Source organism: Phenylobacterium sp. (assembly GCF_046463815.1).
Classification (GTDB): Bacteria; Pseudomonadota; Alphaproteobacteria; order Caulobacterales; family Caulobacteraceae; genus Phenylobacterium.
The window spans coordinates 1-56825 of the sequence record NZ_JBKBRO010000006.1 but is presented as its reverse complement, the minus strand read 5'-3'; the positions used below and the strand labels follow the sequence as shown (position 1 = coordinate 56825).

Genomic DNA, 56825 nt, shown 5'->3' with positions numbered 1-56825 from the left:
GACCGGCACCGCCACCGTGGACCTCCGCGGTCTCGGCGCGAACCGCACCCTGGTCCTGATCGACGGCCGCCGCCTGCAGCCGGGCACGCCCGCCGCCGGCGCGACCAACACCGCCCCTGACCTGAACTTCATCCCCTCGGCCCTGATCGAGCGCGTGGAAGTCGTCACCGGCGGCGCCTCGGCCGTGTACGGCGCCGACGCCGTGGCCGGCGTGGTGAACTTCATCATGCAGAAGAACTTCGAGGGCGTGCGCCTCGACGCGCAGTACTCGGGCTACCAGCACACCAACAACAACGACCGCATCCAGGACCTGGTGACCCGTCGCGCCTCGACGGCCCTCGATCCGTCGCGCTTCGCCCTGCCCCAGAAGGATGTCTGGGACGGCGGCACGACCGACCTGAACCTGGTGGTCGGCGTCAACTCGCCGGACGGCAAGGGCAACGTCACCGCCTATGTCGGCTACCGCAACGTCCAGGCGATCCTCCAGAAGGACCGTGACTTCAGCGCCTGTACGCTGGCGAACTCGGCGACCGATCCGTCGGGCTTCATCTGCTCGGGCTCGGGCACGACCGCGCCCGCGCGCTTCATCAGCGGCGGCGGCGCCGGCGATGACGACGTGACCCTGGATCCGGCTGCCGCCGGCGGCCGCGGTTTCCGCAACTACGTCGGTTCGCGCGACGCCTTCAACTTCGCGCCGTTCAACTACTATCAGCGTCCGGACACCCGCTACACGCTGGGCGCCTTCGCCAACTACGAGTTCAGCGAAAAGGCCGAACTCTACACCCAGCTGATGTTCATGGACGACCACACGGCCGCCCAGATCGCGCCGTCGGGCCTGTTCGGTCAGAACTTCAACATCAACTGCGATGGCAACCCGTTCCTGACGGCGGCCATGGCGACGACCTTCTGCGCCCCGACCATCGACCAGCTGCCTGACGACCCGGCCAATCCGGCCTCGATCGGCCTGAACACCGACGCCGACCCCGTGACCCCCGGCCAGCAGGCCTCGGTCACCATCCTGCGTCGTAACGTGGAAGGCGGCGGCCGGGTCTCCGACCTGCGTCACACCGACTACCGCGGCGTGATCGGCATGCGCGGCCAGCTGGACAACGGCTTCCAGTATGACGTGTTCGCCCAGTACGGCGTCGTCGAGTACCAGAACATCTACTTCAACGACTTCTCGTACGCCCGTTCGGCCAAGGCCCTGGACGTGGTGATCGACCCGACGACCGGCCAACCGGCCTGCCGCTCGGCGGTCCCCTCGATGGCCGGCACGAACGTGGACGCCGCCTGCCGTCCGTACGACATCTTCTCGATGGCCGGCCCGTCGCAGGCCTCGATCGAGTACCTGCAGACCCCGGGCTTCCAGAACGGCCAGTATGACCAGACGGTGGTGTCGGGCTCGCTGACCGGCGACCTCGGCCAGTACGGCGTCAAGGCCCCCTGGGCCAACGACGGCGTCGGCTTCGCCGTCGGCACCGAGTACCGCCGCGAGCACCTGGACCTGAACACGGACATCGCCTTCCAGACCGGCGACCTGAACGGCCAGGGCGGCGCCACGCTGCCGTCGGAAGGTTCGTACGACGTGTACGAGCTGTTCGGCGAAGCCCGCATCCCGCTCGTCCAGGACAAGCCGTTCTTCCGCGACCTGTCGATGGAAGTCGGCTACCGCTGGTCGGACTACTCGCTCGGCTTCTCGACCGACACCTACAAGCTCGCGGGTGACTGGTCGCCGACCGAGGACTTCCGCGTCCGCGCCAGCTACAACCGCGCCGTCCGCGCCCCGAACATCGTGGAACTGTTCTCCACGCTGAACGTGGTGCTGAACGGCTCGATCGACCCCTGCGCCGGCACGTCGCCCGACTACACGCTCGAGCAGTGCATCCGCACCGGCGTCACGGCGGCCCAGTACGGCTCGATCGTCCCGAACTCGGCCGAACAGTACAACGGCCAGACGGGCGGCAACCCGAACCTCGATCCGGAAACCTCGGACACCTATTCGGTGGGCCTGGTGCTGACGCCGACGTTCTTCCCGGGCTTCTCGGCCTCGGTGGACTGGTTCAACATCAAGCTGAAGGATCGGATCGGCCAGATCGGCCAGGACGTGACGCTGGAGCGCTGCGCCACCACCGGCGACCAGTTCTTCTGCGGCCTCATCAACCGCGCGCCGGGCACCGGTTCGCTGTGGCTGTCGCAGACCGGCTACATCGTCGACACCACCTTCAACACGGGTGGTCTGGAAGTCGAAGGCGTGGACGTGGAAGCCAACTACCGCTTCGACTTCGGCGACTTCGGCATGACCTCGGGCCTCGACAAGTTCGGCGGCATGTCGTTCAACTTCCAAGGCAGCTGGCTGAACCACTACAAGGTCACCACCCTGCCGGGCGATGAGCCCTTCGACTGCGCCGGCTACTACGGCGGCGTCTGCACCGGTTCGGCGGTCCCCGCGTCCGCCCCGATGCCGGAGTGGCGCCACAAGCTGCGCGCGACCTGGCGCTCGCCGTGGGACTTCGACGTGTCGACCACCTGGCGCTACGTCTCCAGCGTGAAGTCGGACCGTCTGATCGACGGCGGCACGTATCGCGGCCGCGACGCGAAGCTGACCGACAAGAACTACTTCGACGTGGCCGCCAACTGGTCGGTTCGTGAGAACATGTCGCTGCGCGTCGGCGTCAACAACGTGTTCGACAACGAGCCGCCGCTGGTCAGCCAGTCGAACTGCCCGACCGGGCCGTGCAACGGGAACACCTATCCCCAGACGTATGACGCCATCGGCCGGTACCTGTTCGTCGGCCTGCGCGCCGACTTCTAAGTCGGCCGGCAAGGCAGGAGTTGAGGGCGGCGACTTCGGTCGCCGCCTTTTTCTTTTGGCGCGGGCGGATCGGCCGTGGCGCGAGCGCCCCGGAGCAACCCGGAGCGTCCCCGAGCGTCCTGGGCCGGCGCGTCAGCTCAGCGGACGACGGGAACCGCGTCGAAGGCGACGGTCATCCGCTCTGCCGCGGAGGGGTAGGGCACGGTGCCGTGCCACATGTAGGACGGGAACAGCACCAGCCGCCCAGGCCGGGGCTGGACGTGCCGCTCGGCCGGCATGGGTTCGGCCGTGGCCACGCCTGGCTCCCCGAACTTGATCCAGCCGGGACGGCGCGCCTCGTCCCGCACGTCGTCGGGAACCGAGACGTAGAACGCCGACGAGATCCAGCCGCGGGGGTGGATGTGGTCGGCGTGGTGACCGGAGGCGCCCAGGAGCCGGATGGACCAGGCGCCGCTCATCTCGGCCGCGCCGGTGTTGCGGCTCTGGAAGAAGCCCTCGCCCCGCACTTCGCCGACCCGCCGGGCCACCGCATCCCGCAGCAGGCCGAGCAGGCGCTCGATGGCGGGTTCGTGCGCGCCGTCCAGGCGGAGCGTCGCCTGGCTGCCCTGCCGCACCGACTGGCCGAAGGGGTGGGTGGTGTAGCGGTGGAGCCTACGCAGCGCCGCGCGCAACTCCTCCAGGAAGGCTGCGCCCTCGGACGTGTCGGGATCGACGACGTCGTAGGCGGCGACCAGGCGGTCGTAGTCGTAGAGTTCGCCGTAGCGCGGGTCGCCGATCATCCGCCAGGCGGTGGCCAGGAGGGCGACGGCGTACTGGTCGTTCGGCAGCCGCCGCACGGCGTCCTCGGCCGCCGCCGCCGCCGCGGGGCCGTCGCCGGCCGCCAGCAGGGCCTGGGCCTGGATGGCCCTGGCGACCGGGTCTTCGGGCGGCGCCTGGGCGGCCCACCGGACGGCTGTTCCCGCGTCGCCCAGCTTGCAGGACAGTTCGACGACCAGGCTCAGCAGCCGGCGGTCGTTCGGGGCCCGGGTGAGCGCCCGCTCGGCCGTGGCGCGCGCGGCCTCCTTCTGGCCGGTGAACTCCTGGGCCATGGCCAGCGCATAGGCGAGGCCGGCGTGGTTCGGGTTGGCCGCGACGGCCCGCTGCAGCGGCCCCAGCGATCGCTCGGCGTCGCCGGTCCGCATCCACATGAGTTGGGAAAGCTCGTTATTGGCTTCCTCGTAGTCGGGCCGCAGCCGGAGCGCCTCGGCGAACGCGGCCTCGGCCTCGTCGAACCGGTGCTCGGCCTGTAGGGCGCGGGCCAGCACGAGGCGCGTCTCCGGGGCCTGGAGCCCGATGGATATCGCCCGCTGCGCGGCGCTGATCGCTTCCTCGCCGTGCCCCAGGTCGCCTAGCGTGGCCGCCAGATTGTGCCAGGTAGCCCCGCTCGACGGATAGCGCTCTGCGGCGGCGCGGTTGACCTCCAGCGCCTCACGGGTCCGGCCGGCGGCCTTGAGGGCCGCGGCGTGGGCGGCGTAGGCGCCGACGCTGGGGGCGGGGCCAGCCATGAGGGCGGTCGTCAGGCGCAGCGCGCCTTCCACGTCGCCACGCGCGATCAGGTCGTAGGCCTGCCGGGGATCAGCCGTGACCATGGCGTTCCGGTCCTAGCGGATCGGCATGGGCGCGAGCACCGCCGCCCCGTGGCCCTCGCGCAGACTGGCCTCGGCCGCGCGGTCGATCAGGGCTTCGGCGCGCGGATCGCCCAGCACCCAGGCGGCCGCCGCCAGCGTCCGGGCCGAGGCCGCCGAGACGCCCATGGCGCGCTCCAGGGCCTCGATCGGGCTCTCGACCGGCGTCATGCGCCGCAGCGCCACGTCGCCCTTCAGGCCGGCCAGGGACTTGGCCTTGGCCACGGCCTCGTAGAAGCCGCCCACCTCGTCCACCAGGCCGATCTGCTTGGCCTGGGCGCCGGTCCAGACGCGGCCCTTGGCGATCTCCCGCACCCGCTCGACGGGCAGCTTCCGCCCCCGGGCCACCCGGGCGATGAAGTTGTCGTAGATGCGGTCCATCCAGCCGGCGAAGGCGGCCCGCTGGTCGGCCGTGAACGGCCGACCCAGGCTGAAGGCGCCGGCGTAGTCGCCGCCGACGCTCGTCTCGCGCAGGTCGACCCCGAAGCGCGCGAGGGCTTCGCCCACGGCGAACTTACCGCCGAAGACCCCGATGGAGCCGGTGAGCGTCGTCGGCTGGGCCACGATGGCCGAGGCCTCCGAGGAGATCCAGTAGCCCCCAGACGCGGCGTAGGTGCTCATCGACACCACCACCGGCTTGCCCTTGGCCTTGGCGGCGCGGATGGCGTCCAGGATCTGCTCCGACGCGGTGTCGGAACCGCCCGGCGAGTTCAGCCGCAGGACGATGGCCTTGACCGCGTTCGACCGCGTCGCCCGCTGGATCGCGTCGGCGATGTCGTCGGAATAGATGGCGGCGTTGCTCGTGAAGGGGCTCGCGCCCTCATCCCGGCCGGTCAGGATCGGGCCCTCGGCCTCGATGACGGCGATGGCCGGCTGGCCCCGGCGCGCGCGGTCGTGGCGGCCGCGGGCGTAGTCGTGGAAATCGACCAGCTCGGAATCCTCGCCAGCCCGGTCGAGCAGGGTCTGGACCGCCTCGCGCACCTGGCCGGTGCGGTCGACCAGCTTCAGGCGGACGGCGTCCTCGGCGAGGTAGGGGCCGGCCTCCAGCGTCCGGCGCAGCGCCGCCGGGGCCATGCGCCGGTCGGCGGCGGCGGCGGCCAGGTTGGCGTCATAAACCGAGGTCATCCACGACAGCGTCGCCTGGCGGTGGGCCGGCGTGTAGTCGCTGTAGAGGAAGGTGTTGACCGCGTTCTTGTATTCGCGCCGCTGCTCGTACTGCGGGGTCACGCCGTACTTGTCGAAGAACCGCTTCAGGAAGATGTCCTCCGAAGTCAGGCCCGTGGCCTGCAGCGAGGCGCCCGGCTGCATCCAGAAGTCGCCCGAGGCCGCGCCCACCATGTAGGTCGAGGTCGTGACGCCGGCCGGATAGAGGCCCTGGCTGTGGGCGATCACCGGCTTGCCCGCCGCGCGGAAGCGCTTCACCGCCTGGCGGATCTCGTCGGCCATGCCGGGCTCGATGCCGCTCTCGGGCAGGCGGATCAGCAGCCCCTTCACATGCCCGTCCGTCTCGGCTCGGTGCAGGGTCTCTACGATGGTCATGACCGCGACGCTGTTGCGCCCGAACCCGGCCAGCGGGCTCTGCGGCGCCTGGTCGGTGAGCTGGTCGCGCAGGTCGAGCTCCAGCACGCTCTTCGCGGGAACGGGCGTGGGGCCCGCGGCGCCGACGGCCAGCATGACCAGCACGAAGGGCACGCCGATCAGGAAGATGGTGAGGCCGGCGAACACCCCCGCCGCGGTGATCAGGAACTGCTTCATACCGCTACCGATCCCAGGAAAGCCTGAACGGGCTGTCGCACACATTCGCCCGCCCGGAAAGCGGGTCCGGCAAGGTCCGGATATCCCGGAGCATTCTCTTGAAGACTGGGGAGGTCTGGTCCCTCCCGGAGGAAATGGTCGGAGTGGCAGGATTTGAACCTGCGACCCCCGCGTCCCGAACGCGGTGCTCTACCAGACTGAGCCACACTCCGATCTCGAGGAGGGCGCCTTATAGAGGAGCGTTTTCGCCGCCGCAAGCAGCGGAAAAGTCGCTTCGTGGGGCGTTGCATCGGAAGGGCCGCTGCGCTATCTCACCGCCTCCGCGAGGGCAGGGCCCTCCGCGCCGTTCCTGCTGGGGAATGGTGTAATGGTAACACAGCGGTTTTTGGTACCGTTATTCTAGGTTCGAGTCCTAGTTCCCCAGCCACGGACATCCTGCGTAAGGGCAGGAGACCGGTCGAATAGGCCTTCCCCCAACGCCGGCTTCTTCCGCCTCACGAAGGCGGCCGAAGCCTTCCGCCCCGCTTCGAGGTCCGGGCGGCCGCCCACCCAAGACTTCGTTCGTCTCGCCGGACCTAGCGCCCGTCGCAGGGTGATGGAGCGCGAGGGCGCCTGGCCCTAGCGAAGTCTGCGGGCCGTCGACGCTGGGCGCAGTGGGACGCCCCTCATCCGCAACCCGCAGCCAGCCCCGGAGGTCCCGTCCGCCGGGGTCCGAGGTCTCGCCATGTCCATCCAACAGGTCAACGTCGACTGGACCGGTCAGTCGTCCTCGCAGGGGATCAGCGTGGCGGCCACGTCCCGCGACGGCCGCTACGTGGTCTACAGCTCCTGGGCCGGCAACCTAGTGGAGGGCGACCACAACCAGCTCATCGACGTCTTCGTCTTCGACCGCGTCACGTCGACCACCAGGAAGATCAGCAGCAGCGAGGTGAACAACTCGCGCTTCGACGGGGCGATCTCATCGGACGGCCGCTACGTCGCCTTCTACGAGGACCGCTACGACAGCCCGTCGGACCGACTCCTCGTGGTGGACCAGATCACCGGCGAGACGGTCTACACGTCCGACTCCTCGCCCTACGTCTTCAAGGTCGACCGGATCACGGCCGTGGAATGGGTCGGGCCGACGTATGACTCCATCGTCTGGGAGGGCAGCGCCACCGAGGACGGCGTCTTCCGCTATGGGCAGGGCCTGCACGTCGGCGTGCGGCAGGCCGATCCCAACCCCGGCCCCGTGGTGTTCGACCTCGACACCGCCGGCAAGAACGTGGGAGCGGCGCGCGACCCGCAGTACCACGGCGACGGGCTTTGGAGCTGGTTCCCGGTCCCCTCCGAGAATTCCGACACCGGCGTGGGCCATGCCTGGCTGAAGGACACCCGCTACAGCTTCGACAATTCGTCCGGGGCCCTGGTCACCAGGTGGCCGGCCGATTCCGCGAACATCCGCATCGGCAAGATCACGGTGTCGGACGACGGCCGCTTCATCGCCTTCACCTCCAACTACGACTTCCAGGCCCAGGCCTTCGTGGACGGCTGGGGGCTGTTCATCTGGGACTCCTCGCGCGCCTCCATCGTCGAGCGGCCGACGCTGCCCGGGGAGCTTCCCGTCGCGGTGGTCGAGAACATCGTCATCGAGGTGGTGACGATCGCCGACGGCGCCGTCGAGGACCCGTTCTACAATCTCCATCTGTCGGGCAACGGGCATCGGCTGCTGGTCAGCACCAGCTTTGGCGAGGACAACGACCAGCATAACCTCTTCCTCGTCGACAACCCGCTCTGGGACGGGACCGGCGGCAGCGAGGACAGCATTCCGCCGCCTTCCGACTGGCTGGAGGGCTCCACCGGAGCCGACGTCCTGTTCGGCGGCGGGCCCGGCGAGCATATCGACGGTCTGGGCGGCGACGATCTGCTGAGCGGCGGCGGCGGCGCCGACACGATCACCGGCGGCGAGGGGCTGGACCATATCCAGGGCGACGGCGGCGCGGACACCCTCGACGGCGAGGAGGGGGCCGACGTCATCTTCGGCGACCACGGCGCGCCCCAGGCGGCGGGCGACGAGGGCCGCGACGTGCTCGAGGGGGGGCGAAGGCGATGACACCCTGCACGGCGGGGCCGGGGACGACTGGGTCGTGGGCGGTCAGGATCAGGATCTGCTGTTCGGGGACGACGGCGCCGACATCGTCCTCGGCAATCTCGGGGACGACAGCCTGGATGGCGGCGCCGGCGCGGACCAGTTGCGGGGCGGGCAGGGCGACGATTCGATCTTCGGCGGGGCCGGTGACGACTTCATCGCCGGGGACCGGGGCGCCGACACGCTCACGGGCGGCGCGGGCGGCGACATATTCCACACCTTCGCCGACGCCGGCCGGGATGTCGTGAGCGACTTCAACGCCGCCGAGGGCGACCGGGTGCAACTGCTCCCCGGCGCCGGCTACACCGTGCGGCAGGTCGGCGGCGACGTGGAGATCGCTCTCGACGGCGGGGCCGAACTGATCCTTCAGGGCGTGCGCCTGGACGCCCTGCCGCCGGGATGGATCATCTGACCGGCGCTCCGCCCCCGCGGACGCCGACGCCTTTCCCGTCAGGCGCGTGATTTTCCGCAATCTCGCGTTTTCGGAACGTTGTTTGCTCCTGGGCGGGCATTTGCCCCGTCAGCGCGCACGTAATCGCGGCTTAACGCCTCGCGAGCGAAAGAATTGTGTGGGCGGCCTTGCCGCGCTACGCAGCGCCGAGGATTGCAGGCGCGATCCGTCAGGCTGGGGTGTTTGGATATGTTGCGTTCAAGAATGGCGGCCGCCATGGCGGTCGTGGCGGCGCTGGCTGTGACGCCGGGGGCGGTCGCGAAGCCGGAGGCCGGAGTGACGGTGATCGACGGGGCCACGGCCTTCGACCGCACGGGCTCCATGCCGCGGGTCGCCACCGCCTACGCGACCGCCGACGGCGCCAGGGTCGCCGACTAACCCCAGTCTCCCGAATACCGGGCGCCGCGCGTGGCGATGACCGCCCGAATCAGCACTCCGGGCGGCGACCGCGCCGTCCGTCCCGCCGCCGCCAGGCTGTGGCTCGAAATGGACAATGTGGGCTTCCACTGACCGGCCCCGCAAAGAGAGCCGGTCCGAACGACAATAAGAGAAGGGGATAAGACAGATGCGAATGACTTCACTGCGCAGCCTGATGCTGGGCGCCACCGCGCTCAGCGCCGTGGGCCTCGCCGGCCAGGCGGCCGCCCAGGACGCCACGGTCGAGGAGATCGTGGTCGTCGGCACCCAGATCGAGGGCTCGAAGGTCACCGCGGCCCTGCCCGTGACCGTGGTGGGCGAGGAGCAACTCGCCGCCCTGGCCGCCACCTCGGGCGACGACCTGTTCCGCTCGATCCCCCAGATGGGCGATGTCAGCTTCAACTCGTCCTACCTGCCGAACTCGTCGAACTCGGCGCGTGGGGACGTGGGCTCGGTGAACCTGCGCAATCTCGGCGTCGGCAATACGCTCGTGCTGCTGAACGGCCGCCGGGTGGTGGCCCACCCGACCAGCCGCGCCGACGAGAACCTGGTCCCGGTGCTGACCTACAACACCAACGCCATCCCGGTGTCGGGCCTGAAGCGCCTGGAAGTGCTGCGTGACGGCGCGGCCGCCCTCTACGGCTCGGACGCCGTGGCAGGCGTGGTCAACACCGTGCTGCAGGACCGCTACGAAGGCCTGCAGGTCGAGGCCCAGTACGGCGCCGCCGAAGGCACCCACCTGACCGAGACCGAGTTCAACGTCCTGGCGGGCAAGAACTGGGACCGCGGCAACCTGACCGTCTTCCTGACCTATGCCGACAAGTCCGCGCTGCGCGCCTGGGACCAGGACTACACCTCCTCGTCCGACCGCCGGCCGCTGTTCGTCGGCACCGACTTCGAGGGCCTGGTTGGCCTGGACGGGCGCTCGACGACCATGCCGTGGGCCTCGCTGCAGACGCTGGGCAACGTCGCGGTCCGCCGCAACGGCGCGCTCATCACCTCGTCGGCCGGCGCCTTCCACACCCAGCCCACCGGCTGGCCGGGCTGCCTCGTGCCCCAGGGCGGCTACTGCATCGACGACGCCGCTCCGGCGACCAGCGGCGAGGACCGCAACCTCCGCTACAACGCGGCCACCTTCAACACCTCGGTGATGCCCGAGACCCAGCGCTTCAACGGCTTCCTGACCGGCAACTGGGAGCTGTCCGAGGACGTCCAGGTCTTCGGCGAGGCCGGCTACTACAACGCCGTCAGCCGCAGCGTTCAGGGGCCGACCGCGACCCTGACCTCGCTGCCGATCACCATCCCGGCGTCGAACTACTACAACCCCTTCGGGCCGACGGTCTTCGCCAACGGCCAGACGAACCCCAACCGCCTGTCGGGCATCACCGCCCCGGCCGCCGGCCTGCCGGTCGTGCTGCGCGGCTACTCGTTCGTGGACGTGGGCCCGAACGTGGTCGACGTGAACCTGACCCAGACCCGCTTCCTGACGGGCCTGCGGGGCGACAAGTTCGGCTTCAAGTGGGAGGGCGCGCTGCTCTACTCGCACGCCAAGGCCGTGGACACCTCGGACGGCATCAGCGCCACCCTGCTGCAGCGCCAGCTCGCCCTCTCGACGCCGGACGCCTACAACCCCTTCAACGGCGGCGATCCGACGAACCCGAGCATCGGCGATGCGACGCCCTCGTCGCAGGCGGCCATCGACGCCATCAGGATCAAGACCAAGCGGGTCTCCACCAGCTCCCTGACGCTGGCCGACTTCAAGGTTTCCAAGGCCGACCTCTTCGCCCTGCCGGGCGGCGACATCGGTGTGGCGGCCGGCGTCGAATGGCGCCGCGAGACCCAGCAGGACGACCGCGATCCGCGCGTCGACGGGACCATCACCTTCACGGACTCCGTCACCGGCACGGTCTACGGCAACGACCTGATCGGCTCGTCGCCCTCGCCCGACACCAAGGGCAAGCGCGAGGTCACCTCGGCCTACCTCGAGTTCGCCGTCCCCGTGGTCTCGCCCGAGATGGACATTCCCTTCGTCCATAACCTCGAGTTCCAGCTCGCCGGCCGCTACGAGGACTTCTCGGACGTGGGCGACGTGGCCAAGCCGAAGGTCGCCGGCGCCTGGGACATCTTCGACGGCCTGCGGATCCGCGGCTCGTGGGCCCAGGGCTTCAAGGCCCCGAACCTCGAGCAGATCAACGCCACCCTGGTGACCCGCTCCAACACCCGCACCGACTGGGTGAAGTGCGAGGCCGACCTGCGGGCCGGCCGCATCACCAGCTTCTCGAACTGCTCGCGGTCGCAGGCCACCACGGCCCGCCGGGCCGGCAACGCCGACCTGAAGCCCGAAACCAGCGAGACCTGGGGCATGGGCGTCGTCTTCCAGCCGCAGTTCGTGCCGCCGGAATTCGGCCGCTTCACCTTCACCGTCGACTACTGGAACGTGAAGCAGAAGGGCATCGTCGGCCTGTTCGGCGAGGGCAACGCGCTGATCCTCGACTACCTGGAGCGCGTCCAGGGCCGCACGAACCCGAACGTGGTCCGCGCCGCGCCGACGGCCGACGACATCGCCGCCTTCCAGGGCACGGGTCTCGACCCGGTCGGCTCCGTGCTCTACGTCAACGACCAGTACCAGAACCTGCTGCCTCAGGAGGCCCGCGGCCTCGACATCGGCGTGCTGTGGAACCTGAAGACCGACCGCTTCGGCGACTTCGACGTCAACTTCAACGCCGCCCACCTGATCAAGTTCTACCGCTCGCCCTCGCCCGACATCGCCGCCCTCATGGCGGCGCGCGACGCGGGCCAGATCAACGCCGGCACCACCATCACCGGCGGCGGCGACCTGATCCGTCAGAACGGGCGCCCGGAGTGGAAGTGGTCGGCCTCGCTGACCTGGCGCTACGACCAGTTCACCGTGGGCGCCTTCACCCAGTTCATCGACGACGTGGACGACACGGACCTGCGCGATCCGTCGGGCAATCCGTGGGTCATCGACAGCCAGATGACGGGCAACCTCTACGGCCAGTACGAGTTCGCCGATGACGCCGGCTGGAGCGCCAACACCCGCCTGCGCGTGGGCGTGCGCAACATCACCGACGAGAAGCCGCCGCTGGCGGTGGAAGGCTATCTGGGCGAGCTCTACCAGCCCTACAGCCGCTACTGGTACGTGAGCGTCCGCAAGGCGTTCTGACGTCCCGGACCGCGGACAAAGAAAAACGCCCCCGGCGAGAGCCGGGGGCGTTTCCATTTCCAGGACGTGGCCGGCCTTAGCGGCCCAGGCCCGCGCCGAACAGCTTCGACAGCGTGCCCAGCGCCGCGCCCGACTGGTCGCGCTCGCGGATCGAGCCGCCGAAGGTGTAGCGGACGCCGACGCGGAAGGTGTCGCCGTCGACGCCGTCGGCGTCGAAGTGGTCGTAGCCGGCCAGGACGCTCACCGGGCTGTTCGCGAACTGGTACTCGGCCTCGACGCCGGCGTTCCAGATGTCGTCGTCGCCCAGGCGGCTGTCGACCGTGACGTAGCCCACCGAGCCCTGCAGCTTGATGTTGTCGGTCACGTAGTGGCGCAGCTCGCCGCGCACGGCCCACAGGTCGGCGTCGCCCAGGTCGTCCGAGTTGCCATAGCCGGCCTGGCCGAACAGGGTGGTCTTAGGCGTGAGGTTCGTCTGGCCCTCGACGCCCAGGCCCCAGACCGTGAGGTCGTCCGAGGTGTCGACGCCGGCGAAGCCGCCCACCAGGCCGTTGCCGACCGTGGTGTTCAGGTGGCCGGTGGCGCCGAACACGGTGTCGCCGTGCTCGTAGTCGGTGACCGCGCCGTTGATGGCCGCGCCCAGCGAGCCGGCGTCGAAGCGCACGGCGCCTTCGGCTTGCCAGACGTCGGCGTCGGCGTCGCCCAGGCCCGACACGTCCACTTCCTGACGCGCGTAGTTGGCGCCCACGTGACCGATGGTCTGGGCGTTGGCGGCCACAGCCGACCCAAGGAAGGCCACGGCGGCGGCCGCGGCGAACAGGTTCTTTTTCATTTTAAGTCCCAATCCAAACTAGGGGACGCGGCACCTAGTTAGGCTCGGGAGGGCGCTCAAGGCGCGGGCTGCTGGGGCGCCGGTGTTCGCCGCGCGCTGTGCCATTTAAGCAACAATATTCCCTTCAATCCGTCAAACACGGTGAGGGATTTCCAATTTCAAGGGGGTTACCGAGATTTCATGTTCTCGGAACGCGGATCAGGCGCGGGCCTCGCCCCATTCGTTCCAGCCCAGGATCTTGGGGGTACGCGGAACATACATGCTGTCGTGACGGGCGACCTTGAAGCCCGCCGCCTCGATGGCCGAGGTGATCGGCCGGGTGATGTGGCAGCCGCCGGCGATGCGCTTCCAGACCGGCTCCACCCGCCTCTGCCACTTGGCCACGCCGGGCTCGGGGGCCAGGCCGTGCTCGCAGTACAGGAACCGCCCGCCCGGCTTCAGCACCCGCCGGGCCTCGGCCAGCGCCTGGGCCGGCGTGTGGACCGAGCAGAGGGTGAAGGTGCAGACCACGCAGTCGAAGCTCTTGTCGGGAAAGGGCAGGGCCTCGGCGGTCCCGTCCAGCACCTCGACCTTCAGCTTCGGGTCGTGCGGCGCGGCCTGGGCGGCGGCGCGCAGCTCGGCCGCGGGATCGACCCCGGTGACGCTCTTCACCTTGGCGGGATCGTAGAAGGCGAGGTTCAGGCCCATGCCGATGCCCAGCTCCAGCACCTTGCCGCTGGCCTCGGGCACGACCTTGGCCCGCTGCTTCATCATCGGCGGGGAGGAGCAGGCGCATTGAAGCAGCTTCGGCAGCACGAAACGCTCGTAGAGCGACGCCATGATCCTCCCCCTCGTTCTCTTGTCTCAGGCGAGGCGCACCGTACGGCCGGTTCGCACGGCTTGGTAGATGGCTTCCATGATCTAGCGGGAGCCGTACACCTTCGGGGATGGGCCGAGGGCGACCGGGCCCAGAGTGGTCTGGCCAGCCTGGAAGTGGATGGTGGCCCGCGCCACGTCCCCGGTTCCCTCGCGGGCGGCGGCCACGGCCGCGGCGGCCTCGGCGCGCTCCTGCGGGATGACGCCGGCTTCGCCCATGGCGCCGAGCGCGCGGGGCCCCTGGCGCAGGGTGACGTCCAGCACGCCGGAAAGGCGCCCGTCGGCCGCGACCGTCAGCGTGCCGGAGTTCGAGCCCAGCACCGCCTCGCCGGCGGTGACGCCCGCCTCGCGCAGGGTCATCCGCCCGCCGGCGTCGACCCAATGGCGCACGGCGCCCGGCCAGTCCGAGCCCGTGAAGGCGGAGATCTTCGTCAGGGTGGCGTTCCAGACGATGGACACCGGCCGCTCGCCCGCGATGCGACCGAAGAGGCCCGCGAGCCTGGCCTTGCCGTCCTCGACGCGGACCGACACCAGGGCCTCGTCGAGCTCCTTGGCGCCGCGCAGGTGGAACTCCACGCGCTTGGCCGCCTCCAGGCCGAAGGGCTGGGCGCCCGCGCCGGGCTGGAAGGTCAGGTCCACGCCTTCGAAAGAGAAGCGCGGCGGGACTTCGCGCAGGTGGGTGAGGCTCGCGCGGATCACCTTGCCCTTCACCTGCACGGGACCGCCCATTGGCCGCACGAAGGTCGCGCCCTCGGGCGCGGCGATCACCCAACTGGTGGGCGAGGAAACCCTGGACTGGGCCTCCAGCACCGGCGCCTCCAAGGCCCAGCCGGAAGGCTCGCGCACCCGCGCCTCGGTCAGGGTGACGTTGAAGCGGAAGGGATAGCCGCCGATGCCCCGGTCCTTCCACGTCACCTCGTAACCGGCGCGCTTCAGCATCTCGACGCTCCGGTCCATGCGGGTGCGGACCTCGCCGCGCACCCACAGCCATCCGGCCGTCCAGGCGATGACCACGAGCACGGCCAGGACGAACGGCACATAGAGTCCGAGGCGGCTCCGTTTGCGGGGCGGGGGCAGATCGTGCAGAGACATTCTCTCTTATGGGGCTTGTGCCTGAGGCTTCTACCTGGGGCTTTTGCGGTCGGGATGTCGGAAGAACGGTGGGTCTTCGGCTACGGTTCGCTCATGTGGCGGCCGGGCTTTCCCTTCGAGGAGCGGCGGGCGGCCACCTTACACGGGCGCCGGCGCGCCTTCTGCATATATTCGGTTCATCATCGCGGCACCTACGATCGTCCCGGCCTGGTCCTGGGGCTGGCGCCCGGCGGGGCGACGCGGGGCATGGCCTTCCGGGTCGCCCCGCGCGACTGGGACGGGACCTACGCCTACCTCAAGGAGCGCGAGCAGCCCACCGAGACCTACATCGAGGCGTCCCGCGCCGTGCGGCTGGCGGACGGTCGCCGCGTCGAGGCGCTGGTCTTCCTCTCGGACGTGGGCCATCCGCAGTGGGCCGGCGCGCTCTCGCTGGAGCGTCAGGCCGAACTGATCGCCGGCGCGCGGGGGCTCTCGGGCCGCAATGTCGACTACCTGCGCGACCTCGTGCGGCACCTGCGCGAGGAGGGCGTGCGCGACGCCGCCATGGAACGGCTGCTTGGGCTCGTGGAGGCCCGCGAGCTGGCGGGCGGCTAGAGGGACATCAGCTCCCGGGACTTCGTCTCGATCCGCTCCTCCAGGATGCGCATGAACTCGGCGCGCTTGAGACCTGGCGGAATGGGTTCGAGGTACTCGAAGACGATGGTCCCCGGATGGCGCATGAAGCCGTGGGCCGGCCAATGAACGCCGGCGTTGGTGGCCACCGGATAGACCGGCACGTTAAGCTCCCGATAGAGGGCCGCGATGCCGGGCTTGTAGTCGGGCGGGTCGCCCGGCGCCTTGCGGGTGCCTTCGGGGAAGATCACCACCTGGCGGCCCTTCTTGAACCGTTCGGTTCCCTCGCGGATGACCTGGCGCATGGTCCTGGACTGGCCCTCGCGGTCGATGACGATGGCCCCGGCCTTGGCGGCGTACCAGCCGAACCAGGGGATCCAGGCGAGTTCCTTCTTCATCACGAAGGCCGTGCCCGGCAGCCAGGTGAACTGGGCGAAGACGTCGAGCATGCACTGGTGCTTGGGGGCCACCAGCGCGGCTCCCGTGGGAATGAACTCGCGGCCTCGCACCTCGACCTTGATCCCGCAGATGCGCAGCAGGCCCACCACGCCCCGGCCCCAGAAGTGGAACATGGAGAGCGTCCAGCGGTCGGGCCCCAGCAGGATCGGCGTGCAGGCGACGGCGACCAGCGCCGTCCACAGGTAGAACAGGAGCACGTAGGCCAGGGAGCGGACGACGGTCACGAAGGGCTCTTCTGCTGCGCCGCCTGGAGCGGGGCTTCGCGGGGCCCCAGCCCCAGCACCGCCTCGCGGCCGAGGATCGCGAGATACTTGCAATACTCCACCACCATCAAGCGCGCCGCGCCGGGCGTGCGCCACCACTTGCTCGATTTCAGGGCCGGCGTGGGCACGGCGTAGGACTGCAGCCGCACCCCCGTGCCGTGGAACACGGCCCGGAGCTCCAGCATGGCGCGGGGCATGTGGTAGTCGGTGGTCACGACGATCAGGCTGTCGAAGCGCATGGCCTTGGCCCAATCGGCGGTCTCGCGGGCGTTGCCCACCGTGTCGGCGGCGGTGAAGCCCAGGTCGACGCAGCAGTCGTACAGCCGGCGCACGGCGCGCGAGACGTTGCGGATGTCCTCGCGGCTGGCCTCGCGGTTCACGCCCGAGACGAGGACCCGGCGGCCGTAGCCGTCCTCCAGGAGGCCCACGGCGGCGGCGATCCGCTGGTTCGAATTGGCGCCGGTCAGGGCCACGATTCCCTGGGCCGGAACGGGAAGCCTGGCCGGCGTGGACTGCTGCACCCGGCCGGCGAAGGCGAACAGGCCCGCCAGCCAGATCAGCGTCAGCGCGAGGAAGGCGGTTACGGACTTCACCCTCAGAGGTCCCGGATCAGGGCCGTGGCGGTCAGCCGGGCGGCCAGGGCGGCGACGCCCGCGGCCAGCAGCGGGCAGGGCAGGACGGCCAGCAGGTCGGTCCAGGCGAAGGGCAGGGCGGGCGTGATCCCCTCGCCGCCGCCGACCAGCCGCAGGACCGCGCCCAGCCCGGCCGCGGCGGTCGCCCCGATGGCGCCGGCGAGCGCCGCGATCCCGGCGAAGCGGCCCTGGAACAGCCGGGCGATGAAGCTGTCCTCGGCCCCGGCCAGGTGGAGGACTTCCACGACGTCGCGGCGGGCGGCGAGTCCGGCCCGGGTCGCGAAGGCCACCACGGCCCCGGCCGCCACGGCGATCAGCAGGAAGACGCCGGCGCCGGTCCAGCGCACGACGCCCGCGCCCCGCCGGATGTCCTTGATCCAGACCGAATGGTCGTCGACCACCGCGTCGATCCCCTGGGCCTTCAGCGCGCCCGACAGGGCGGCGGCGGTGGCGGGCTGCTTCCGGTCCAGGGTCACGGCGACCAGGCGCGGGACCGGCAGATCCTCCAGGTCGGCCACGTCGCCCAGCCAGGGGCGAACGAGGTCGTAGGCCTTCTCGCGCTCCAGGGCGCGGGCCTCGGAGACGCCGCGCACCCCGGCCAGGACCTCGGCGGCGCGGGCGGCGGCGGCGTCCGGCGTCTCCCCGCCCCGGGCGCGGACGATCACCGTGGCCTCGCCGGTGAGCTCGCCCGCCCAGCCGCGCGCGGCGCGGTCGGCGGCGATCACGCCCATGGCGGTGAGGCAGGCCAGGAAGCACAGCACCGCCACCACGAAGATCAGCGCCGGGTCGCGGGCGTCCTTCTGGGGCAGGAACGGCGCGGGCCGCCAGCGGGCGGGATCGAAGGCCTCGCTCATGCCGCGTTCCCCCCCTGGACGCCCGTCTGGGGTCCCTGCGGCGGCAGCGGGACGAGCCGGCCGCCCTCCAGGTGCAGCACCGGCTTGTTCGAGCGGGCGACGAGGTCCTGGTCGTGGGTGGCGATGACGATCGTTGTCCCGAGCCGGTTCAGCTCGACGAACAGCCGGAAGATGCGCAGGGCCATCTCGTGGTCGACGTTGCCGGTGGGCTCGTCGGCCAGCAGGATCTCGGGGCGGTTCACCACGGCGCGCGCGATGGCCAGCCGCTGCTTCTCGCCGCCGGCCAGAGTCGGGGGCAGGGCGCTCATCCGCTTGCCCAGGCCCACCCACGCCAGGAGTTCGGCCACGTCGTTGCGGTACTCCGACGGCCGGTGGCCGGCGATGCGCAGCGGCAGGGCGGCGTTGTCGAAGGCCGTGAGGTGGTCCAGCAGCAGCAGGTCCTGGAAGACCACGCCGATGCGCCGCCGGAGCTTGGGCAGTTGGCTGGGCCGCAGGCGGCTGGTGTCCTCGCCGAACAGGCGCACGACGCCCTCGGACGGCTTGGCGGCCAGGTAGATCAGCTTGAGCAGCGAGCTCTTGCCCGCGCCGGACGGGCCGGTGACGAAGTGGAACGAGCCGCGGGGCAGGCCGAACGAGAGGTTCGACAGGACCTCGGGCCCGCGTCCATATCGCATGGACACGGCGTCGAAACGGAGGATTTCATCGGCGGCGTCGGTCACCGGCGCGGCGTTCGGCTTTCTGGACATGGAGGCCGAAATCGGCGACCTCGGAGTGAGGGTGCTGGAGCGTCCGATTCGGCTGTCATGATACTGACCTGTCCAGACTGCGCCACCAGCTATTTCGTGGACGGGGCGCGCATCCCGGCCGAGGGACGGTCGGTGAAGTGCTCCGCGTGCGGCGCCCGCTGGCGCGCCTTCCCGGAGGAGGCGGTTTCCACGTCCGCCCCGCCGCCCGAGCCTGTCGCGCCGCCTGAGCCGTTCGAGGCCGACGTGGCGGACGATATCGTGGCCGAGGGGCCCGAGGTCGCCGCGCCGCCGCCGCCCCCCCCGGCGGCCGAAACCGCCGAGCCCGCGTCGGCCGGCCAGGCCGAAGCCGCCGAGGAACCCGCGCCGCGCCGCCGCCCGCCGCCGCCCCGGAAGAAGGCCCCGGCCGCGGGCGCGGCGATCGCCTGGGCCGTCGCCGCCGCCGTCGTGGCCGCGGTGGCGGGCGCGCTGGTGTTCCGCGACCAGGTGGTGCGCTTCTGGCCGGCCGGCGCCGGCCTCTACGCCGCCGTGGGCCTGCCGGCCGACAGCCTGGGCCTGGTCATCGACCAGGTGAAGACCCAGCCGACGTTCCAGGGCGGCCGGCCGGTGCTGTCCATCACCGGCGCCATCCGCAACACCCGCGACGAGGCCGTCACCGCGCCGGCGCTGCGCGTCAGCCTGCTGGACAAGACCGGCAAGCCGATCGCGGCGCGCATCGCCCGGCCGCTGAACGCCCGCATCCCGCCGGGCGCCACGCGCTATTTCGCCATCGCGATCCCCGATCCGCCGGCCGGCCTGCAGACGCTCGACATCGCCTTCGAGGCGGCCGACGCTCCCGCCGCGGCCCCGGGCGCCGCCGCGGTCGAGGCCGTGCTGGGGCCCGAGCCCATCGAGGCCGAGCCCGCTTCCCCCGGCGGTCACGGGACGTCTGCCGGCCATGGCTGAAACCCAGCCGGTCGTCCTCCTGTCGGAAGCCGACATCGCCGAACGCGTGGAGGCGCTCGCCCGCGCCATCGCGCCGCGCATCGACGACGAGACGGTGGCCGTCTGCCTGCTCACCGGGGGGCTCTGGTTCTGCTCGGACCTGATGCGGGCGCTGGCTCGGCAGGGCCGGTTCGTCCGCTTCGACGCCCTGTGGCTGGCCTCGTACAAGGACGAGCGGCAGTCGAGCGGCCGGTGCGAGGTGCGCGCCGACCTCCAGCGGCCGATCGCCGGCCGCAAGGCGCTGGTCGTCGACGACGTGTTCGACACGGGCCTGTCGCTCTCGGAAGCGGCCCGGCTGGTCAAGGATTCTGGGGCCACCGAGGTGCTGACCGCCGTCTTCGCCCGCAAGCCCTGGCCGACGGCGCGGGCCATCCAGCCGGACTTCGTGGGCTGGGAAGCCCCGGCCCGCTTCCTGGTCGGCTACGGCATGGACGCGGCGGGCCAGATGCGCGGCCTGCCCTACGTGGGCGCGCTGGACTGATCCCGGCGGGTGCTGCGAGACGCCGCGCCAGCGGCGACGTCCTTCTCGAAGGAACCACAGAACACCCGGACGGACACGGAAAGCGCCGAACCGGCGGTGTATTGCGTTTTTTCCGTGGTGTGATCCTTGCGAACCGGCTGCTTCGCGGCCGCCCGTGGCTAGGTCAGAGCCACGGCGCCGGGCGTTCGCGGGCCAGCATGTCCTCGTAGGTCGGGCGGGGCCGCACCACGGCGAACTCCGCGCCCTTCACCAGCACCTCGGGGACCAGCAGGCGGGAGTTGTATTCGCTGGCCATGGCGGCGCCGTAGGCCCCGGCGGTCATGAAGGCCACGAGGTCCCCGGCCTGGAGCGGGGGCAGGGCCCGGTCGCGGGTGAAGGTGTCGCCGGTCTCGCAGACGGGACCCACGACGTCGTAGGTCACGGCTTCGCCCGCGCGGGGCTTCACCGGGCGGATGTCGTGGTAGGCGTCGTACATGGCCGGCCGGAGCAGGTCGTTCATGGCCGCGTCCAGCACCAGGAACCGGCGGCCCTCGGCGCGCTGGTGCACATGGGTCACGCGGGCCAGCAGCACGCCGGCGTTGGCGGCGATCACCCGCCCAGGCTCGAAGGCGAGCGCCACGTCCAGCCCCTTGGTGACCCGGGCGATCATGGCGGCGTAGTCGGCCGGCGCGGGCGGCTCGGGCTGGTTGAAGTAGGGCACGCCCAGGCCGCCGCCCAGGTCGAGGCGCTCCACGCCCAAGCCCTCGCCCTTCAGCCGCTCGACCAGGCCGCGCATCTTGGCGAAGGCGGCCTCCATGGGGGCCAGGTCGGTGATCTGGCTGCCGATGTGGCAGGCCACGCCCACCGGGCGCACGCCGGCCAGGTTCGATGCCTTGGCGTAGAGCCGCTCGGCTTCCGAGAACGAGACGCCGAACTTGTTGTCGGCCTTGCCGGTGGAGATCTTGGCGTGGCCGCCGGCCTCCACGTCGGGGTTCACCCGGATGGCGATCTCGGCCCGCACGCCCAGGTCCTGGGCCACGCGGTTCACCAGGTCGAGCTCGGGCTCGGACTCCACGTTGATCTCGGCCACGCCCGCCTTCAGCGCGAAGGCCACCTCAGCCTCGGTCTTGCCGACGCCCGAGAAGACGATGCGCTCGGGCGGCACGCCGGCGGCCAGGGCCCGGCGGATCTCCCCTTCCGAGACCACGTCGGCGCCCGCGCCCAATCTGGCCAGGGTGGCGATCACGGCCACGTTGGAATTGGCCTTCACCGCGAAGGCGATCAGCGGATCCTTCACGCCCTCGGCCGCCAGGGCGTCGCGCAGCACCTGGTAGTGCCGTTCGAGCGTGGCCGACGAATAGACATAGACCGGCGTGCCGACCGCCTCGGCGATCTTGGCCAGCGGCGTGTCCTCGCAGTGGAGCTCGCCCCCGCGGAGCTCGAAATGGTTCATCGGCGGGGGTTGGCGTAGGGGTCCGGCAGAGCCCCTTGGGGCGGCAGGCCGCTGGGGTCGGGCGAGGTGCCCTCGATCGGCAGCGTGCGCGGCGGCGCCGGATCGGTCGAGCGGTCGCGCGGATCGACCGTGTCCACCGGACGGCTCGGGTCGCGCTTGCGCTGGGCGTTGTCGGCGTCCTTGGTGGTGTTGCGTTCGGCGCCGAACAGCGGGCCGGGCCGCTCGGGCTGGCCGACCTTGCCGCAGCCGGCGAGGCCCGCGGCCAGGATCAGGGCGAGCGCCACGGCGCCGGTTTGGGTGCGAAGGCTCATGCCAGGATCTCCTTCCAACGCTTGATCTGCGCGCGGACCTGGTCCGGCGCGGTCCCGCCGTAGCTCCCGCGGCTGGCGGCCGAGGCCTGCGGCGTCAGCACATCGTAGACCGAGCCCTGGATTCCCGGGTGAAGCTTTTGCAGTTCGTCGAGCGAGAGATCGGCCAGGCCGCAGCCCAGCTCCTCGGCCCGTTTCACCGCCGCGCCGGTCACGTGGTGGGCGTCGCGGAACGGCAGGTCCAGCTCGCGCACCAGCCAGTCGGCGAGGTCCGTGGCGGTGGAGAAGCCCGAGCCAGCCGCGGCGGCCATGCGCTCCACGTTGGGCGCCAGGTCGGCCACCATGCCGGCCATGGCCCGGAGTGACAGCTCCAGGGCGTCGAAGGCCTCGAAGGTGGGGACCTTGTCCTCCTGCATGTCCTTTGAATAGGTCAGCGGCAGGCCCTTCATGACCACCGAGAGCTGGGTGAACGACCCCAGCAGGCGGCCAACCTTGGCGCGGACCAGTTCGGCGGCGTCGGGGTTCTTCTTCTGCGGCATGATCGACGAGCCCGTCGTGAAGGCGTCCGACAGGCGGATGAAGCCGAACTGCGGCGTCATCCAGATCACGATCTCCTCGGCCAGGCGCGACAGGTGCGTGGCGCAGATCGCGCCCGCCGCCAGGGTTTCCAGGGCGAAGTCGCGGTCGGACACGCTGTCCAGCGAGTTGGCCGTCGGCCGGTCGAAGCCCAGGGCCTCGGCGGTCATGTGGCGGTCGATGGGGAACGGCGATCCCGCCAACGCGGCGGCGCCCAGGGGGCTCTCGTTCATCCGCGCCCGGGCGTCGGCGAAGCGCGAGGCGTCGCGGCCGAACATCTCCACATAGGCCATCAGGTGGTGGCCGAAGGTCACGGGCTGAGCCGGCTGCAGGTGGGTGAAGCCCGGCATGATGGCGTCGGCGTGGGCCTCGGCCTTGGCTAGCAGCGCCCGCTGGAGCGCGCGGATCAGGCCGATGGTCCGGTCGCTGGCGTCGCGGACCCACATGCGGAAGTCCACGGCCACCTGGTCGTTGCGCGAGCGGGCGGTGTGCAGGCGCCCCGCCGTCGGCCCGATCAGCTCGCGCAGCCGGGCCTCCACGTTCATGTGGATGTCCTCGAACTCGTCGCGGAACGGGAAGGTCCCGTCCGCGATCTCGCGTTCGATGGTCGCGAGGCCGTCCTGGATGGCCGCCTCGTCCTCGCTTGAAATGACGCCGGCCTTGCGCAACATCGCCGCGTGCGCCCGGGAGCCCGCCAGGTCCTGGCTCGCCAGGCGCTTGTCGAATCCGATGGAGACGTTGATCGCCTGCATCAATTCGGCGGGCTTGTCCGTAAACCGACCGCCCCACATGGCTTGGCCCGCTCCAGCGGCCCGGCCGGGCGGATCAGAGGAGTTGTCGGTCATATGAGCGAAGGTCCAGCCGCTGCCACCAAGCCCAGGGGCATCCTGACGTGGGCCCTCTGGGGCGCAGCCCTCGTGGGCGTCGCGGCGGTTCTCTACATCATCGTCCAGTCCAGCTCCAAGCCACAGGCGCCGGTCCCGGGCGCGCCCGCCGCTTCGGCGCCCAAGACCCTGATGAGCAAATGGACCTCGCCGGCCAAGCCCACGCCCTCGCCGGACTACGTCTTCTACGACCAGGCCGGGAAGCCCGTCCGCGTCGCGGACTTCAAGGGCAAGGTGGTGGTGATGAACGTCTGGGCCACCTGGTGCGCGCCCTGCAAGGTGGAGATGCCGACGCTCGCCAAGCTCCAGGCCGCCTACGCGGGCCAGCCCGTCGAGGTGGTGGCGGTGAGCATCGATTCCGAGGGCGAGGCGGCCAACGCCCGGCTGTTCATCGCCAGCCACGAGCCGCTGAAATTCTACCACGACCGGGAGATGAAGCTGCCCTTCCGCCTGGACCCGCCCGCCTCGGGCGCGCCCACGACGGTGATCTACGGCAAGGACGGAATGGAGATCGGCCGGGTGGCCGGCGAAGCGGACTGGTCGGGCGCCGAGGCCCGCGCCCTGGTGGACAAGGCGCTCGCCGCGGACTGAGGTCCCCGTCTCAGGCGGCCTCGACGGCGCTCCGCGCGGTTTCCGCCGTGAGGGTCTTGAGCAGGCTGACCAGGGTGCTGCGGGCCTCGGGGGGCATCCGCTCGTAGGCGGCCAGGAGTTCCAGCGCACCCGGCGTCCTCAGTCGGGTGAGCAGGTCCAGGTCCTGGGTTGTTTCCTTGTCCGGCCCGTCGAAGACATCCATCAGGTCGGTGACGCGGCAGCGCAGGGCGCGGGCGATCTGCACCAGCCGCGAGAAGGAGATGCGGTTCGCGCCGTTCTCGTACTTCTGGATCTGCTGGAAGCTGACGCCGCACTGCTCGGCGAGCGCCTCCTGCGACATCCCGATGGTGCGCCGGCGGATGCGCACCGCGGCGCCCAAGGCGATGTCCATGGGATCGGGCGCCTTGGTCGACGACTCGGGCATGAGTGGTCCCTCCATGGCTCGGAGAAACCTGCGCGGTTCCCCCGAACCGCGTTCTTCGAGCCCGCCCAGTAAAGGCTCTTGTTGCTGTCCTGCAAAGCTTTTTGCGGCCGTCCGGGCCGCTCGGCAACGGGGCTTCGGGTCACGTCTGCGTGGCCGCCGGCCCGCCGGTTAAGCACTTGGTGACCGAAGCACCGCCGACTCGGGTCCGTCGGCGTAGCAGTCTTTGAGACCCATGCGAGTGATCCGTTCACATCCTCCCTTCGACCACGGCGCGGCCCTGCGGGTTCCGCCGCCCCACGACCGGAAGAGCTGGGCCGTGCTGTGGAGCTGGCTGGGCGAGGAGGCGCAGGCCGTGGCCGAAGCCGCCGCCGTGCAGGTCCGCACGCCCGAGGGGCCGGTGGTGGCCCACTGCGGCGACTGGATCGTGCTGTCGCATTCGGGCCGGTTCCACGTGGCCCACGGCGCGCGCGCCTGCGACGCCTGAGGCCGTCCGCCGCCCGTCTCACCGGCCGGCCTCGTCTTCGATCCGCGAGATCATCAGGCCGCCAGTCCAGGTTGGTGCTGGTAGCGCTATCATCTTGATGCTACGGTCCCCCCAACGAACAAGGTTGGGAGGAACCATGACCCGCAAAGGACGGATGCTGTGCGCCGTGGCCGCGTGCGTTCTCGTGGGCTCGCTCGGGAGCGCCGGCTCCGCCGCGGCCCAATCGGACAGCCAGGCGGCCGACTGGTCGAAGCTGCCCTACCGCGATCCGCAGCTTTCCGTGGAGCAGCGCGCCGCCGATCTCGTCTCGCGCATGACGCCGGAGGAGAAGGCCCGGCAGATCGGCCATGCGGCGCCGGCCATCCCGCGCCTGGGCGTGCCCGAATACAACTGGTGGAACGAGGGCCTGCACGGCGTCGCGCGGGCCGGCTTCGCCACCGTCTTTCCGCAGGCCATCGGCATGGCGGCGTCCTGGGACGCGCCGCTGATGCAGCAGACGGCCGACGTCATTTCCACCGAGTTCCGCGCCAAGTACGCCGAGCGCGTGCATCCCGACGGCGGGACCGACTGGTACCGGGGGCTGACCGTCTGGTCGCCCAACATCAACATCTTCCGCGACCCGCGCTGGGGCCGGGGCCAGGAGACCTACGGCGAGGACCCGTTCCTGACGGGGACCATGGGCGTGGCCTTCATCCGCGGCCTGCAGGGGAACGACCCGAAATACTTCAAGACCATCGCCACCTCGAAGCACTACGCGGTGCACTCGGGGCCGGAGTCCAACCGCCACCGCGAGGACGTGCATCCCAGCCCGCACGACCTCGAGGACACCTACCTGCCGGCGTTCCGCAGGACGGTGACCGAGGGCAAGGTCCAGGCGGTGATGTGCGCCTACAACGCCGTCGACGGCGTCCCGGCCTGCGCCAGCGACTTCCTGCTGAAGGAGCGGCTGCGGGGCGACTGGGGCTTCAGGGGCCACGTGGTCTCGGACTGCGGGGCGGCGGCCAACGTCTACCGGCCCGACAGCCTCGCCTACACGAAGACGGCCGAGGAGGGCATCGTCCGCTCCATGGGCGCCGGCATGGACCTCGTGTGCGGCGACTACCGGGCGGGCTGGAACATGGAGGCCGGCGCCATCGTCAATGCGGTGAAGGCCGGGATGCTCAAGCCGGCGGTGCTGGACCAGGCCCTGACCCGCCTGTTCGCCGACCGCATCCGGCTGGGCCTGTTCGATCCGCCGGCCATGGTCCCCTTCTCGAAGATCGGTCCGGACCAGAACGGGACGGCCGAGCACAAGGCCATGTCGCTGAAGATGGCCAGGGCCTCGATGACCCTGCTGAAGAACGACGGCCTCTTGCCGCTGAAGGGTGAGCCCCGGAAGATCGCCGTCATCGGCCCGAACGCCGACAGCGTCGACGCCCTGGTCGGCAACTACTACGGCACACCGCGTGAGCCGGTGACGGTGCTGGCGGGGATCAGGGCCCGGTTCCCGAAGTCCGAGGTCACGTACGTCGAAGGAACGGGGCTGGTGGGTCCGGCCGCGCCGCCCGTGCCGGACGCCGTGCTCTGCGTGGACGCCGCCTGCGTGACCAGGGGCCTGAAGCAGGAGACCTTCGACGGCGTGGCCCTCGAAGGCGCGCCGGTCGAGACCAGGACCGTCGCCAACGCCGCCTTCGACTGGACCGGCGAGCGCGCCACCTCGGCCCGCTGGACCGGCTACATCACCGCGCCCGCGACCGGCGAGTACCGGTTCCGCTTCGCCAGCGACAACGGCTACCGCGTCTTCGTCGACGGCAAGCCGGTGGTGGAGGAGTTCGGCGTCGGCGACGCGCCCTCGATCCTGGACGGCGCCGTCCGGCTGGAAGCCGGCAAGCGCTATCCGATCCGCGTCGAGGGGTTCCAGCGCGGGGTGCAGGGCCGCCAGCGGCTGGTCTGGAGCCCGCCCGGCCAGGACGGGAGCGACGCCGTCGAGGCCGCCAGGGCCGCCGACCTCGTGGTCTTCGTCGGCGGGCTCTCGGCCCGCGTCGAGGGCGAGGAGATGAAGCTGCAGGTCCCCGGCTTCTCGGGCGGCGACCGGACCAGCCTCGACCTGCCCGCGCCGCAGCAGAGGCTGCTGGAACGGCTGCACGCGACCGGGAAGCCGGTCGTGCTGGTGTTGATGAACGGCAGCGCGCTCTCGGTGAACTGGGCCGACGCCAACCTGCCGGCCATCGTCGAGGCCTGGTATCCGGGCGAGCAGGGCGGCCACGCGGTGGCCGGGCTCCTCGCCGGCGACTACAGCCCGGCGGGCCGCCTGCCGGTGACCTTCTACCGGTCGGCCGCCGACCTGCCGGCCTTCGACGATTACGCCATGAAGGGCCGCACCTACCGCTACTTCGGCGGAGAGGTCCTCTATCCCTTCGGCCATGGGCTCTCCTACACCCGCTTCGCCTACGGGCCCGTGCAGCTCAGCGCCCGCTCGGTGGGCGCCGACGGCGAGATCACCGTCACGACCGAGGTCGCCAACACCGGCCCCATGGACGGCGAGGAGGTGGTGCAGCTCTACCTGACCCATCCGGGCAAGGCGGGCGCGCCCGTCCGCGCGCTGCAGGGCTTCCAGCGGGTGGCGCTGAAGCGGGGCGAGCGCCGCGCCGTCAGCTTCACGCTCAGGGACCGGGCGCTCAGCGTCGTCGGGCCGGACGGCGTGCGCCGGATCGAACCGGGGCCCGTCGAGGTCTGGGTCGGCGGCGGCCAGCCGGTCTCGCGGCCGGGCCTCGCTCAGGCCCCGGGCGCGAAGGCCGAGTTCCAGGTGACCGGGACAGCGGTCCTGCCGAAGTAGTCTTCAACGCACGCGGCGGACGGCGAGCACGAGCAGCCCGCCGGCCGTCGCGGCCGCCGCCGCGGCGAGGTAGAGCCAGGCGTAGCCCGAGGCCGCCTCCAGCAGCGCCGCGCCCAGCAGCGGCGCGACCATCTGGGGCAGGGTGTTGGCGAGGTTGCTGAGGCCCAGGTAGCGGCCGGCGTCCTCGGCCGAGGGCAGGACGTCGGTGATCAGCGCCGCGTCCACCGCGGTGAAGAGGCCGTAGCCCAGGCCGAAGACGAGGAAGGCGCCGGCCATAAGCCGCCAGTCGGTCCCGAAGGCCAGGGCGGCCGCGCCTCCGGCCAGCAGCAGGCCGGCCCCGACGACGAAGGGCTTTCGGCGCGCCAGGTGATCCGACAGGAACCCGCCGGCGAGACTGGCCGCCACCTGCATCACGCACGAGACGCCGACCAGCAGGCCGAGCAACGCCTCCGGGGCGAGGCCGCGGGGCAGGGCGGTCCGGTCCTGGATGCTGAACAGGGTGAACAGCGAGACGATGGTGATGGCGAGCTGCATGAGCAGCCGCGAGAGCCAGGCGGCGGCGAAATCCCGGTCCAGCCGCAGGCCGCGCGGTCCCTCGGGACGCGGCGGCCGGGCGAGGCGCAGCAGGCCGGCCCCCGTGGGGCGCTCGGGCGTCAGGACGAGCAGCGGCGCGGTGGCCGCCACGAGCAGGGCCGCGATCCCGCCGTAGCGCACGGCGTCCTGCGGCGGCAGGAGACCCGCCACGAGGGCGCCCGCCATGGCGCCGGCCGGGGGCGCGAAGCCGAGGAAGGCCGCCACCCGGCCGCGCCGGGCCGCCGGCACGCAGTCGGCGAGCAGGGCCACCAGGGGGCCGAAGAGCAGATTGAGGCAGATCTGGAAGAGCAGCACGCCGGCCACCAGTTCGGGGACCGCATCGGCCCGCATGATGAGCAGGTAGGAGACCACGGCGCCCACGAGGCCCGCGAGGATCCACGGCCGTCGCCGGCCGAACCGCGAGCGGGTGGCGTCGCTGACCGCGCCCGCCACGATGTTCGACACTCCCGCCACCAGGGCGCCCCAGAAGCTCACCTGGGCGAGTATCCAGGCCTTGTTCGCCGGATCCAGGGCGGCGGCCTTGAGCGGCGCCAGGATGGTCAGCAGGGGCATGAACGACAGGAAGGCCCCGACCTGGGCGGTCGCCAGAGCGGCCACGAAGGCGGCGCTGGCGGCTTGCGGGCGCGGGGCCGCATCTGTCAGGAAAGCGCTGGACACGCTCGGCATCCTGGGGCCGCCCAGAGCGGCGCGCAATCGGAGTGGCGCGCCATCGGCGTGTCCGGACGCCTGCCGGCGCGGGAGACCCGATGAGCACGGTGACGATCTACGACGTGGCGGAGCGCGCGGGCGTCTCGATCAAGTCCGTTTCGCGCGTGCTGAACGGCCGCCCGAACGTCAGCGACGACCTGCGCCGCAGGGTCGAGGAGGCGGCCGAGGCCCTGGGCTACCGGCCCAGCCTCTCCGCGCGCGGCCTGGCGGGCGCGCGGTCCTATCTGCTGGCCGCCCTGGTGGACGCCGAACTCACCGTCGAGCACTGGCGCTCGGGGCGCGGCAACGACTACCTGAGCCGGATGGAGCTCGGCGCGCTGATGGAATGCCGCCAGGCGGGCTACCATCTGCTGATCGAACTGGTGGACGTGGGCTCGGCCAGCCTCGGGCGCGACATCCTGGCCATGGTGGGCTCGCTGCGGCCCGACGGCCTGATCCTGACCCCGCCGGTTTCGGACTCCTCCATCGTGCTGGACGCCCTCGACGCGCGCGGCGTCCCCTACATCCGCCTGGGCGCCGAGACCGATCCGGGGCGGGGCCGCCGCGTCCACATGGACGACCATCGCGCCGCCTTCGACATGACCGCCCACCTGATCGGCCTGGGGCACAGGGACATCGGCTTCGTGGTGGGCAGCACGCGCTACGCCGCCAGCCGCGCACGGCGCGAGGGCTTCGAGGCGGCCATGGCGCGCCACGGCCTGGCCGTCCGGCCGGAATGGGTGGCGGAAGGCGACTTCACCTTCCCCTCGGGCCTGGATTGCGGCGCGCGCATCCTGGCCGGCGCCCAGCGTCCCACGGCCGTCTTCGCCAGCAACGACGACATGGCCTTCGGCGTGATCCAGGCCGCGATGCGGGCGGGCCTGTCCGTGCCCGGCGATGTGTCGGTGGCGGGCTTCGACGACGCGCCCGGCGCCCAGTTCTCGGTCCCCCAGCTCACCACCGTCCGCCAGCCGGTGGCCGAGATGTCCGGGGCGGCGGCCCGCATGCTTGTGGCCCTGGCCCAGGGCCGCGAGGCCGAGGTCGAGAGGGACCGCGAGATCGCCTATGCGCTCATCGGCCGGGACTCCACGGCCCCGCCGCCCGCCTGATCCCGCTCCGTCGCGGTGCGGCCACAAGATTGTTACCGCTATCTATTCTGTTGACAGCGCTGTCATACAACTGCAGGGTTCATTCCATAAGTTCGGCCGCGACCAAACGACGGCCGGGAGGAAACCTGATGATCCCGCCTGGCCGACGCCTGGTTTCGCGGCCCTGCGCCGCCTCCCCTTGGTTCCCTGACTGGCGCGGCGAGTGCCTCGCCGCGCCGATCTTTTTCCCAGCGTGATCGGGGCTCGCCGATGGCTCGGGGGGGCTTGAAAGGGACGTTGACGGCGGCGGCAGCGGCGGCGCTGGCGCTGACTCCGGCCTGGGCGGCCGAACCGCCCGTGCATCCGCAGCTCTGGCCGCAGGCGCGCAGTCCGGGCCTGGTCGACGCCGAGACCGAGGCCTTCGTCGCCGAGTTGATGAGCCGGATGAGCGTCGAGGAGAAGGTGGGCCAGCTCATCCAGGCCGACCTGTCGACCATCCGCCCCGCCGATCTGCGCGAGTATCCCGTGGGCTCGATCCTGGCCGGCGGCGACACCCCGCCCCTCGACGCGCCCGACCGCTCGCCCGGGCAGGCGTGGCTCGCCACGGCCCAGGCCTTCCGCAAGGCCGCCGCCGAGGCCCGTCCGGGCCGGCCCTACATCCCGCTGATCTTCGGCGTCGACGCCGTGCACGGGAACAGCCAGGTCGTCGGCGCCGTCGTCTTCCCGCACAACATCGGCCTGGGCGCGGCCAACGATCCCGACCTGATCCGCAGGATCGGCGAGGTCACGGCGCAGGAAACGGCCGCGGTCGGCATCGACTGGGCCTTCGGGCCCACGGTGGCCGTGGTCCGCGACGACCGCTGGGGCCGCACCTACGAGAGCTATTCCGAGGACCCCGAGATCGTCGCCCGCTACGCCGAAGCCCTGGTGACGGGCCTGCAGGGGCCGCCGTCGGCCTGGCCGGCGCTGCGGGGCGGCCACGTGGCGGGCTCGGCCAAGCATTTCCTGGGCGACGGCGGCACCGAGAACGGCAGGGACCAGGGCGACAACACGGCGGCCGAGGCCGAACTCGCCCGCATCCACGCGCCGGGCTATGTCGCGGCGGTCGATGCGGGCGTGATGACCGTCATGGCGTCGTTCTCCAGCTGGCAGGGCGCCAAGATGCACGGCCACCGGCGCCTGCTGACCGACGTGCTGAAGGGTCGGATGGGCTTCGACGGCTTCGTGGTCGGCGACTGGAACGCCCACGGCCAGATCCCGGGCTGCACCACCGAGAACTGTCCCCAGGCCTTCAACGCCGGGATGGACATGCTGATGGCCCCGGACAGTTGGAAGGGCCTCTACCGCAACACCCTCGCCCAGGTGCGTTCGGGCGAGATCCCGATGGCGCGGGTGGACGACGCGGTGCGCCGCATCCTGCGGGTGAAGGTGAAGGCCGGCGTGTTCGGGCCCCGGCCTCTGGAGGGCCGCCTGGACCTCGTCGGCTCGGCCGAGCACCGGGCGGTGGCCCGCCAGGCCGTGCGCGAATCCCTCGTCCTGCTCAAGAACAACGGCGGCGTGCTGCCGGTCCGGGGCTCGGCCCGCGTGCTGGTCGCGGGGGGCGGGGCCGACGACTTCGGCAAGCAGACCGGCGGCTGGACGCTGAGCTGGCAGGGCACGGGCAACACGCCGGCTGACTTCCCCAACGGCCAGACGATCTGGGGCGGCCTGCGCGAAGCCGTCGAGGCGGCCGGCGGCCAGGCCGAGCTCAGCCCCGACGGCAGGTTCACCGTCAGGCCGGATGTCGCGATCGTCGTCTTCGGCGAGGACCCCTACGCGGAGTTCCAGGGCGACCGGCCGACGCTGGAGTACCAGCCGGGCGCCAAGACCGACCTCGCCCTACTGAGGAAGCTGAAGGCGCAGGGGATTCCCGTGGTCGCCGTCTTCCTGTCCGGACGCCCGCTCTGGGTGAATCCGGAGATCAACGCCGCCGACGCCTTCGTGGCCGCCTGGCAGCCGGGGACCGAGGGCGGGGGCGTGGCCGACGTGCTGATCGGCGATCGCCAGGGCCGGCCGCGCCACGACTTCCGCGGCAAGCTGTCGTTCTCCTGGCCGAGACGCGCGGACCAGTACCGGCTGAACCGGGGCGAGCCCGGTTACGATCCCCTGTTCGCCTACGGCTATGGCCTCACCTACCGCGACCGGGCGTCGGTCCCGCGTCTGTCCGAGGACCCCGGCGTCGCCACCGCGCCCGCCGCCAATGTCGACCGCTATTTCGTGGGCGGACGGGCCGTGGAGCCCTGGCGGCTGGTGCTGCGCGACGCCGGCGGCGAGATCGCGCCCGGCCCCAGCGCCGTCGCCACGCCGGGCGGGGCGCTCGCCATGCAGCTCGTCGACGCGGGCGGCGTGCAGGGCGCCGGACGCGCCTTCGCCTGGATGGGAGAGGGGCGGGTGGCGGTCGCCGGCCCCGCCGTGGACCTGTCGCGCCAGGCCAACGGGGACATGACGCTCCTCATGACCTACCGGCTGGACCGGCGCCCGCCGGGCCCCGTCCGCCTGGGCCTGGGCCGGACCGGCCTGCGGCTGGATGGCCTGCTCGCCGCCGCCCCGCCGGGCGAGTGGCGCACGGTGAAGGTCCGGTTGGCCTGCTTCCGCCAGGGCGGCGAGGACCTGACGGCGGTCGCGCAGCCGGCGTGGATCGAGGCCGGGGCGGGCGCCGGGCTGTCGGTCGCCGAACTGCGGCTCGCGCCCAACCAGAACGACGGGGTGTGCCCATGAGCGGGAGCTCCGCCCGGACATTTTCGGCGCTGGCGTCAGGAATCTTGGCGGCGCCGGGGTCGCGTTTGTCGTCGAAATGTCAGCGCTGTCAAAAAATTGCGTCACACCGATTGACTGATCTCGGATCGCGATGATATCGCTAACATCGACAACAAACAGACAGTCGCGGAGCTCGTGTCGAGTAATCGGGTCCGCGAATGTTGCAGTGCGAAACGAAGCTGACTTCGTTTCGTGGATAAACTTGGGGGAAATGCCATGAAGCGGCGCCATCGTCTCCGTGCATCTGCGTCTTTCTTCGCCCTCTCGGCCGCCCTGGTCGGCGGGTCGGCCGCGGCCCAGACCGCGGCGCCCGCGGGCAGCGAGGTCGAGGAAATCGTCGTCACCGGCTTCCGCGCCTCGATCGAACAGGCCATCGACATCAAGCGCAGCAGCAGCGGCGTGGTCGATGCGATCGCCGCCGAGGACATCGGCAAGTTCCCGGACACCAACCTCGCCGAATCGCTGCAGCGCATCCCGGGCGTCGCCATCGACCGGACCAACGGCGAAGGCTCGCAGGTGACCGTCCGCGGCTTCGGCGGCGGCTTCAACCTGGTCACCTTCAACGGCCGCTCCATGCCGACGGCCGACGTCCAGACCGTGGGCGGCGACCAGAACGTCGACTTCGCCGCCGGCACCAGCCGCTCGTTCGACTTCTCCAACCTGGCCTCGGAAGGCGTCAGCACGCTGGAGGTCTACAAGACCGGTCGCGCCGCCATCCCCTCCGGCGGCATCGGCGCCACCATCAACGTGCGCACCCGCCGTCCCCTGGACTCCCAGGCCGGCCTCAGCGGCAGCGTGAGCCTGAAAGGGCTGTACGACCGCGGCGTCGAGGAGAGCCTGAAGGACGCCGACAAGATCACGCCCGAACTGTCGGGCCTGGTGAACTACGCCGACCCCAGCGAGATGTTCGGCGTCACGGTGTTCGGCTCCTACCAGAAGCGGAACTTCACCAGCCGCAGCGCCACGTCCAACGAATGGAACATCCGCCGCTACGGCGACTTCCTGAACCCGTCGAACGGCTTCGTCCGCAACAACGGGACCACCCAGATCACCAATGCGCCCGCCAGCCTGGACACCCTGGTCGCCATCCCCAACGACAGCCGCTACCACTTCTCGGAAGGCTCGCGCGAGCGGGTCAATGTCCAGGGCACGGTGCAATTCCGTCCGACCGAGACGCTCACCTTCACCGCCGACGCCCTCTACGCCCGCAACAAGGCCCATGAGGAGCGGACCGACCAGACCAACTGGTTCAACCGGCCGTTCGACCGCGTGACCTTCGACGACAACCCGACCGTCGCGACCGCCATCTTCCTTCAGGAGACGCTCAGCGGCACAAAGGACGAGGGCTTCGAGCAGCAGTACCGGGCCAACACCGACACGCTGAAGTCGTTCGGCCTGAACGGGACCTGGCAGGCCACCGACCGCATCTCGGTCACGCTGGACGGCCACATCTCCAAGGCCGACAGCAAGCCCGGCGGCCGCAACGGCGCCAGCTCGACGATGGTGGCCATCGGCGCCCCGATCATCGCGTCGCACTCGGTGGACTACAGCGGCACGATCCCGATCCAGAGCAGCACGATCAACGACGCCGCCCCGCGCGGCAACGGCAACGGCGTGCTCGACGCTGGCGACCTGGGCAGCCAGGTGGCCCGCACCTCGTCGCAGCGCCAGCAGCAGACGGTGAAGGAAATCCGCGCCGACGTCGCCTGGGAGCTGGACGACAGCGGCAGCCGCGTCGACTTCGGGGCCAACTACCGCACCTCGAAGATGCGCCAGTCGAACATCAACACCCAGCAGGACCTGGGGAGCTGGGGCATCTCCAATCCGCGCGACGTCTCGCAGTACGCCGGCGACCTCGTGAAGGAGTTCTGCCTCACCTGCGCCTTCAACGACTTCGATCCGAACCAGTCGGGGGCGGGGCTCGTGGCGTTCCGCGCCAACGCCATCGACCTCTACGATGCGCTCTCGCCGGTCTACGCCGCGCTCGGCAACGCGGTGGGCGTCACCGGCCAGAACAACAACCGGGTCGACGAGGACATCTGGGCCGTCTACGGCCAGGTGACCTGGAAGGGCGATTTCGGCGGCCACGAGGCCAGCATGGTGGCCGGCGTCCGCTACGAGCGCACCGAGGTCGACTCTACGTCCCAGATCCGCACCCCGCGCGCGGTGGTGTGGACGGCCGACAACGACTTCCGGATCGACACCACGTCGGACTACCAGCCGGTCGAGGGCAAGGGCAGCTACAACAACCTGCTGCCCGCCCTGGACTTCCAGGTGGAGGTCGTGGACGACGTGATCGCCCGGGCCTCGTTCAGCCGCACGATCGCCCGGCCCGACTACGGCAACCTGTTCGCGGCCATCACCGCCCAGGCGCCCAACCGGCCCATCGCCAACGGGGCGGTGCCGCTCGGCACGTCGGGCAACCCCGACCTCCAGCCGCTGATCTCGGACAACTTCGACGTCTCGCTGGAGTGGTACTACAAGCCCGGCAGCTTCCTGTCGGCGGGCTTCTTCGAGAAGCGGGTCAACAACTTCGTCGGCACCGGGACGGTGAACCGCAACCTGTTCGACCTGCGCGACCCGAGCTCCGGCGCGCCGGGCACGCGGTCGGGCGACGCGGTCCAACTGCTGAACAACGTGGGCGCCGACCGGACCGACGTGAACCTGTTCACGGCCACGGCCCTCATCATCCAGAACGGCGGCAACGTGGCGGCGGCCCAGGCCCAGTTCCAGGCCAACCGGACGGCGGTTCCCGGCGGCGGCCTGGGGGACCTGAATCAGGCCTTCGTCGATCAGATCCTGGCGTCCGTCGACATCGAGCCGAACGGGGCCGACCCGCTGCTCACCTTCCAGGTGACCACGCCGGTCAACACCCGCTCGGCCAAGATCTGGGGCTTCGAGGTGGCCGGCGCCCACTTCTTCGGGGACACCGGCTTCGGCGTCGCCGCCGCCTACACCTTCGTGAACGGCGACATCGGCTTCGACATCGCCTCGAACCCCGGCCAGGACCAGTTCGCCCTGGTGGGGCTCAGCGACACGGCCAACGTGACCGCGATCTACGAGAAATACGGCGTCTCGGCCCGGATCGCCTGGAACTGGCGCGACAAGTTCCTGAGCAACCTCAACCGGGGCGGCTCGCGGAACCCGGTGTTCGTGGCGCCCTTCAAGCAGGTCGACTTCAACGTCAGCTACGACATCAACGACAGGCTGGCGGTGTCGTTCGAGGGCATCAACATCTTCGAGGAGCACCTGCGCACCTACGCCCGCGATCCCAACGAGCTGTGGTACGCGCAGGAGCTGGACTCGAGGTATCTTCTCGGCGTGCGGTACCGGTTCTAGCCTCCCCTCCCACTGGGACCGGAACCGGAGAGGGAGAGGCCGCTGTCCGCAGCGGCCTCTTTCGTCCGGATCGGAGGCGCGTATGACCAACAGGGTGCTGCTGAACAACGTCGACCACGCCGACCTGCGCGTGATCGCCCGGCACGGCCCGGAGTTCGGCGACGGGGTGAACCAGGCGCTGGTGTTCCCGAACGAGTTCGAGGACCTGCAGCGCGAGTATCCGATCTTCTTCCGCAGGGACGCCGACGGCGCGTTCCAGGCCGTGGTCCTGCTGGGCTTCGACCGCGACGAGAACCTCTTTCTCGACGGCCGGGGCTGGAACGCCCGCTACGTGCCCGCCGCCCAGCAGCGGGGGCCGTTCTCCATCGCCCTGCAGCCCCAGCGGGCCGGCGGGGCGCCCGAGGCCATGATCCACATCGACCTCGACCATCCGCGCGTCAGCCGCACCGAGGGCGAGCCGCTGTTCCTGCCGGCTGGCGGCAACGCGCCCTACCTCCAGCACGTCTCGCGCCTGCTGGGCGTGATCTATGACGGCCTGGAGGTCGGCCGTCCCTTCTTCGAGGCGCTGGACGGGCTGGGGCTGATCGAGGCCATCGAGGTGGAGGCCAAGCTCGCCGACGGCCGCGAATACGTGATCCCGGACCTCTTCACGGTTTCCGAAGCCCGGCTCGCCGACCTGGGCGGCGAGGACCTGGAGCGGCTGCACCGGTCGGGCGCGCTGCGCGCCGCCTACGCCCAGCGCTCCTCGATGGCCAACATCTCGCGCCTGATCGACGCCAAGAGCGTTCGCCAGGCGGCCTTCGCGTGATGGCGGGGCCCCGTCCCGTCGAGGAGGCGAGCGCCGCGCGCGCCGCCGACATCCCGTTCGGGGCGATCCTGGACGGCCAGAAGCCCCTGGTGTTCCGGGGCCTGGCCGCCGACTGGCCGCTGGTCCGCGAGGGGCTGGCGTCGGCCGAGGCCGCCATGGCCTATCTCAAGCGCTGGGACGCCGGCCACCCGGTGACCGGCTACACCGGCCCGGCGGACATCGGCGGCCGGTTCTTCTATGCCGACGCGGACCTGACCCGCCTGAACTTCCGCGCCGAGCAGGTGGGCTTCGGCGCCTTCCTCGACCGGATGGCCGGGGGCCTGGACGATCCCGCCGGGCCGTCGTTCTACATCGGCTCCACCGACCTCGACATCTACCTGCCGGGCTTCCGGGGCGAGAACGACCTGGGCCTGGGGCCGGAGGTGCTGGGCGCCGAGCCGCTGGCCAGCATCTGGATCGGCGGCCGCACGGTGGCCGCCGCCCACTACGACATGTCGAACAATGTCGCCGTCTGCGCGGCGGGGCGGCGGCGCTTCACGCTCTTCCCGCCCGAGCAGGTGGAGAACCTCTATCCGGGCCCCCTGGAGCCCACGCCGGGCGGCCAGGTGGTCAGCCTGGTGGACCTGCGCGACCCGGACTTCGACCGCTTCCCACGGGCGCGGGAGGCCCTGGCGGCGGCCCAGGTCGCCGAGCTCGAACCCGGCGACGTGCTCGTCTATCCGGCGCTCTGGTGGCACCAGGTGGAGGCGCTCGAGCCCTTCAACGTGCTGGTGAACTACTGGTGGAACGTCGCGCTTGCGTTCCTCGACACGCCCCAGACGACGCTGCTGCACGGCCTGCTCAGCCTGCGCGACCGGCCGGAGCATGAGAAGGCCGCCTGGAAGGCGCTCTTCGACTTCTACGTCTTCGGGCCCGCTGAGCGTGCGGCCGAGCACCTGCCCGAGGCGGGGCAGGGGCCGCTGGGGGCCCTCACCGACATCAAGGCCCGGCGCCTGCGCGCCCAGCTTCTCAACCGGCTCAACCGATGAGGCCGGAACCCTAAAGGGAGTGACCCCATGCAAGGACAGGTCGTGAAGAAGGTCGTCGTCGCGGGCGGCGGATCGGCGGGCTGGATGACCGCCGTGGCGCTGTCCGGCCAGCTGGGCGGCCTGCTGGACATCACCCTGGTGGAGTCCGACGCCATCGGCACGGTGGGCGTGGGGGAATCCACCATCCCGACCGCCCGGACCTTCGTCCATCTGCTGGGCCTCGACGAGCGCGAGTTCATGCGCGAGACCGGCGCCACCTTCAAGCTGGGCATCCTGTTCGAGAACTGGGGCCAGGTCGGCGACCGCTACATCCACTCCTTCGGCCAGGTCGGCAAATCCACCCTGCTCGCCCACTTCCACCACATGTGGATGCAGGCGAAGGACCAGGGCTTCGGCGGCGACCTCGGCGACTACTGCCTGGAGCTGCGGGCCTCGGAGGAGGGGAAGTTCTACACGGCCGACGACTTCCCGATGAACTACGCCTACCACATCGACGCCACGCGGTTCGGCCGCTACCTGCGCCGGCGCTGCGAGAACAAGGGCGTGCGCCGGGTCGAGGGCAAGATCGCCCAGGTCCAGCAGGACCCTGAGAGCGGCCACGTCACCGCGCTCGTTCTGGAGTCCGGCGAGCGGGTCGAGGGCGACCTCTTCGTCGACTGCACCGGCTTCCGCGCGCTGCTGATCGAACAGACCCTGAAGGCCGGGTTCGAGGACTGGGGCCAGTGGCTGCCCAACGACCGGGCCGTGGCCGTGCAGACGCGGACGACCGAACCCTCCATGCCGCTCACCCGGGCCATCGCGCACGCCGCCGGCTGGCAGTGGGGCATCCCCCTCCAGCACCGCGAGGGCAACGGCTGGGTCTATTCCAGCGAGTTCATGTCCGAGGACGAGGCGACCACCACCTTCATTGGCCAGCTCAAGGGCGAGAAGCTCACGGAGCCCTGGCATCTGCGCTTCCGCCCCGGCCGCCGCCGCAAGGCCTGGGACAGGAACGTCGTCGCCATCGGCCTGGCCGGCGGGTTCATCGAGCCGCTGGAGGCCACCTCGCTGCACCTGATCATGATCGCGATCACGCGGCTCCTGCAGCTCTTCCCGTTCACCGGCGTCAACGAGGCGCTGCAGAAGCGCTTCAACTTCCTGGCCGAGCAGGAGATCGAGCGCGTCCGCGACTTCATCATCCTGCACTACAACGCCACCGAACGGAGCGACACGCCCTACTGGGACCGCTGCCGGACCATGGACATCCCGGCCTCGCTCAAGGAGCGGATTGACCTCTTCCGCGAGACGGCACAGGTCTACCACATCCCCGGCGAGCTCTTCCTGATCGATTCCTGGTTGCAGGTGATGCTGGGCCAGCGCATCCGGCCGAAGAGCCACCACCTGATGGGCGCGCTCATGCCGCCGGAACAGCTCGCCAAGGCGCTTTCGGACCTGAAAGGCAACATCGACCGCGCCGTGGCCCGCCTGCCCTCCCACCAGGACTTCGTGGACCGCTACGCGGGAATTCCGGCGGCGGAGGCGGCGACGGCCTGACCAGGCGACCGCCGGCCGCGGCGGCCCACTGCTCCAATGGGACCCGCTAGAGCCACCGGCGGCGCAGGCGCGCGGAGGCGACGTCCAAGGCGATCACCAGCAGGAAGACGGCCACCAGGATCGTGCCCACGTGGCCGTAGTCGTACATGTCGTAGCGGCCCTTCAGCTCCTGGCCGATCCCCCCGGCGCCGACCAGGCCGATGACGGTGGCCATGCGCACGTTCCGATCCAGGATATAGAGGACGTAGGCCACGTACTGCGGCGCCACCTGCGGCAGGATGGCGTAGCGGAACACCTTCAGCCGGTTCGCCCCGATGGCCTGCAGCGCTTCCTGCGGCTTGGGATCGGCGTTCTCGATCTCCTCGGCGAAGAACTTGCCCAGGAAGCCCGCGGCGTGCAGTCCCAGGGCCAGCACCCCGGCGATCGGACCGAAGCCGTAGGCCAGCACCAACAGGAGCGCGCTGATCAGCTCAGGCACGGCGCGAAGCAGGCTCACCAGCCCGCGGGCCGCAGCTCGCGCCAGGGGATGCGGCGTCAGGTTGCGCGCCCCGGCCAGGCCCAGCGGCAGGCCCACGATCACCGCCAGCACGGCGCCCCAGAGCGCGATCTCCAGGGTTTCGACGAGCTTCAGCGCGACGTGGACCAGATAGCCGACCGGCTGGACGAGATAGGTCTTCCGTTCATGGACCGTGCGCGGCCGAAGGGTGGCCGGGTCCATGACCTGGATATCGGTCTCTGCCGTCTCGATCCGGCTGAACGGGGGCAGGCGCTCGGGATCGAAGCCCTCGATGCGCCCCACCTCGGTCCGTTCCGAGATCTGGAGCGGCAGGAACTGGCGTCCCACAGAGGAGAGGCCCCGCGCGACCTGGGAGTCGACCGGCGCGCCGGCGGCGGCGATCAGGGCCTTGCCCGTCTCGGCCAGCATCCGGTCCATGTCCACCCGGGCGCCGGTGACGACGAGGACGATCACGGCCAGCAGCGCCATGGCCGCGCCCCGCGCGTCGTAGGGCTGGGGGAAGCGCCAGCGGGCGTCCGGGGCGGCCTCGCTCATCGGGCGGCCTCCAGGCGGGCGGCGCCTTCAGGCGCCGGCGCGGGGCCCGTCGCGACCCCGTAGATCCGGGCGAGGGCGGCGGGGTCGAGCGCGTCCGGGGCGCCGTCGAACGCCACCCCGCCGTTCCGCAGGGCCACGATCCGGTCGGCGAAGGCCCGGGCGAGGTCGATCTGATGCAGGCTGCAGAGGACGGTCGCGCCGCTGGCCCGGGACTGGGCCCGGAGGAGTTCGAGGACGTCGCGGCTGGTCCTGGGGTCCAGGCTGGCGACCGGCTCGTCGGCGAGCACGACATCCGGTTCGAGCATGAAGGCGCGGGCGATGCCGACCCGCTGCTGCTGGCCGCCGGAGAGGGCGTTCACCCGCCGGCGCAGGTGCTCGGGGGCGAGGCCCACGGCCTCCGTCAGCTCGCAGGCCCGGCGCCGGAGCCTTGGCGGGAAGAACCCGGCCAGGGCGCGCCAGGTGGACACCGCCGGCAGGGCGCCGCTGATGACGTTCGCGGCCACCGAGGCGCGGAGCGCCAGGTTGAACTGCTGGTGGATCATGCCGATCCGGGGGCGCAGGCGCGGCAGCGTGCGGGCGCTGACCTCGACGCCGTCGACCAGGGTGCGCCCGCCGGTGGGGGCGGCGAGGCCGTTGACCGTGCGCAGCAGCGTCGACTTGCCCGCGCCAGACGGCCCGAGGATCACGCAGAACTGGCCCCGGGGAATCCGGAGCGATACGCCGTCCAGGGCGCGGGACCCGTCGGGATAGGCCATCTCGACCCGGTCGAAGATGATCATGGCGGGGCTCACCGCCGCCCGGCCTTGGCGAGGATTTCGCCCTTGGTGTCGTCGTCGAGCAGGGCCATGGTCCGGGCGGCCGTCTCGAAGCGCTCGGGCGGGAAGGCGGAATCGTAGCGGTCCACCAGCTTGCCGCCATAGCCGCGGATCATCTCGGGCGAGACCCCGGGGGCGGTGTGCACCTGGGCGAACGCGGCCTTGAGCTGGGCCTTCAGCTCGGGCGACAGGCGCGTGCTCATGATGATCGGCGGATAGGGGATGGCCTGGCTGCGGGCCACGACCTTGACGGTCTTCGGATCGACGGCGCCCTGCCGCGCGGCCTTGTCGAAGGAGTCGAAGGAGAGGGCGGCGGCGTCCACCTGGCCCTGGACGAGGGCCGCGAGGCTGTTGGCGTGGCTGCCGGCCAGGCGGATTTCCCCCAGGTCCTTCACCGGGTCGAGGCCGGCTTCCAGGATCATGGCCATGGGGAAGACGAAGGACGAGGCGGAGTTGACGTCCCCGAAGGCGACGCTGGCGCCCTTGAGGTCCTTCAGCCCGGCGATGGGCGAGTCCGCCCTGGCGAAAAGGCCGGCGTAATAGTCGGAGCGGCCGTTCTCGACGGCGACGGCCAGCAGCTCGGCGCAGCCGCGCTCGGCCGCCTGCAGATAGGTGACAGGGCCCACGAAGGCCACGTCCGCGGCGCCGTTGCACAGCGCCTCGACGACGGCGCCGTAGGACTGGCCCACGCGGATGTCGAAGGCGAGCCCCGTCGACCTCGCGATGGCGTTGAAGAGCGGTTGGTAATCGGCCTTTGTGCCCGCCTCTGTGCCGCCGTCGGCGGGGATCAGCACCACGCGCAGGGGCGGGGCGGAGGCCGGACGCGCGCTCGGCGAACAGGCGCACAGCGCCGCGGCCAAGAACAGCATAAGCCAGCGTCGCATCATCGCCCCCGCTCCGGAATGAAGCTCGATCGCTAGCGCCCGGACATGACGGTGATGTGAAGGAAACTCAGTATCGCGACATCATGTCCTGCGGTGTCCTCACAGTTATCCCCGGGCCCCTTCCCGGCCGCCGTTCCCTGCCGCCTCTTTGGTGAAGGCGAGCGTGCGCGCTCCGCAGCTTCGCGGCGACCTGCGACGCGGGGGCCAACCTCAGCGCGAAGTTCCGCTGAAATATGCGAACAGCTCATTCATTGTCGCGCAATGAGATGAATATAGTTCATTTCGCTGTCACACGGCCCCGCTAGACGACGGCCCGTCGCGGCGCAGACGAGCCCTCCGTTGCGACGGCGGTGGGCCAATCGGACCGCGCCGGGGGTGTGAGCTGAGCTCAATTCATAGGGGACATGTCGTGATCACCGCGAGACAGAAACGTTCTGCGACGGCCTTCGTCGGCCTTCTGCTGGCTGGCGCCGCCGCGCCCGCCCTGGCCATGGCCGAGGACGCCGCCGGCCCGGCCGGGGCGAAGGCCGTGGACGAGGTGATCGTCACTGGCCACCGGGCCCAGGTGTCCAGCGTCAGGGCCGCCGAGGCCATCGAGTACGGCAACGCCGTGCAGGTCGTCACCGCCCAGCAAATCGAGGACGGCGGGTTCGTCAACATCGCCGAGGCGGCGGTGGCGCTCGTCCGCGGCGCCAACATCGGCTACTCGCCCGACGAAGGCGAATACACCATCCGCCTGGACGGCGGCGGCGACCGGGACACCCTGGTGGTGCTGGACGGCGTGCCGCTCTACGACCGCGGCCCGGCCCTCGAGGAGATCTGGGGCACCACCACCATCGATCCGCACATGATCGAGCGGATGGAGGTGTTCCGGGGCGGCAACAGCCTGTTCTACGGCAGCAGCGCCGGTATCGGCGTGGTGAGCCTGGTCACCAAGCGGCCCGACGGCACGCGCAAGGGCGAGTTCGGCGTCAGCTACGGTTCGTTCAATTCCCGTGAGCTGTGGGCCAACTTCTCGATGCCGATCGACGCCGACGGGCGTCACAGCGTCATGCTCTACGGCAGCAGCCAGCAGACAGACGGTCCGCGCATCTTCCGTCCTGAGGATTTCGTGGACAACGTGGCCGCCGCCGGCGGCGTCCAGAAGTACCCGCTGAACCGCAACAACATCGGCGTGAAGTATCTCTGGAAGATCGACGAGGCGAGCGAGTTCCGGCTGAACGCCCAGTACACCCAGATCGAGTTCCAGGACGCCTTCCCGGACAACAACGTCTTCACGCCCAACCGCGTGGAGTTCCCGATCATCGACGCGAGCTACATCCGCGACTGGTCGCCGAACCTGCACACCGAGGTCGAGGCCTACTGGACCAATCCGCAGCTCTCCAACACCGAGCTCTTCGCCGAGATCTGCCGCATCCCCACGGGCTGCGTCGATCCCAGCGACGCCAAGAAGGTCATCCCCTGGGGCGTCTTCACCGGCGCGGTCGAACCCTACCAGAACCAGGGCTTTGGCGAGGGCAACAAGTACGCCTCGGGCTATGAGGAACTGGGCCTGACGGTCCGCAACACCATCAAGTTCCACAAGTACTTCGAGCTGGTGGCGGGCGTGCAGTCGGTCACCTACCGCGACGACTCGGCCTCGGTGTTCCTGATCTCGGACGACCGGGCGACCACCACGGGCGTCTACTTCGACGCGCGGCCGCGGCTGCCCTTCAGCCCCGACACCGCCATCTCGCTCGCCGTGCGCACCGACTTCGCCGAGGCGTTCGACCAGCGGACCACCTGGAAGTTCGGCGTGCGCCAGCCCCTGCCGGGCGGCTTCTACGTCCGCGCCAACGGCGGCACCTCGTACAGCCTGCCGCGCACCAACGAACTCTACCGGGAGGAACTGACCATCGTCGGCAACCCCGACCTGAAGACCGAGGAGACCGAGACCTACAACGCCGGGATCGGCTTCGATCGGCCGTTCATGGGCGGCCGGGTCCGCGCGGAGGTCGGCGGGTTCATGACCGACATCACCGACCGCATCCGCACCACCTCGGGCCTCACCCCCAACACCTACTACAACGACCCGAACGTGACCGAGATCCGGGGCCTGACCGCCGACCTCGACTGGCAGATCAATTCCGAGTGGTCGGCCAGCCTGAGCTACACCAAGCAGGAGGCGACGCCCGCGGGCAGCAGCGTCCAGATCAACGAGACGCCCGAATACTTCCTGCAGGGCGGGCTGAACTACAACTCGGAGTCCGGCCGCTTCCACTTCTCGCTGCTGCCTCGCTACCAGGGCCCCGAATACGCCACGGGCGGGCCGGGCAACGTCCTGAGGCACAACTTCGGCGAATACCTCGTGGTCAATGCAACGGCCGGCTACTGGTTTGGGGAAGACAGCCAGTATCGCCTGCAATTCCGTGTGATGAACCTGCTCGATGAGAAGTACGCTGAGCGCTATGGCTACGGAAACATGAGGTTCAGCAAGGACTTCATCACCGGAAAGATCAAGACCACGGATCTGGCCTACTACTACGGTTACCCATTCGAAGGTAAGCCTCGGGCCTACTACGTCACCTTCTCCACGAAGTTCTAGTGGAGGAGACCGTCGCGTCCCGGCGTCGGCGACCGCGCTATCCCCCAGCGGCCGGCCCGGGACGCGACGCGAGCCTCGCGTCCCTTTCATCCATCCCTGAACCCAGACGAGGTGGCGTTCCATGTTCTCGCGTCGGCATTTCCTGATCGCCTCCGGCAGCGCCCCGCTCTGGGCGCCGGGCGTCTCCCGCGGCGCGCCCGCGCGCTATCCCTTCACCCTCGGCGTGGCTTCCGGCAGCCCGCGAGAGACCAGCGTCGTCCTCTGGACCCGGCTGGCGCCCGAGCCCACCAAGGGCGGCGGCATGCCGGCCGGCGCGGTGGCGGTGCGCTACCGGGTCTGCGCCGACCCGGCCATGCGCCGGACGGTCCGCGATGGCCTGTTCGTCACCTCCGACGCCGACGCCCACTCGGTCCATGTGCTGGTCGACGGCCTCGAGCCGGGCCGGGAGTATTGGTACCAGTTCCACCTCGGGGAGGACGACAGCCCGGTCGGGCGCACCCGCACCTCCAGCCGCAAGGACGCCGCCGCGCGCCTCGCCCTGGCGAGTTGCCAGAACTGGCAGAGTGGCCGCTACGCCGCCTTCGCCGACATGGCCAAGTGGGCGCCGGACTGCGTGATCCACGTGGGCGACTACATCTACGAGGGCGGCGTCTCGCCGCTGGGCCAATACACCCGTGACGTCGGCGGCGGCCGGAAGAAGACCTTCGAGGTCGTGCGCCAGCACGACGGGCCCGAGATCGTCACCCTGTGGGACTACCGGAACCGCTACGGCCTCTACAAGGGCGACCCCGACCTTCAGGCGGCGCACGCGGCCAGCCCCTGGATCGTCGCCCTGGACGACCACGAGGTCGACAACAACTGGGCCGGCGACACGCCGCAGGACCCCTGGGCCCAGACCCCGCTCGAGTTCCAGGTCCGCAAGGCGGCCGCCTTCAAGGCCTACTGGGAGCACATGCCTCTGGAACGGCCGCCGGCCATCGCCGGCGTGGACGCCCACCTGCAGCTCTACGGCGCCTACCGGTTCGGCCCGGCCCAGGTCTGCCTGCTCGACACCCGACAGTATCGCGCCGACCAGGTGTGCAGCGACGCCTTCCCGCGCGGCCCGTCCTGCGAGGCGCTTCAGGACCCGGCCCGCAGCATGACGGGGCTCGCCCAGGAGGCCTGGCTGCTGGGCGAACTGGCGCGCTCGGACGCCACGTACAACGTGCTGGCCCAGCAGACCTGGTTCGCGCCCTATCGCTACAACGCCCCGCCGGCCGCGCCCGACATCAACACCGACCAGTGGGACGGCTACCCCGTCCAGCGCCAGAGGCTGATCGACGCCATGGCCCAGACGTCGAACCCGATCGTGCTGAGCGGCGACTGGCACTGCGCGGCGGCCATGCGCATCCACCGCGATCCCGCCGACGCCAGGTCGCCGCGGGTCGGCCACGAGTTCGCCGGCACGTCGATCTCGTCGGACTGTCCCTGGGCCGACAGCGTGCACGACGCGAAGGACGCCAATCCGCACGCGGCCTACGTGAATGGCGAACGCCGGGGCTATGTCCGCTGCACGGCCGACGCCCGCACCTGGACCGCCGAGTACCGGGGCGTGGCCGATCCGCGCGACCGCGCCTCGGCCGTGGTGACCGACGCCGAATTCCGCACCCGAGATATGTGACCGGCGAGGCCGTTCCGCGGAAACGCCGACGGCCTCGTCTGCACCGTGCATTGAGAATCATTCATTATTTGTGCGACGCCGGATCGAGGATGGTTCCGGGGTGATCGCGTCCGGAGTCTTGAGTCTTGAACTTGAACCGTGTCCTCGAGCCCCGCGGAACGCCTCGCGTGGCCCTCCAGTCTGCTGCTGAAGCGCGTGAGGCCCTGCGGACAGCGGAAGGACTCCTGCTCGACTGGGACGGCTGCGTGGCGTTCGGGGACCGGCTCGAGTCGGCCGCGCTGGAACTGATCGAGACCCATCGCGACCGCGTCGCCATCGTCTCGAACAACACCACGCATCTGCCTGAGTATTTCTCAGAATGCCTGGCCAGTCAGGGTATCCGCTTTCCGCCGGAGCGGGTCGTGCTGGCGGGCGCCGAGGCCCTGGCGCGCGCTCAGCGGCGCGGCGCGGCCCGAACGATGCTGATCGGCTCGCCCCGCATGAAGGCCGAGGCCCGGCGGCTGGGGGTGAACCTGGCCCGCGACGAGGCGGACCTTGTGGTCCTGCTGCGCGACAACCGCTTCAGCTACGGCAAGCTGGAGCGGGCGGTGAACGCCATCCGGCGCGGCGCGGCCCTCATCGTCGGCAATCCCGACCTGACGCACCCCGGCCCGCAGGGGCGGATCGTGCCAGAGACCGGCGCCTTGCTGGCGGCGGTGGAGGCGTGCCTGTCGTCCCGTGACATCGCCGCCGAGGTGGTGGGCAAGCCCGAGCGCGCCCTGTTCGAGACGGGCTGCCGGGTTCTCGGCGTCGCACCGGGCGAGGCCGTGATGATCGGGGACAATCCCGCGACCGACATGGCGGGGGCGCTGGCCCTGGGCATGGCGGGGGTGCTGGTCGGGCCGCATTCGGGCCTCGCCCTGGCCGACCTCCTTCCCTGAGATCAGAAGCGCTTGCTCGAAAGCACGTCGAAGGTGCTGCGCAAGCTCTCGGTCGCCCGGTCGTAGTCGGCGAGCGCGAGAGCCGCGATCACGGCGTCCAGAACGCAGAGCTGGGCGATGCGGCTGGTCATCGCCTCGGTCCGGAAGCGGGTTTCGCGGGCCATGGTGAAGAGGACCACGTCGGCGTGGGCCTGGATCGGGGATCGGGCGTAGTTGGTGATCACCACCGTCTGGGCGCCGGCCGCCTTGGCGAGCTTCGTGGACATGACCGTCTCGTGGGTCGCGCCCGAGTGGGAGATGGTCAGCACCGCCACGCCCGGATCGGTCTGGGAGGCGCTGATCGCCTGGATGTGGCTGTCCGTCACCGCCTTGGCGTCGAGCCCGATGCGCAGCATCCGATAGTGGGCGTCCTCGGCGATCGGGGCCGACGAGCCAATGCCGTAGATCTCTATCCGCCGCGCGCCGCGCAGCACCTCGACGGCCCGGGCCAGCGCGCGGGGATCGAGCACCGACAGGGTGTCCCGAAGCGCCTGAATGCCCGAATGGAAGATCTTGCGGCAGACGATGTCGGCGTCGTCGCCGGGCTCCAGGTCCTCGTGGATGAACTGGACCGGCCGGACGATCTCCTGTGCGAGGCTCAACTTGAGCTGCTGGAAGCCCGAAAGCCCCAGGCGCTGGCAGAAGTTGATGACGCTGCCCTCGCTGGCCTGGGTGGCCTCGGAAAGCTCGGTGACGGACATCTGCAGCACCTCGTCCGGACGCTGCAGCACGTAGTCGGCGATCCGCCGGGCGCCGGGCGCCAGCGAGCCCTGCATCGCGCGGATCCGGGCGAGCGCGTTGTCCACCGGCGCGTGCGCCGCGGGCCGAGACCGGCCGCCCGGCTTCGAGGTCTCCGGCAAGTCCGTCATGCGCGCTGAGTCCAAGCCTGCTGCGTCCGAGTGGCGGTCTTGCCATTGGCGGCGGCGCCGGTCCAGCCGCCTCGCCAACGGGCGGCCGGCGGCGTGGCGGCCCGGGAGGGACTCGAACCCCCGACCTTGGCTTTAGGAAAGCCCTGCTCTATCCGGCTGAGCTACCGGGCCACGCGCGCCGCCGGGTCTTAAGCCATGCGCAGCGGTTTGGGAACGGGCCGGGGGCTCAAACGAAAACGCCCGGCGGTGAGGCCGGGCGTCTGGGGTTCAGTCGGTCTTGAGCTGGCTCAGGCCGCCGCGGCCGTGGCCTTGACCAGCGACTTGTTCAGCATGGCGATGGCCGCATCGCGGTCGATGCGCTCGATGGCGGCGACCTCGCGGGCCATGCGGTCCAGGGCGCTCTCATAGAGCTGGCGCTCGGAGTAGGACTGCTCGGGCTGGTTCTCGGCGCGGTGCAGGTCGCGCACCACCTCGGCGATCGAGATCAAGTCGCCCGAGTTGATCTTGGCCTCGTACTCCTGGGCGCGGCGCGACCACATGGTGCGCTTCACCCGGGCGCGGCCCTTCAGCGTGGTCAGCGCCTTGGTCACCAGGCCGGTGTCGGCCAGCGGACGCAGGCCGGCGGTCTTCGCCTTGGCCGTGGGGACGCGGAGGGTCATCTTCTCGTGGTCGAAGGTGATGACGTAGACCTCAAGCTTCAGACCGGCGACTTCCTGGGTTTCGATCCCCTGCACCTGACCCACGCCGTGGGCGGGGTAGACGACGTGATCGCCAACCGAGAAATCGTGACCGTTCTTGCTCATCGAGAAACCCTCTCAATAACTGCTGTCCGGGGCAGGCCCGGACTCCGCCGACGCGAGCGACCGCCGAGCGACAATGCCACCCTCTCCGCGAAGGAAACCGCGGCGGCGTCATCACTCTGAGCGGAAGTAGACCTCTTAAGACACCCTTCGTCCGCCCGGTCGGAATCGCCGGAGGACTGTTCTGTGTTGAGACAGGCAGGGGGCAGGCCGCACCGCCACGTCGTTCATGACGATAACACAAAATTCAGCGGAATGAAAGGCTTGCGCCGGCGGGGGTCAGGACGCCGACGGTAGAGGCTTCAGGAGCCGCGGCCCGGCTTCTCGGAGAAGTACTTCTCGAACTTGCCGGTTTCGCGCTCGAACTGCTCGGCGTCTGCGGGCGGGGTGCCCTTGACCGTGATGTTCGGCCACACGCGCGAGTATTCGGAGTTCACCTTCAGCCACTTGCCGTCCGGATCGTCCTCGGTGTCGGGCTTGATGGCGTCCACAGGGCACTCCGGCTCGCACACGCCGCAGTCGATGCATTCGTCCGGATTGATGACCAGGAAGTTCTCGCCCTCGTAGAAGCAGTCGACGGGGCACACCTCGACGCAGTCCATGAACTTACATTTGATGCAGGGATCCATCACGATGTAGGTCATGGCGCGCAGCTACTCCGGCTCTCGGGCGCGCGGGTTTTCGCGGCGCCGCAGCACGATGTCAATGCGGCGTGGCGCCAGGATTTCTGGAAGCCGGATCAGGCGTCTACCGGAATATCTCGGTCAGCGGGCGCTGGCGGCGGGGCGGGCCGAAGCGGTTCTCCACCGGCTGGCCGGGGATTGCGCCCACGACGGCGATCGCGGTCAGCCCTATCAGCGCGGTGATCCCCACGCCCACGTCGCCCAAGCTCACGAGGGCAAAGGCCGCGGCCATCTGCGCCGCCATCAGCGCCACAGCCCACCAGCCGGTGCGGCCCAGGTCGTGGAAGCGGCGGATCTGGATAAGCATCATCGTCGCGAGACCGGCCCCCGATCCCGGGGCGAAGCCCGCCTAGCTCAGGACCGAAAAGGTCGCCATCACGATCAGCACATAGGCCCAGTATTCCTTGCGGTCGGCGCGGCCGGCCAGCCAGTTGGCCCGCTTGCCCTGGCGGTCGCTCGCCACGTCGCGCACCGGATCGTCCACGCTCGCTCTCCTCGAACCTTAAGGCGCGAGGGTGCCCGGGTTTTCGGACAACGTCGAGTAGAGCGTGCGCGCCTCGGCCGGGGGGCCGCGCCGTTCGCCCAGCGCCTCGACCGTCACGTCGATCAGCCGCCCGCCCACGGCGAACACCAGCCGGTCGCCCGCCTTCACCGGCCGGGCGGGCTTGTCGAGGCGGCTCTCCTGGCCAGAGCGGGTCAGGCGCACGCGGCCCTCGTCCACGAACTTCGCCGCCAGCGAGCGGGTCTTGAAGAAGCGGGCGCGCCAGAGCCAGACGTCGACGCGGCAGGACTCCTCGCTCATGCGCCCGCCGCCTTCCGGCGCCTGGGCCGGCGCTTGCGGCGCGCGGGCGGCGGCTGGTCCTTCAGTGCCGCGAGCGCCGCGAAGGGGGAGTGGGCCACGGGCTTGGGTTCCGCCTTGGCCCTGCGCTCGCCGCGCCGGCGCCAGGCGACCGGCTCCCCGTCCTTCGGCCGGTTGGCCGGCGCAAAGCCCAGGCCGCGCAGGAGGGTCTCGGTCTCGTGCTTGGTCCAACCCAGTTCCTCGCGCGCCTGGTCCGACAGCACCACGCCAGCGCCCTGTTTCACGGCGCCGCGCATCAGCTCGTTCAGCCGCTCCAGCCGCTCGACGGGGACCGCCAGCCCGCGGACCGCCCGCAGGCCATACGCCGCCAGCAGGCGCGGGGAGGGCGCGGGCTCGGGCAGGCGCACGACCTCGCCCGCCGCCGGGCGCCATTCCCCGGCCTCGCGCCCCAGCACCGCCTGGGCCAGCGCCCTGGCCTCGGGCTTCAGCAGCCCCGGCATGTAGAGCGAGAACGCCCCGATCTTCACGCCCAGGCCCCGCAGCGTGCGCCGCTCCACCTGGGACAGCGCCCGGGTCTCCTGGCGGACCTCGCCCCGGTCCAGCACCCCGCCGGCCTCGATCAGCCGGTAGGCCAGGCCGCGCGCCAGGCCCTTGATCCTGCCCTCGGCCACCGCGGTCTCCAGCCGGCGCAGGGGCGCGAGCCTGCGCGCCGCCTCGGCGGCCACGAAGGCCTCCAGCCGCCGCTGGGCCCGCTCGCGCGCCGCCTCAGGCCCCAGCTCGCCGAACAGCCGCACGCGGGGGCTGAAGGGCGCCCCGCCGCTCACCGCGCCCGCCGCCTCGCCGCGCCAAAGCACCGTCCCGTCCGGCGAAAGCTGGAAGGCCGCGTCCGGCTCGGACGCCAGCCGGCCCAGCCGCTTGGCGATCTCGGGCGCCACCGCGTGGTTGGCCGCCGCGCGCAGGGCCTTGGTCTCGAGCACCGTCGCTCCTTCGGCCGCCTCGAACCGCACGCCGCTGAGCCGCCCGACGTAATGGCCCTCGACCGTGACCGTCCCGTCCGAGGTCACGCCCGCCAGCATCTCCTCGCGCACGTTCAGCGCCCGCATCAGCGCGCTGGTCCGCCGGTCCACGAACCGGGCCATCAGCTTCTCGTGCAGGGTGTCCGAGAGCCGGTCTTCCAGCGCGCGCGTCTTCGCCTGCCAGGCGCCGGCGTCGGCCAGCCAGTCGGGCCGGTTGGCGACGTAGGCCAGCGTCCGCACGCTCGCGAGCCGGGACGACAGCATGTCGATCTCGCCGTCCGTGCGGTCGAGGTGGGCGTACTGCCGGGCGATCCAGTCCTCGGAGAGCCGCCGCCGCCCGGCGGTGAGCTGCAGGAAGAAGTCGCGCACCAGCCGCACGTGCTCGTCGGTGGCGGTCTTGCGGAAGTCCGGCGTCTGGCAGACGTCCCACAGGCGCGTCAGGTTGGCCTTGTCCCGCGCCCGGCGCGCCACGTCCTCGTCCCCCGCGAGCTGGCGCAGGGTGGTCTCGTCCAGGGCCTCCTTGGCGAGCTTCAGGCCCTCGCGGTCGGGCGGCTGGGCCAGCGACCGCATCAGGGCGGGCAGGGAGCCGAAGTCGAGCCTGGAGTTGCGCCACTCCGCCCCGGCCACCGGCTCGAAATGGTGGTGCTCGACGGCCTCCACCAGGTCGGCGTCCATGTCCTCGCAGTCGCCCGTGACGCCGAAGGTCCCGCTCGTCTGGTAGCGCCCGGCGCGGCCGGCGATCTGGCCCACCTCCTGGGGATGGAGGAACCGCGTCCGCTGGCCGTCGAACTTGCGAAGCCCCGCGAAGGCCACGTGGTCGACGTCCATGTTGAGGCCCATGCCGATGGCGTCGGTGGCGACCAGGAAGTCCACCTCGCCGGACTGGTAGAGCGCCACCTGGGCATTGCGGGTGCGCGGCGAGAGCGAGCCCATCACCACCGCCGCGCCGCCCCGCTGGCGGCGGATCAGTTCGGCGATGGCGTAGACTTGGTCGGCGCTGAAGGCCACGACGGCGCTGCGCCGGGGCAGGCGGGTCAGCTTCTTGGGGCCGGAGTAGGTGAGCGCCGAGAACCGGTCCCGGGTCACGATCTCGGCGTGGGGCAGCAGGCGGCGCACCAGGGGGGCCATGGTCCCGGCCCCCATCAGCATGGTCTCGCGCGTGCCGCGTGCGTGCAGCAGGCGGTGGGTGAAGACGTGGCCGCGCTCGGGGTCGGCGCAGAGCTGGATCTCGTCGACCGCCAGGAACTCGACCTCCCGCGACAGGGGCATGGCCTCGACGGTGCAGACGAAATAGGCCGGCCGCGGCGGGACGATCTTCTCCTCGCCGGTGATGAGCGCGACCGCGCGCGCCCCGCGCAGCCCCACGATCCGGTCGTAGATCTCCCGCGCCAGCAGCCGCAGCGGCAGGCCGATCATGCCCGACTGGTGGCCCAGCATCCGCTCGACCGCCAGGTGGGTCTTGCCCGTGTTGGTGGGACCCAGCACCGCCACGAGCCGGGGCGGCGCAGCGCCCGAGGGACGGTCGCTCATGGCCCTAAGGTGGGTCGCCGCGCGGAGTCGGGCAAGCGCGGCCTGCCGTCGCGGGAAACCTCGCCCTTATCCCCTTGCGGGAGAAGGTGGCCCGCGCAGCGGGTCGGATGAGGGGTTGTTCAGACCTCGCCGAAGGCCGCCCGACCGCCGTCAGGATACGGTTCATCACGCGGTGGTCGGCCGCCCCGATCTCGTTGTTGGTAAAGCGCAGCACCCTGAACCCCTGCGCCGCCAGCCAGGCGTCCCGCGCCGCATCATGCTCGGGGTTGTGGAAGGGACCGTCAGCCTCCACCACCAGCCGATGCCTGCGACACAGGAAGTCCACGACATAGGGGCCGATCGGAACCCGCCGCCTGGACTTCAGCCCTTCGAGGCGGCGGTCGCGTAGCAGCTTCCACAGGAAGCGCTCCGTGGAGGAGGCGTTGCGGCGCAGGCTCCGGGCCCGCCGGGTCGTCGCTTTGCCATCCATGTGCGCAGCATGGCTCAGGTGGAGGCGTTCTTCGACCCCTCATCCGTCAGCCTGCGGCTGACACTTCTCCCGCAAGGGGAGAAGGGCGAACCGGGGCCCACAACCGCGCCCTTCCGCGCAGGCGCGCTCGGCGCGCCTTCTGTGTATTCCGTGGTTCTCCAATTCGGAGGTCGCCTCGTCTCCGTTCGAGGGGAAGAAGGCCCGTCTCGTCCTCCCCGAACATGAAAATCCGGCAATGATCGGCCCCGGCGATTGCGCGGGCCACGGCGGCGGCTAGGGTCCCCGCAATCCTAAGTTCCCGGGGGACCCCCAATGCTCGCTTCCCGTCGCCAACTGCTGCTGTCGGCGCTCGCCGCCGGCGTCTCCACCGCCCTGCCGCTGCGCGCGCTCGCCGCCTCGGGGCCGGTCGCCGATCCGCGGCTCGCCGCCCTGCTCGACGCCTTCGTTGACGAAATCCTCGATGACGCGCCCGAGTTCGCCACCTCGCTCGGCCTCGACAAGGGCCCGCGCGCCGGCCTCAGGCGCCGCCTGGGCGACCGCTCGGCCGAGGGCCGCCGCAAGGAGGTCGAAGCCTACGCCGACCGCGCGCGCCGCCTGCGGGCCATTCCGCGGGCCAGCCTGTCGGGCTCGGACCTGACCCTCTACGACACCGTGCTCTACGCCCAGGACGTGGGCGCCCAGGGCGGCCGGTTCGCCTATGGCCAGGACTACGCCAACCCCTACGTCGTCAGCCAGCAGGACGGTGTCGTCGCGCTCGTCCCGGAGTTCCTGAACTCCCAGCACCCGATCGAGACCCGCGAGGACGCCGAGGCCTATGTCGCCCGCCTCGACCAGATCGCCGGCGCCATCGACGCCGAGAACGCCCGCATGGCCGACGCGGCGGCGGCCGGCGTCATTCCGCCGGACTTCATCCTGGCCACCGCGCTCACCCAGCTCTCCGACGCCCGTGCGCCCCAGCCGGGCGCGGCGCGCCTGGTGACCTCGCTGGTGGAGCGGACCAAGGCCAAGGGGATCGCCGGCGACTGGGAGGCCCGGGCCAGCGCCATCGTCGCCCAGAAGGTCTATCCGGCCATCGACCGCCAGATCGCCGCGGTGAAGGGGCTCCAGCCCCGGGCCACCCACGACGCCGGCGTCTGGAAGTTCAGGGACGGCGCCGACTACTACCGCTGGGCGCTCAAGTACCACACGACCACCGACGCCACGCCGGCCGAGGTCCATGAGATCGGCCTGCGCCAGGGCCGCGAGATCGACGCCGTCATGGACGGCATCCTGAAGTCCCAGGGCATGACCGAGGGCACGGTGGGCGAGCGGATGGGCGCGCTCACCAAGGACCCGCGCTTCCTCTATCCCAACACCGACGAGGGCAAGGCCAAGGTCCTGGCCTACATCCAGGGCAAGCTCGCCGCCATCCGGCCGTTCATCCCGAAGTTCTCGAAGCTGGACCTCAAGGCCCCCGTCGAGGTGCGCGCGGTGCCCAGGGAGATCGAGGCCGGCGCGGCGCTCGGCTACATGAACTTCGCGTCCCTCGATGGCTCGCGCCCGGCGATCTACTACGTGAACCTGATGGATACGGGGAACTGGCCCACCTACACCCTGGCCAGCCTGACCATGCACGAGGCGCTGCCGGGCCATGCCTGGCAGGGCGCCTACCTCGCCGAGAAGCACGACCGCATCCACACGATCAGCTCGCTGATGGGCTTCGGGGCCTTCACCGAGGGCTGGGCGCTCTACGCCGAACAGCTCGCCGACGAGGTGGGCATGTACGCCGACGACCCCTTCGGCCGCCTGGGCTACCTCCAGGCCATCCGCTTCCGCTGCGCGCGCCTGGTGGTCGACACCGGCCTGCACGACAAGCGCTGGACCCGCGAGCAGGCCATCGAGTGGATGGTCGCCGCCACCGGCCGCTCCAAGGGCGCCATCACCAGCGAGGTGGACCGCTACTGCGCCAGCCCCGGCCAGGCGTGCGCCTACAAGATGGGCCACAACGAGATCGTCCGCCTGCGCGAGAAGGCCAAGGCGGCGCTGGGGCCGAAGTTCGACCTGCGCGACTACAACGACGCCGTGGTCACCACGGGCGGCGCCCCGCTCGCCGTCCTCGAAACGGTGATCGACCGCTACATCGCGAGCGCGAAGGGGGCGTAGCCCTTCTTTCGAACCACGGATTTCACGGATTGCACGGATCACCGGCGCTCTGGCGCCCATCCGTGAAAATCGGTGAAATCCGTGGTTCTCTTAAGCGGCGCTGGCGCTACCCCAGCATCTCCAGCAGCGCCTTCACGCAGGCGGCGGAGTTCCTGGCCGCCATGGCCTCCATCTCGGTGAAGGTCACGTGGCTCTCCTCGCCCGCCAGGTCCGAGAGCGTGCGGATCACGTAGAGCGGCGCGCCCCAGGCCTCGGCGACCTGGGCCACCGCGCCGCTCTCCATGTCGATGGCGTCGGCGCCCAGTGTCGCCCGCAGCGCGTCGCGGGTCTCGCCGCAGTTCAGGAAGTAGTCGGCGGTGGTGATCCCGCCCAGCCGCACGGGATGCTCCAGCCGGGGCGCCACCTCGGCCAGCAGGCGGGCGAGGGTGTCGCGCACGTGCGGCGCGACGGGCTCCAGTTCGGCCGGCGGGGCGCCGAAGGGAATCACCCCCGACCGCGTGGACGTGAACCGTCCCGCCGTGACGATGCCGTAGTCGTGGATCGCCAGCCGGTCGGCCAGCAGCACCGAGCCCACCGGCAGCTCCGGGTGCAGCCCGCCCGCCACGCCTGAGAAGATCAGCGCCCGGGCCTCGTAGCGCGTGAGCAGCAGGGCGGCGGCGGCCGCGGCGTTGACCTTGCCCAGGCCGCTGCGGGCCAGCGCCAGCCCGTGGCCGGTCCACACCTCGGTCCGCCCATGGACCTCGGGCTCGGGATCGAGGTGGAGGACGTCGCGGAGCGCCGCGAGCTCCTCAGGGGTCGCGCAGAGGATGCCGTGCATGAGCGCCTCTCTAGAGCGGATCGGGGCCTAGGGTCTGGACCCATAAGCGGGATTCCGGACTTGGCCGAACAGTGCTTCAAGCTCTCAGAGGAGAGCGGGAATGACGGAATTCTGGCTGAGCGACGAGCAGTTCTCGCGGCTGAAG

General features: G+C 70.8%; 47 protein-coding genes and 3 tRNA genes (1 of these 50 running past the window's edge). 22 read left to right on the top strand and 28 right to left on the bottom strand.

Annotated elements, in window-relative coordinates:
- Positions 1 to 2812: the 3' portion of a TonB-dependent receptor plug domain-containing protein gene (locus tag ACK4TT_RS05195; RefSeq protein WP_409636417.1), read on the top strand. The gene continues 278 nt to the left of window position 1, outside the view; 2812 of the gene's 3090 nt are visible here — the last part of the coding sequence; its start codon lies beyond the left edge, outside the window; its stop codon occupies positions 2810 to 2812.
- Positions 2813 to 2949: 137 nt separating this feature from the next.
- Here the strand turns inward: ACK4TT_RS05195 and ACK4TT_RS05190 are convergent, their stop codons facing one another.
- The 3 genes from ACK4TT_RS05190 to ACK4TT_RS05180 form a co-directional block, all read right to left on the bottom strand.
- Positions 2950 to 4440 carry a putative 2OG-Fe(II) oxygenase gene (locus ACK4TT_RS05190; protein ID WP_409636414.1) on the bottom strand — a complete coding sequence of 497 codons (1491 nt, stop codon included), beginning with the start codon at positions 4438 to 4440 and terminating at the stop codon, positions 2950 to 2952.
- A gap of 12 nt (positions 4441 to 4452) precedes the next feature.
- Positions 4453 to 6231: a signal peptide peptidase SppA gene (sppA, locus tag ACK4TT_RS05185; RefSeq protein ID WP_409636412.1), complete on the bottom strand. Its 1779-nt coding sequence runs from the start codon at positions 6229 to 6231 to the stop codon at positions 4453 to 4455.
- Between the two features lie 135 nt (positions 6232 to 6366).
- A tRNA-Pro gene (locus ACK4TT_RS05180) sits at positions 6367 to 6443 on the bottom strand.
- Between the two features lie 141 nt (positions 6444 to 6584).
- On the opposite strand from ACK4TT_RS05180, the gene ACK4TT_RS05175 reads away from it, so the two are divergent.
- The 5 genes from ACK4TT_RS05175 (at position 6585) to ACK4TT_RS05155 (ending at position 12411) form a co-directional block, all read left to right on the top strand.
- Positions 6585 to 6658, top strand: a tRNA-Gln gene (locus ACK4TT_RS05175).
- 297 nt (positions 6659 to 6955) lie between these two features.
- Positions 6956 to 8323, top strand: a complete 1368-nt coding sequence (locus tag ACK4TT_RS05170; RefSeq protein WP_410212576.1) for a hypothetical protein — start codon at positions 6956 to 6958, stop codon at positions 8321 to 8323.
- 34 nt (positions 8324 to 8357) lie between these two features.
- Positions 8358 to 8771, top strand: a complete 414-nt coding sequence (locus tag ACK4TT_RS05165) for a calcium-binding protein (RefSeq protein WP_410212575.1) — start codon at positions 8358 to 8360, stop codon at positions 8769 to 8771.
- A gap of 243 nt (positions 8772 to 9014) precedes the next feature.
- A complete protein-coding gene (locus tag ACK4TT_RS05160; protein WP_410212574.1) occupies positions 9015 to 9188 on the top strand; it encodes a hypothetical protein in 174 nt (57 codons plus the stop codon).
- Between the two features lie 193 nt (positions 9189 to 9381).
- Positions 9382 to 12411, top strand: a complete 3030-nt coding sequence (locus ACK4TT_RS05155; RefSeq protein WP_410212573.1) for a TonB-dependent receptor plug domain-containing protein — start codon at positions 9382 to 9384, stop codon at positions 12409 to 12411.
- A gap of 76 nt (positions 12412 to 12487) precedes the next feature.
- Here the strand turns inward: ACK4TT_RS05155 and ACK4TT_RS05150 are convergent, their stop codons facing one another.
- The 3 genes from ACK4TT_RS05150 to ACK4TT_RS05140 all read right to left on the bottom strand — a co-directional run bounded on the left by ACK4TT_RS05150 (position 12488) and on the right by ACK4TT_RS05140 (position 15187).
- Positions 12488 to 13240, bottom strand: a complete 753-nt coding sequence (locus tag ACK4TT_RS05150; RefSeq protein ID WP_410212572.1) for a hypothetical protein — start codon at positions 13238 to 13240, stop codon at positions 12488 to 12490.
- A 198-nt stretch (positions 13241 to 13438) separates the two neighbouring features.
- The gene (locus ACK4TT_RS05145) at positions 13439 to 14059 is read right to left on the bottom strand and encodes a class I SAM-dependent methyltransferase (protein ID WP_409636397.1); all 621 of its coding nucleotides are present in this window, start codon (positions 14057 to 14059) and stop codon (positions 13439 to 13441) included.
- Positions 14060 to 14140: 81 nt separating this feature from the next.
- The gene (locus tag ACK4TT_RS05140; RefSeq protein WP_410212571.1) at positions 14141 to 15187 is read right to left on the bottom strand and encodes a DUF2125 domain-containing protein; all 1047 of its coding nucleotides are present in this window, start codon (positions 15185 to 15187) and stop codon (positions 14141 to 14143) included.
- A 54-nt stretch (positions 15188 to 15241) separates the two neighbouring features.
- Between ACK4TT_RS05140 and ACK4TT_RS05135 the strand changes: the two genes are divergently transcribed.
- The gene (locus ACK4TT_RS05135) at positions 15242 to 15781 is read left to right on the top strand and encodes a gamma-glutamylcyclotransferase (protein ID WP_409636391.1); all 540 of its coding nucleotides are present in this window, start codon (positions 15242 to 15244) and stop codon (positions 15779 to 15781) included.
- On the opposite strand, the gene ACK4TT_RS05130 is transcribed toward ACK4TT_RS05135, so the two are convergent.
- The 4 genes from ACK4TT_RS05130 to ftsE are packed head-to-tail and all read right to left on the bottom strand — an operon-like array spanning position 15778 to position 18753.
- A complete protein-coding gene (locus ACK4TT_RS05130) occupies positions 15778 to 16482 on the bottom strand; it encodes a lysophospholipid acyltransferase family protein (protein ID WP_409636388.1) in 705 nt (234 codons plus the stop codon). The genes ACK4TT_RS05135 and ACK4TT_RS05130 overlap by 4 nt on opposite strands.
- Positions 16479 to 17114 (bottom strand): YdcF family protein, encoded by a 636-nt coding sequence (locus ACK4TT_RS05125; protein ID WP_409636385.1) that lies wholly within the window; start codon positions 17112 to 17114, stop codon positions 16479 to 16481. Before ACK4TT_RS05125 ends, ACK4TT_RS05130 begins: the two co-directional genes overlap by 4 nt.
- Before the next feature lie 2 nt (positions 17115 to 17116).
- Positions 17117 to 18007, bottom strand: coding sequence for a cell division protein FtsX (locus ACK4TT_RS05120; protein ID WP_410212570.1), 891 nt, complete (start codon positions 18005 to 18007; stop codon positions 17117 to 17119).
- Positions 18004 to 18753, bottom strand: a complete 750-nt coding sequence (gene ftsE, locus ACK4TT_RS05115) for a cell division ATP-binding protein FtsE (protein WP_410212569.1) — start codon at positions 18751 to 18753, stop codon at positions 18004 to 18006. The genes ACK4TT_RS05120 and ftsE overlap by 4 nt, the downstream gene beginning before the upstream one ends.
- A gap of 57 nt (positions 18754 to 18810) precedes the next feature.
- Here ftsE and ACK4TT_RS05110 point away from each other — a divergent pair, with 57 nt between their 5' ends.
- Positions 18811 to 19695: a DUF3426 domain-containing protein gene (locus ACK4TT_RS05110; protein WP_410212568.1), complete on the top strand. Its 885-nt coding sequence runs from the start codon at positions 18811 to 18813 to the stop codon at positions 19693 to 19695.
- A complete protein-coding gene (locus tag ACK4TT_RS05105; protein ID WP_409636373.1) occupies positions 19688 to 20215 on the top strand; it encodes a phosphoribosyltransferase in 528 nt (175 codons plus the stop codon). The genes ACK4TT_RS05110 and ACK4TT_RS05105 overlap by 8 nt, the downstream gene beginning before the upstream one ends.
- Positions 20216 to 20378: 163 nt before the next feature.
- On the opposite strand, the gene lysA is transcribed toward ACK4TT_RS05105, so the two are convergent.
- The 3 genes from lysA to argH are packed head-to-tail and all read right to left on the bottom strand — an operon-like array spanning position 20379 to position 23376.
- Entirely contained in the window at positions 20379 to 21647 is a 1269-nt protein-coding gene (gene lysA / locus ACK4TT_RS05100) for a diaminopimelate decarboxylase (protein WP_409636370.1), read from the bottom strand.
- Positions 21644 to 21958 (bottom strand): hypothetical protein, encoded by a 315-nt coding sequence (locus ACK4TT_RS05095; protein ID WP_409636367.1) that lies wholly within the window; start codon positions 21956 to 21958, stop codon positions 21644 to 21646. Before ACK4TT_RS05095 ends, lysA begins: the two co-directional genes overlap by 4 nt.
- On the bottom strand, positions 21955 to 23376 hold the full coding sequence (gene argH / locus ACK4TT_RS05090; RefSeq protein ID WP_409636364.1) for an argininosuccinate lyase: 1422 nt from the start codon (positions 23374 to 23376) through the stop codon (positions 21955 to 21957). Before argH ends, ACK4TT_RS05095 begins: the two co-directional genes overlap by 4 nt.
- Here argH and ACK4TT_RS05085 point away from each other — a divergent pair, their 5' ends adjacent.
- Complete coding sequence (locus ACK4TT_RS05085) at positions 23377 to 24006, top strand: TlpA family protein disulfide reductase (protein WP_410212567.1); 630 nt, start codon at positions 23377 to 23379, stop codon at positions 24004 to 24006.
- 10 nt (positions 24007 to 24016) lie between these two features.
- Here ACK4TT_RS05085 and ACK4TT_RS05080 read toward each other — a convergent pair whose 3' ends face one another.
- A complete protein-coding gene (locus tag ACK4TT_RS05080) occupies positions 24017 to 24430 on the bottom strand; it encodes a helix-turn-helix domain-containing protein (protein WP_409636358.1) in 414 nt (137 codons plus the stop codon).
- Positions 24431 to 24668: 238 nt separating this feature from the next.
- On the opposite strand from ACK4TT_RS05080, the gene ACK4TT_RS05075 reads away from it, so the two are divergent.
- On the top strand, positions 24669 to 24914 hold the full coding sequence (locus ACK4TT_RS05075) for a hypothetical protein (RefSeq protein ID WP_410212566.1): 246 nt from the start codon (positions 24669 to 24671) through the stop codon (positions 24912 to 24914).
- 136 nt (positions 24915 to 25050) lie between these two features.
- Positions 25051 to 27729 (top strand): glycoside hydrolase family 3 C-terminal domain-containing protein, encoded by a 2679-nt coding sequence (locus ACK4TT_RS05070; RefSeq protein ID WP_410212565.1) that lies wholly within the window; start codon positions 25051 to 25053, stop codon positions 27727 to 27729.
- A gap of 3 nt (positions 27730 to 27732) precedes the next feature.
- Here ACK4TT_RS05070 and ACK4TT_RS05065 read toward each other — a convergent pair whose 3' ends face one another.
- Positions 27733 to 28980, bottom strand: a complete 1248-nt coding sequence (locus ACK4TT_RS05065) for an MFS transporter (protein WP_410212564.1) — start codon at positions 28978 to 28980, stop codon at positions 27733 to 27735.
- A gap of 89 nt (positions 28981 to 29069) precedes the next feature.
- On the opposite strand from ACK4TT_RS05065, the gene ACK4TT_RS05060 reads away from it, so the two are divergent.
- From ACK4TT_RS05060 to ACK4TT_RS05035, 6 genes are all read left to right on the top strand, one after another.
- Positions 29070 to 30119, top strand: a complete 1050-nt coding sequence (locus tag ACK4TT_RS05060) for a LacI family DNA-binding transcriptional regulator (RefSeq protein ID WP_409636346.1) — start codon at positions 29070 to 29072, stop codon at positions 30117 to 30119.
- Between the two features lie 249 nt (positions 30120 to 30368).
- A complete protein-coding gene (locus ACK4TT_RS05055) occupies positions 30369 to 32855 on the top strand; it encodes a glycoside hydrolase family 3 protein (protein ID WP_410212563.1) in 2487 nt (828 codons plus the stop codon).
- A gap of 255 nt (positions 32856 to 33110) precedes the next feature.
- On the top strand, positions 33111 to 36233 hold the full coding sequence (locus ACK4TT_RS05050) for a TonB-dependent receptor (protein ID WP_410212562.1): 3123 nt from the start codon (positions 33111 to 33113) through the stop codon (positions 36231 to 36233).
- Positions 36234 to 36315: 82 nt separating this feature from the next.
- Complete coding sequence (locus ACK4TT_RS05045) at positions 36316 to 37041, top strand: SapC family protein (protein WP_410212561.1); 726 nt, start codon at positions 36316 to 36318, stop codon at positions 37039 to 37041.
- Positions 37041 to 38069, top strand: a complete 1029-nt coding sequence (locus ACK4TT_RS05040; RefSeq protein WP_410212560.1) for a cupin-like domain-containing protein — start codon at positions 37041 to 37043, stop codon at positions 38067 to 38069. Before ACK4TT_RS05045 ends, ACK4TT_RS05040 begins: the two co-directional genes overlap by 1 nt.
- Before the next feature lie 27 nt (positions 38070 to 38096).
- Positions 38097 to 39602, top strand: coding sequence for a tryptophan halogenase family protein (locus ACK4TT_RS05035; protein ID WP_410212559.1), 1506 nt, complete (start codon positions 38097 to 38099; stop codon positions 39600 to 39602).
- A 46-nt stretch (positions 39603 to 39648) separates the two neighbouring features.
- Here the strand turns inward: ACK4TT_RS05035 and phnE are convergent, their stop codons facing one another.
- From phnE to ACK4TT_RS05020, 3 genes are read right to left on the bottom strand one after another with little or no spacing between them, the layout of a single operon-like run.
- Entirely contained in the window at positions 39649 to 40653 is a 1005-nt protein-coding gene (phnE, locus tag ACK4TT_RS05030; RefSeq protein WP_410212558.1) for a phosphonate ABC transporter, permease protein PhnE, read from the bottom strand.
- Positions 40650 to 41432 (bottom strand): phosphonate ABC transporter ATP-binding protein, encoded by a 783-nt coding sequence (locus ACK4TT_RS05025; RefSeq protein ID WP_409636323.1) that lies wholly within the window; start codon positions 41430 to 41432, stop codon positions 40650 to 40652. Before ACK4TT_RS05025 ends, phnE begins: the two co-directional genes overlap by 4 nt.
- Positions 41433 to 41440: 8 nt before the next feature.
- Positions 41441 to 42352, bottom strand: coding sequence for a phosphate/phosphite/phosphonate ABC transporter substrate-binding protein (locus ACK4TT_RS05020; RefSeq protein WP_409636319.1), 912 nt, complete (start codon positions 42350 to 42352; stop codon positions 41441 to 41443).
- A 409-nt stretch (positions 42353 to 42761) separates the two neighbouring features.
- Between ACK4TT_RS05020 and ACK4TT_RS05015 the strand changes: the two genes are divergently transcribed.
- From ACK4TT_RS05015 to ACK4TT_RS05005, 3 genes are all read left to right on the top strand, one after another.
- Positions 42762 to 44936: a TonB-dependent receptor plug domain-containing protein gene (locus ACK4TT_RS05015; RefSeq protein WP_410212557.1), complete on the top strand. Its 2175-nt coding sequence runs from the start codon at positions 42762 to 42764 to the stop codon at positions 44934 to 44936.
- A 121-nt stretch (positions 44937 to 45057) separates the two neighbouring features.
- On the top strand, positions 45058 to 46596 hold the full coding sequence (locus tag ACK4TT_RS05010; RefSeq protein WP_409636313.1) for an alkaline phosphatase D family protein: 1539 nt from the start codon (positions 45058 to 45060) through the stop codon (positions 46594 to 46596).
- 167 nt (positions 46597 to 46763) lie between these two features.
- Entirely contained in the window at positions 46764 to 47516 is a 753-nt protein-coding gene (locus ACK4TT_RS05005; protein ID WP_410212556.1) for an HAD-IIA family hydrolase, read from the top strand.
- Positions 47517 to 47518: 2 nt separating this feature from the next.
- On the opposite strand, the gene ACK4TT_RS05000 is transcribed toward ACK4TT_RS05005, so the two are convergent.
- The 9 genes from ACK4TT_RS05000 to ACK4TT_RS04960 form a co-directional block, all read right to left on the bottom strand.
- Positions 47519 to 48424 carry a MurR/RpiR family transcriptional regulator gene (locus ACK4TT_RS05000; protein WP_409636308.1) on the bottom strand — a complete coding sequence of 302 codons (906 nt, stop codon included), beginning with the start codon at positions 48422 to 48424 and terminating at the stop codon, positions 47519 to 47521.
- Positions 48425 to 48518: 94 nt separating this feature from the next.
- Positions 48519 to 48595: transfer RNA gene (locus ACK4TT_RS04995), tRNA-Arg, on the bottom strand.
- Between the two features lie 116 nt (positions 48596 to 48711).
- A complete protein-coding gene (locus tag ACK4TT_RS04990; protein WP_409636153.1) occupies positions 48712 to 49227 on the bottom strand; it encodes a CarD family transcriptional regulator in 516 nt (171 codons plus the stop codon).
- A gap of 299 nt (positions 49228 to 49526) precedes the next feature.
- A complete protein-coding gene (gene fdxA, locus ACK4TT_RS04985; RefSeq protein WP_409636150.1) occupies positions 49527 to 49868 on the bottom strand; it encodes a ferredoxin FdxA in 342 nt (113 codons plus the stop codon).
- A gap of 103 nt (positions 49869 to 49971) precedes the next feature.
- Positions 49972 to 50214 (bottom strand): DUF805 domain-containing protein, encoded by a 243-nt coding sequence (locus ACK4TT_RS04980; RefSeq protein WP_409636147.1) that lies wholly within the window; start codon positions 50212 to 50214, stop codon positions 49972 to 49974.
- Positions 50215 to 50256: 42 nt separating this feature from the next.
- Positions 50257 to 50391: a hypothetical protein gene (locus ACK4TT_RS04975; RefSeq protein WP_410212555.1), complete on the bottom strand. Its 135-nt coding sequence runs from the start codon at positions 50389 to 50391 to the stop codon at positions 50257 to 50259.
- 18 nt (positions 50392 to 50409) lie between these two features.
- Entirely contained in the window at positions 50410 to 50709 is a 300-nt protein-coding gene (locus ACK4TT_RS04970; protein ID WP_410212554.1) for an RNA-binding S4 domain-containing protein, read from the bottom strand.
- The gene (locus ACK4TT_RS04965) at positions 50706 to 53252 is read right to left on the bottom strand and encodes a helicase-related protein (RefSeq protein ID WP_410212553.1); all 2547 of its coding nucleotides are present in this window, start codon (positions 53250 to 53252) and stop codon (positions 50706 to 50708) included. Before ACK4TT_RS04965 ends, ACK4TT_RS04970 begins: the two co-directional genes overlap by 4 nt.
- Positions 53253 to 53256: 4 nt before the next feature.
- Entirely contained in the window at positions 53257 to 53721 is a 465-nt protein-coding gene (locus ACK4TT_RS04960) for an endonuclease domain-containing protein (protein WP_410212552.1), read from the bottom strand.
- A gap of 312 nt (positions 53722 to 54033) precedes the next feature.
- On the opposite strand from ACK4TT_RS04960, the gene ACK4TT_RS04955 reads away from it, so the two are divergent.
- On the top strand, positions 54034 to 55863 hold the full coding sequence (locus ACK4TT_RS04955; protein WP_410212551.1) for a DUF885 domain-containing protein: 1830 nt from the start codon (positions 54034 to 54036) through the stop codon (positions 55861 to 55863).
- A gap of 106 nt (positions 55864 to 55969) precedes the next feature.
- Here ACK4TT_RS04955 and mtnN read toward each other — a convergent pair whose 3' ends face one another.
- Positions 55970 to 56680, bottom strand: coding sequence for a 5'-methylthioadenosine/S-adenosylhomocysteine nucleosidase (mtnN, locus tag ACK4TT_RS04950; RefSeq protein WP_410212550.1), 711 nt, complete (start codon positions 56678 to 56680; stop codon positions 55970 to 55972).
- Positions 56681 to 56825: the final 145 nt, after the last annotated feature.

Excerpts from the sequence above, each read along its gene's own strand:
- mtnN (WP_410212550.1), bottom strand. The coding sequence starts at position 56,680 with ATGCACGGCATCCTCTGCGCGACCCCTGAGGAGCTCGCGGCGCTCCGC.
- ACK4TT_RS04970 (WP_410212554.1), bottom strand. The coding sequence starts at position 50,709 with ATGAGCGAGGAGTCCTGCCGCGTCGACGTCTGGCTCTGGCGCGCCCGC.
- ACK4TT_RS05060 (WP_409636346.1), top strand. The coding sequence starts at position 29,070 with ATGAGCACGGTGACGATCTACGACGTGGCGGAGCGCGCGGGCGTCTCG.
- phnE (WP_410212558.1), bottom strand. The coding sequence starts at position 40,653 with ATGAGCGAGGCCGCCCCGGACGCCCGCTGGCGCTTCCCCCAGCCCTAC.
- ACK4TT_RS04955 (WP_410212551.1), top strand. The coding sequence starts at position 54,034 with ATGCTCGCTTCCCGTCGCCAACTGCTGCTGTCGGCGCTCGCCGCCGGC.
- ACK4TT_RS04965 (WP_410212553.1), bottom strand. The coding sequence starts at position 53,252 with ATGAGCGACCGTCCCTCGGGCGCTGCGCCGCCCCGGCTCGTGGCGGTG.
- ACK4TT_RS05025 (WP_409636323.1), bottom strand. The coding sequence starts at position 41,432 with ATGATCATCTTCGACCGGGTCGAGATGGCCTATCCCGACGGGTCCCGC.
- ACK4TT_RS05070 (WP_410212565.1), top strand. The coding sequence starts at position 25,051 with ATGACCCGCAAAGGACGGATGCTGTGCGCCGTGGCCGCGTGCGTTCTC.
- ACK4TT_RS05010 (WP_409636313.1), top strand. The coding sequence starts at position 45,058 with ATGTTCTCGCGTCGGCATTTCCTGATCGCCTCCGGCAGCGCCCCGCTC.
- sppA (WP_409636412.1), bottom strand. The coding sequence starts at position 6,231 with ATGAAGCAGTTCCTGATCACCGCGGCGGGGGTGTTCGCCGGCCTCACC.
- ACK4TT_RS05150 (WP_410212572.1), bottom strand. The coding sequence starts at position 13,240 with ATGAAAAAGAACCTGTTCGCCGCGGCCGCCGCCGTGGCCTTCCTTGGG.
- argH (WP_409636364.1), bottom strand. The coding sequence starts at position 23,376 with ATGACCGACAACTCCTCTGATCCGCCCGGCCGGGCCGCTGGAGCGGGC.
- ACK4TT_RS05110 (WP_410212568.1), top strand. The coding sequence starts at position 18,811 with ATGATACTGACCTGTCCAGACTGCGCCACCAGCTATTTCGTGGACGGG.
- ACK4TT_RS05055 (WP_410212563.1), top strand. The coding sequence starts at position 30,369 with ATGGCTCGGGGGGGCTTGAAAGGGACGTTGACGGCGGCGGCAGCGGCG.
- ftsE (WP_410212569.1), bottom strand. The coding sequence starts at position 18,753 with ATGTCCAGAAAGCCGAACGCCGCGCCGGTGACCGACGCCGCCGATGAA.
- ACK4TT_RS05050 (WP_410212562.1), top strand. The coding sequence starts at position 33,111 with ATGAAGCGGCGCCATCGTCTCCGTGCATCTGCGTCTTTCTTCGCCCTC.
- fdxA (WP_409636150.1), bottom strand. The coding sequence starts at position 49,868 with ATGACCTACATCGTGATGGATCCCTGCATCAAATGTAAGTTCATGGAC.
- ACK4TT_RS04980 (WP_409636147.1), bottom strand. The coding sequence starts at position 50,214 with ATGCTTATCCAGATCCGCCGCTTCCACGACCTGGGCCGCACCGGCTGG.
- ACK4TT_RS05140 (WP_410212571.1), bottom strand. The coding sequence starts at position 15,187 with ATGTCTCTGCACGATCTGCCCCCGCCCCGCAAACGGAGCCGCCTCGGA.
- ACK4TT_RS05040 (WP_410212560.1), top strand. The coding sequence starts at position 37,041 with ATGGCGGGGCCCCGTCCCGTCGAGGAGGCGAGCGCCGCGCGCGCCGCC.
- ACK4TT_RS04990 (WP_409636153.1), bottom strand. The coding sequence starts at position 49,227 with ATGAGCAAGAACGGTCACGATTTCTCGGTTGGCGATCACGTCGTCTAC.
- ACK4TT_RS05085 (WP_410212567.1), top strand. The coding sequence starts at position 23,377 with ATGAGCGAAGGTCCAGCCGCTGCCACCAAGCCCAGGGGCATCCTGACG.
- ACK4TT_RS05000 (WP_409636308.1), bottom strand. The coding sequence starts at position 48,424 with ATGACGGACTTGCCGGAGACCTCGAAGCCGGGCGGCCGGTCTCGGCCC.
- ACK4TT_RS05135 (WP_409636391.1), top strand. The coding sequence starts at position 15,242 with ATGTCGGAAGAACGGTGGGTCTTCGGCTACGGTTCGCTCATGTGGCGG.
- ACK4TT_RS05170 (WP_410212576.1), top strand. The coding sequence starts at position 6,956 with ATGTCCATCCAACAGGTCAACGTCGACTGGACCGGTCAGTCGTCCTCG.
- ACK4TT_RS05095 (WP_409636367.1), bottom strand. The coding sequence starts at position 21,958 with ATGAGCCTTCGCACCCAAACCGGCGCCGTGGCGCTCGCCCTGATCCTG.
- ACK4TT_RS05020 (WP_409636319.1), bottom strand. The coding sequence starts at position 42,352 with ATGCGACGCTGGCTTATGCTGTTCTTGGCCGCGGCGCTGTGCGCCTGT.
- ACK4TT_RS05035 (WP_410212559.1), top strand. The coding sequence starts at position 38,097 with ATGCAAGGACAGGTCGTGAAGAAGGTCGTCGTCGCGGGCGGCGGATCG.
- ACK4TT_RS05080 (WP_409636358.1), bottom strand. The coding sequence starts at position 24,430 with ATGCCCGAGTCGTCGACCAAGGCGCCCGATCCCATGGACATCGCCTTG.
- ACK4TT_RS05105 (WP_409636373.1), top strand. The coding sequence starts at position 19,688 with ATGGCTGAAACCCAGCCGGTCGTCCTCCTGTCGGAAGCCGACATCGCC.
- ACK4TT_RS05120 (WP_410212570.1), bottom strand. The coding sequence starts at position 18,007 with ATGAGCGAGGCCTTCGATCCCGCCCGCTGGCGGCCCGCGCCGTTCCTG.
- ACK4TT_RS05155 (WP_410212573.1), top strand. The coding sequence starts at position 9,382 with ATGACTTCACTGCGCAGCCTGATGCTGGGCGCCACCGCGCTCAGCGCC.
- ACK4TT_RS05145 (WP_409636397.1), bottom strand. The coding sequence starts at position 14,059 with ATGGCGTCGCTCTACGAGCGTTTCGTGCTGCCGAAGCTGCTTCAATGC.
- ACK4TT_RS04960 (WP_410212552.1), bottom strand. The coding sequence starts at position 53,721 with ATGGATGGCAAAGCGACGACCCGGCGGGCCCGGAGCCTGCGCCGCAAC.
- lysA (WP_409636370.1), bottom strand. The coding sequence starts at position 21,647 with ATGAACCATTTCGAGCTCCGCGGGGGCGAGCTCCACTGCGAGGACACG.
- ACK4TT_RS05190 (WP_409636414.1), bottom strand. The coding sequence starts at position 4,440 with ATGGTCACGGCTGATCCCCGGCAGGCCTACGACCTGATCGCGCGTGGC.
- ACK4TT_RS05045 (WP_410212561.1), top strand. The coding sequence starts at position 36,316 with ATGACCAACAGGGTGCTGCTGAACAACGTCGACCACGCCGACCTGCGC.
- ACK4TT_RS05160 (WP_410212574.1), top strand. The coding sequence starts at position 9,015 with ATGGCGGCCGCCATGGCGGTCGTGGCGGCGCTGGCTGTGACGCCGGGG.